A 57,671-nucleotide genomic window follows, 5' to 3' on the forward strand; every position below is an offset into this window, starting at 1 on the left:
TTCCTGTGATCGAAACCAAGCAACCTGATTGAACCTCACTTAGTCCTAAATTGCGTGAAAGAGGACCAATGACCGGGTTAAAGGCGGCTATTGAAATCATGCCAGCTAGCACAATTAAGAACATAACCGCGAATCTCAATTTCATCATACATCCCCTTTTCTATTATTTGTTAGATTATTTTCCCTTTACGCTTCTTATTTTTTCCCCATTGCTTGCATAATTTGTTCCAAACCGTCAATTTTAGCTAACGCCATCGGTCCAGGTAGTGAAGGGTCCTCTAAAAAATACACCTGATTGTTTTTGACTGCCTTCAAACTGTTCCATACCTGATTATCTTTTAACGCTTCCTTGACTCCCCCCGGAATTGGATCTTGCCAATTATTAATCACAAACAGATGATCCGGATTTAGTTGGGCTAAGCTCTCCAATGACAATTGACCACCTTTTTTTGCTCCTGGCACCGGTTTTAGCCCTAATCCCTTATAAAAAGGCTCGAAGCGTTTTTCCTCCCAGGTTACAAATTGATCCTTGCTTCGTGACATGGTAAATAGCACAGACTCTTGGCTTCTAAAAGCCAGCTTCTTTTTGTAGTCTGCTGACTTTTGGTCAAAATCTGCTAATATCTTCGTCGCTACATCCTCTTTCCCAATTACAGCAGCGATCTGCTCCAATGTCTCTCGCCAATCACCTGCTTGAGTAAAAATAACAGTTGGAGCAATCTGACTTAATTGTTCATACTGGCCAATCATGTCATCCGCTGCAATGATCAAATCTGGTTTCGCGCTTAGTAATTTTTCCATATTTGCCTCTAAGCCAAGGTCTATGATCGCTTTCCCTGCTATACGTTTACTAAGATTAGGAAAGTTTTGTTCAATGGTTGAAATCCCTGATGCGGCATAAGGATATTCATCCAGAACAGCTAAATAGTCTACAAAAGCAATGTATGGCGTAGCAATTTTAACTGGCTTATTCTGTATAACGGTTTGTCCCTTCATGTGTTTCATTGTTTTTGGGAAGGAATGGGAGGATGATTTTTCGTTAGCTGTGGTAGCTGTTGTTTGTTCTTCCATTACTCCCGTATTCGGTTTGCCTGCTCCTGTGCATCCTGTAGCTAGCAGTAGCATAGCCACCCCTACGATAATAGTCAGTATCTTTGTTACCTGCATCTTCTTCTGCTTCTCCTTTTTTACCGCTTCCTTGGGCGGTTTTGTTTCATTACCCTAACAACTCGGCAAATGAGATTAATTATCAATACATACATCTTATAATGCAGGTTCGCCTGATATCTACCAGTAGAGGAAATGAGATTGCGGTTAGCGGGATATTTATCAATCTATCATTTCATAACCTATGTGAAGGCTTTCATTCTACATATCTGCACTTGTCCATCGATTCGCCATGCTAAAAGCAATAAAAAAACTGCCCTTATCAGGCAGTTTAGGTGAAAAAATCCTTATGTTTTTTTATCAGCCAATATGACAGTGGATTACTATGTCCTGTAAACCCTTATTTTCACTCGCGGTAAGAGGAAACGGAACGTCGAACCAACTCACTAGGGTTAACACCATACCTTTCCCGAAAAGCTTCTGCAAAATAACTAGGATTAGAGTACCCGACTGCGCACGATACCTCGTTCACATTCATTTTGCCGCCTTGCAGTAATAAAAGCGCCGTTTCCATTCGTTTATTCCGTAAATATCCAAATACTGTAGTCCCGTACATTTCCTTAAAGCCGTTTTTTAACTTATAGTCATTAAGCCCAATCATTCGAGACAATTCGATTAGTGTTGGCGGCTCTGCCATACACTCAAGCATGATCGCACGAGCTTGGCGAATTTTTCCCATATCATCCTTGGTAAGCTGAGTCGATTCTGAATTCCTATCTAGTAAAAAGGTTCGGAAGGCTGTAGACAGAATTTCCATGATCGTGCATTCCATCTCGAATTTTCGTGTTCTTGGTGAATCTACTAGCTTTATCAAGCGTTGCAGGATAATCGAGGAGGGGGGATCGATCGTTTGTTGAAAAGCCCGGAAAGAGCGTTTTCCCAAGATATCCGAAAAATGAACCGATCTAGCACCATCTGCCTCTTCCATAAAATGATGAAAGCTAGAAACTGGAATACCAATACCAAGCATATAAAAGGGCTGCTTTCCCATAAACTCAAAACGAGTTTGCTCCTGTTTCATAAATTGTAATGTACAAGTTCCTGAAACAATTTCCTGACGAACGCCCTGAAGACTAACCTCTCTTGCTCCTTGAAAGCAATAACTCAGCTCAACCATTTCTTCTCTCGGGGCAAAACTCATTGCATGCTTGTCATGGAAGGTGTAATCAGAAATCACAACCTCCATATCCGGACGCGGGACAAAGCGACGGATAGAGCCCTCTCCAATTGAAGAATGCAGCGTCATCCGCTCTGTACGATCTACATTCTGTCGAGCCAACCCAAGCTCGTCAAAGAATAGATTAAAGTTCTGGTGAAAGCCAATGTTGCTCATTTGTCCATCACTCCGGTTGTGTTACTTTTCCTCATTTGCTTCTCCATAGTTGTAAAATCTAATTATGATAATAATTCTCATTTATATTGTAACGAATTTTTATATATTTGACCATCTCTTCGATCATTTTGTTTCTTTACAGGTAGTCATCTATATATTGCTGGAGTTCATCCAAGTAATTATCAATGACAGATTTGCTCAAAGCGCTTGTAAAGCGGCCTACCTCAGAGCCGCCGTAGGATATAATCACGAGTGGCACATACATAATGCCGAGCGCATCTTCCTTTTCAGCACATATCGAACGAATCGCAATCTTCCTTTCCTCAATAATTTGATCTAAGGTCGCTGATAATTTCCTGCATGAACTACAAGACGAGCGATAGTAAAATGTTAATTCCATCGTTCATTCACCATTACCTTGCGTTTTGTTTGGGGTTCAATTGCTGTACACCTCTAACAGAATTAGCCTTCTGCCCGGGCTTTCCAACATTAACCGGCTGATCCTGCCACTTTTTACTTACCTTTTGCCGAATGTAGTATAAAATTCGATTCGAATAAGCAGACCTGTTAAATCCTGATTTCTCTAAGAGCTCTGCTATTTCGCTAACACACATAAGTTTGTTGCGCAATCTACTTTCCTCTTCAATAAGTTTGATTTCCCGATCATATTTAGAGGTGACATGCTGCTGCAGGTCTGTTTTGTTTGATTGAAAATTCAGAACCTTATTCCTAATACGCATGATTGCTCTGTTAATCGTCATAGGATAGACCTGAAGACGTTCGGCTATTTGAGTATTATTTATACCTTCCATGATAAGCTTCATAATTGTTTTCTCAAAATCATTGCAAATTGAGCTTCCCAGTAAATGTTCTACATAAACCTTATCCACTACATGCTCTTCAATATTACTGCAATTATCATCAATCATCTCGAAGTTCTCATACGCGTGATAATGTTCAATTTCATCACTAAATCGGGCTATTTCCTTATACCTTTCTACCGGTATAGCAAGTAGCTTAGCCATTTCCTCTTCGCTAGGTCGATATCCTAGCTTTTCCTCAATAGCGATCATTCGCTTAATCTGTTCTACAGCTCCCCTGCTTAATCTTACAAATCGTGAATCGTTATAAAGCAGTTGATTGATCTCCCAGATTATCGGTCTAACCACAAAGGTTGTAAACTTGAATCCCCGATGAAAATCAAACTCCTGTAGAGCACTAATAACACCAATATAAGCATGCTGAAGCAATTCTTCTTCTGTTACTCGAAACTTAAAGCACAATTCCTCAACGTTACCTTTATAGTGTTTGATAATCGAGAAAAGAAACTCCTTGTTTTCTTCCAAAAACTCTCCTAACAGCTCTTTATCTTCTTTACAGGCATGAATAAGGTCTATATTGTGCATATCTTTTATGCTTTCTTTCCGTAAACGGAGGTATCGTTGACTTAACAAGCTTTCGTTCACTCCTAGTCATCTCTTTCTTTTCCCTTCTCCCTATAATAGTCGGGCTATCCTAACGAAAAGATGCAGATATGACCGGCATTTTTGGCGATAAAAAATACACTCCCTACTAGTCACATGGATATGGCCCTCAAGGATTATTTCAATGTTTGCGGTAAAGAGTGCATGACATTCCTTTCTATCATTACATTTTCAGTCCCCATATTTTTTATAAGATGCGTTATTTTTAATGGCTGACCAGACCTTTTTCACTTTCATGAGGTAGGTTGTTTTAAATGTTCCACGTACGACATTTCCCTCTCCCTGGTTATAAGCAATAATCCCCAGCTCCGGTCCGAATCTGCTTTGCGTATAGGCTAGATACTTGCAGCCAACATGAATATTCACTTCCGGGTCTGTAAGCTCTCCTTTTATACCCATATATTTTTGTGTAGAAGGTAAGATTTGCATAAGGCCCGTATCTTTATGCTTGCCAATCCGATTGGGATGATAATAGCTTTCGACCTCGATTATTGCTACGATTAGAAAAGGATCTACGTTGTACTTTTCCGAAAAAGTAAGAATATAGTTGGATAATTTTGTTGCCTCTGTGATGGAAATATTTTTAGAGATCATATGGTGTATGATCGTCCCCTGCATTTGTTTTTGTTGAGTAACAATGGAAGCTGTTGTAGCAAACGAAACCGTGTTCTTTTGACCTGCTAAGAGATTGTCTAATTGGGAGAACAGATTTATAGATGATAGCTCTGTTATCGTCAGCAGTATTACGATGATGGATTTCATTCCAATAATCATGCAACCATCCTTTACCTGAGAATGTCATACTATAGTTGTCGTGTTACCCTCTTGGATCGTTGCGATTAAAATAACAGCTGTGATTCCTTCTGTTCTTACAAATAGGCATTCTCCCCACCAGTTCTCCTACTACCAAATATCAAAACAAAAAAGACGGGAGTATTCCCGTCTCAAAAGTCTACACACTCTCGCATGCAAGCAGCTATTTGTTTCTGTATATCATCAAGGTCTACTTCCTTCAAAGATACGTCGGCATTATAGAGCTCCATATAACTCTCTTTTATCCTTAGCTGCTCATAAGTAACTAAGCAATTAGCTGTACCACAACCAATGTTTGCGATATCTAAACCCATGTCCATTAGAGACTTATGAGTATGCTGTAAAGCTTCATATAGATCCTTGCATTTTATCTTCATGGCGTATAGTCCCTGCTCCTCTCTGTATAGGGCCTTTTATTGCTATAAGATGATTCCATACATTCTCGCAAGCATTTTTTATGTTTCATCAGCATGCCCTCCAGATCAAGGGAGGATGAAATTTCTTGTTCCATAATATATTCTATGATCTCTTCTAGTTGTTCTTTATGTCGACGAAGCACTTCTACCGAAGCAGATGAAGTATGTCTCATCGCTCTGTTTATTTGCTCCATAACATTTTGAATCTCATCTATCTTTTCGATAAGTTTACCTAACGTGTACACTGCTTCCCTCCCATCTGGCGTCTTCTTTCCTTCGTCATTTATTCTTTACTATCAAAAAAGCCCCAAAAAAACTGATCATGCTTTATCCATAATTCATTTTGATCTTTTTGGCTGCTGTCCTTACCGGTTTGATTTTGATTCGTAGCGATCTGGCTCTGTAACAGTTTTATCTGTTGACATTGATCCTGTAATTGATTACAAAGCTGTTCATTGTTGACCGATAAAGCTTGGTTTTTTTTCAATAATTGCTTGGTTTCTTCTCGCAAAGCTACATACTCACTCAAAATTTTAACAAGTAAGTGAAGGTCAATCGTTGCCTTCGTATCACCAAACTGTTGATCTTGGAAAATGGTATCAAGTTTTATCATATTCTCACTCCAAAATGAATAAGATCAGTGTTTTTAAACTATTATGCATGTTCCATCTGCTGAGCAGGATAAAAACGTGAGATCACTATCATAAACTCGAACTACTCGGCATCATTTTTATATACGTAATCAGTAAAATCTTTCAAATGTATTTCTACTCTATTCAAATAACAAGAGGAATCTTGTGCGATAGTCTCTTCTAGCATTTTCAACTTTTCCAACACTTCTTTTTTGATTGGAGGTGCGATCTTTTCCTCCCCCTGCTGGTGTCTTTCCCACCATCTCCGAAAGGTTTCTAATGTAAAGGTTTGATTGATGTAGTTCCCGCACGAGCGGCACCATGCAACCAGAGACTTATCGCATTCCAATTCCTCCAATACAAAGGATGCCTCTTCCTTGCAATGTGGACATTTATTTAAATAACCTATCATTACAACATTACCTGCTTCCTTTTATCTTGCTTATTTATGTGATAAATCATGGATAAAACCAAGCCAATTAATATATTAATGAAAGTCCAATAAAAAGTGATTGGAAATGAAAACGCAATCATAAGGAATAGGATCTGTAACCATTATCAATCGTTTCAGTCAAAACTGGTTCGACTTCAGGATCGCATAAAAAATGATATAACACCTCAACTTGCTTTCTATCACCAACCTCTGTATAGAATTCTAGTTTACATAGGGTTCCTGCTCTGATTGGATGCGCAACTTGAAAATAGAGCCCCTCCTCAAAATTTTTACAATAAACGTTTTTAATAATTTTCATATTATCAATGAGAAGACTCCAATTATCAGAAGGGGTGATAATATCAGATTTTATGGAAATAGCATAAAACTCAACATCATGTGATAAATAAAAGGCATCTGTAATTATTCTCTTAGTACCTGAACTTCTCGTTCCCTTTACATAGATGTCTCGTCCTATAAAGTAAGATTTTGTTTTTATAGGATAATAAGGAGGATCTAATCTCCCACCCAGTATGTATCTAGCTATCATTCAAACAACTCCCCTTCATAATTACTCCACATACTAGAAGGTCACAAGTATTGTCATCAAAAAAATTGACAAAAAATTTACATGTACTTCTATGAAATTTGATTCTATTTCATAGTAAAAATAGTCGATCTATGTGATATAAAAGGTGCGTTATTACAACAAATAATTTTTTGCTGATAAAAAACAATGTACACATATCGATATACTATATTTATTTTTGTAATATATTGTCGTTTTATGTCTTTAAAAAGTTGTGAAAATTCTCCAAGTAAGATTGCAGATTTAAGAGCATGATGATATATTTAATATGAAATAATTTGCCTCTCTTATTATAATCATACCAAACATACGTGCTTAAGCTTATTCATAGCTCGTGAAGCGTGGGATTTATTTAAACCTAGTTGGTTAGAAATTTGTGTAGGCTTCATATCTATTCCATCTTCTGTAAACAGCATATAACTTATAATTTTCTGTTCTTGATTTGTAAACAGGTCCTTATGGAATAGATAATCATTTCGTAAATCAGCCATTCCATAGCCCAATTCATAATCAACGCCAAAGAAATGATCAGTAGTAGATCCCTTTTCATCATCAGCTCCATCACAGAAATGGACCGTTGTGCTTTTTTGGATAATCATTCTTCTTTTTTTTCGATAATAGTCCATAACAGTTCTTCTAATTACAGTATATGAAAAAGTAAAGATATCCTTTTTGATAGCCCCTTTGTTCATTGCAGTTAGTATTCGGACAATGGAATCATGCTTTACATCCTCTCTATCGGCTATGTTCACCCCGGACAGCACAAAATCAAATATTGGATTTAAAATTCCAATATCTAAAATTTCTGTATTACCTTTTGCTTTTTCCATATAATAAATCCTCCTAACGACCATAAATATTATGAGAGATAATCAAATTTGATATTGCTTACTAGAGAAATTGATTGTATGAAATAGAGAAGTACAAATTATCCAGAGCCTAATTCATTTTAATCGTCACATTTTTAAAATATGTAGTAACTCATTCCTCAATAAACTCTTCATATAAAGCCCATCTTATCTAGCATTCATTTTCATCTTTCCTTTCTGCTATTATGTTTTACGCATATCCTTCGTTCTTTAAATAATCCTAAATACCTAAATAAGTGTTTACCAACCAACCTTTCTAGTAAAAAAAAGAAATATGACCTAAAAATATGCGTTTTTCTTAGTTTTTTGGTCCTCAAGTAATAGTCTTCGAGTAGCAAATACTATAATAGTCGATATATGGATTTGATAAGTTGCATGTGATTTCCACTTATTTCCCTACACAAAAAGAAACGTACATCCTTATTTAGATATAAAAAACTCCCTATCCTTATAAAAAAGGCCACTAACGAATTATTCGCTACTGGCTCCCTAAATGTTTTCTATCAAAATTTTTGTTGAACTTACTTGTTTCCTTTTTGCAATACACTTATACTTTTAACAAAAATATTTACATAATTAGCGCCTCGACTTACGATGAGTCCAGCTGAGACAATAGAGACATGCTGCCAAATATGTTGCATATCGAACAGATTCATCTCAAAAGAATAGCAAAGGACAATCCCCACTAAAATAGATATAAAATAAGTCATTTGGTCTTGAATCCACTTTGAAAACAATCCTTTCACAATTTCTGTAAGTGATTCTGTTAAGAAGGACAATAGGATGAGTAATTGGGCTTTTTCTAATATTAACTCTGTCATTTGTTTTCACCTATTAGTTTTCGTTGTAACACCATGGTCATAATAAAGCTAAGTTCACTTTGTGTTAACTTTTTAGATTTTGCCTTTTCTACCCAAGTGTTATCAGTTAAATAACCTTTCTTTGTAAGATCGTTCAAGGCTTGTGCCAGCATAACAAATTGCCACTCAGCAAGCTTCAAATTCTCTTCATCCTCTCCTATCGGTTTAGCAATTACCTCATCTGCTTTATTAGATTTGGCTGAACATAACTGATATTGTTTGACCACATCCTGAATGAATTGATTCCATGTGATATTTATTTTTTTAAAAGCATTTTTGGTGGGATCTAATTTACGTTTAGGATCAAGATCACAGTGCCCTACGATATGCTTTTGGGGTAGCAAATTATATAGATAACAGAGGTATGCGATGTACCATACATAACGCTTATACGCCTCAGAATCATTTATTTTTTTCTTTATGATCCCATTTTTTCTAAATTCCCCATAACAAAGCTCTACCCCTATGGCTATATCATTGGCATCTCCGCCAAATAATTGGTTATCCAAAGGTATGTCATACAAGACGTGCCATGCTTTTTCCGGTTTGCCTGTTGTAGCAGGGATACATTCCAAAATACTTGTGTCATCAATAAACGTGTGGGCAGAAACACTCATGCTGTTGCAAGTATTTTGGTAATAACTAATATTAGCAAAAGCTGTTGATCCGGGGTTTCCTGTATCATGGGCCACGATAAAACCTACACGGTTCATGGGCATTCCGGATCGTCGCATTGTTCTGGGAGTTAGAAATTTTGTTTGAATTGGATACTTCATGATAAACATAAATAGTGCTCACCTTCTTTTGTAAATAATGTGGTTAATGGCTACTTTCATAATGGGATATCTTAACAAGTCAGCAATTGTTAAAAATTCTTATTGTTTTGCTCTCCACCTAACCGAGACATTAATGATTCAACTTTAGTATTTAGTGATCTGTTTTCAGTTAAAAGTTTGAAGTTTTCTTGCCGTAATACCTCAATCTCTTGTTTTAATGCTTTGATTTCTTCTTTGTAAATTCGTAGTTCCTCCCGTAATTCTGCCCGAAATGCCTGTTCTGCTTGAGACAGTAATTGACGATCTGAAATACTTACCTCTTTTTGATTGTTATTTCGCCCCGATATATAACCTAGAAAACCTGTACTGAGAGAGACTGCCCCTCCAATGATGGCAATCATCACATTAACATCCACAATTGCGTTCACCTTCTTTGCTTTTTGTATCTAATCGAATGTAACAAGGAGATGCTTCCTCTTATGCTTGGGTTTGATCATCTTCATAGGTAATAGTTGTTGAAAACAACAAGTTTTAACTAAGTGTACGTTACATTTCTGTTAAATTATTTTAAATATAAGTACTAAAAGAAAAAAATTAACCCCTGTCGGGAAGGACAACGGGTTCTACTTAAATAAGAAAGATATCTTAGTTATAATTAGCATCAAGGAAAGTAGACAGCCGAATTTTTAATATTTTCTTTCGGTAATCGATTGAGAGTACTTCAAAAAAATATGATATTATTTGGTTCATGTTTGTCCTTTTGAAATCTGATTTTTGGTTTTACGACGTATTGCGTCATCGTTCATCTTTCCTCTGATCATGACAATATTAGATTTTTCAAATGAAAATGGATTAGAAGTAACAACTTTTTCGGGATCATACACCACTCTCCAACACCTACACCGCCCTTACATAATCAAGTTGAAGACTCTTAAACAAACCGTTTTCTCGAATAATGCTGCCACGAATCGCTCTATATGCTTGAATGTCGGTTTCCTCCTCCAGCTCCTCATTTACGATGGAGGATTGTTCTACTTCGACTAAAAACCCCGTAACTATCAAGCTTTCATCACGTTCAAGACTAAGCTTTTCAATTGTCCCATTGTCATATGTATAAATAACGGTAGTAACCAGTGACGGATTTAATGCCATTTCTCGCAATACTTCGACACTCACAACCTCTGGCTCTCTCCGGCTCTTGACAATGGTTAAATCATTCCCCCCTGCATATAGCGCCCCTTTTTTCAGCTCTCTTCTAATCAGGTCTATAATGGGGAAAACTTCATTTGCGTTTGTAAAGTTACGATTGGACATCATCAACACCTCAGCTTCTACTTCAATATAAGAAAAAGCAAGGAACAGTTATCGTTTGATACGTAAACTTTCCTTACTTTTTTTATGAAGATGTAGAAAAATACAAATACGCTAAAGTTCTTGGCTATTTAGGCTGTGGCAAAGAGTGCCAGGTTAGTTCCAAAAAGTTAAGCATGCCGCTTTCATTGCCAACAAGCCTGTTTCCTTTAATCAGATAGTAACCTGCCGTATACGTATTTTCATCATACACGTAACAGCCATCTAGCAATTCAATAAATGGATTGCCCTTCACCACAACATTTTTTGTACGTGCTTGACGTTTCATATCAAAGAAAACCTTATTGGCAATCTCCTCCTTCAGTCCACGCATGGTAGCTCCATCCTTTTCCTCAATCCAAGACATTTTCATACCTGCTGATCGAATATTCCCTTTCGTGGCCACCATTAAACTCTTATCAAAAAAATGTTCAACCAAGCCTTCTGAACCCCAAATCATCAGGTGATTTCGAATTCGCGAATAATCTGTTGAGGAGGTCATTTCTAGCAGGTTGTCACTATCGACAAACTCCCATTTCGCTGAATCTATTATTTGCCAATGGGGGACATCTAGGAAGGAGAGACGTTTTACATGAAAGGTTCCATATCTATCACAGTAGGCTCTGTAGGGCATATCTTGTAGCAATGACTGGATAGCATCTGCCGCTCTGGTTCCTGGCTGGAAGGTGACAGACGCAACAAATGGATTTTGCCAGCCTCCCACTGTTTTTACACTTTCCTGAGTAACTGCCTCTAATTCATTTGTCTTTTTATTAAATTTCATAAAGGTGTTCTTCCCTTTATTTACATCAATATAGACTGTTTCCTCAATTTCATAATCTGGATATTTGGTATCTTCATAATGAACCCGCCAATTGCTTAATCCAGCAGTCACTGCAATATCTTCAACAATACTAGATTTTAGCCAAGCATAGGCCCCACCATCACCTGCATACGCTTCTTCTGGTGGATAGGTCATCGGTTTATAAAAAACAAATTCTTCTAGCATATCGTACCGATCAACACAATGAAAGGTGATCGTTTTAGCCTCGGCGTCCTCTTCAATTTCACCCTTAATCAGTCCTGTAAAAATGCGAACCACATCTTCTCCATAGCCAGCATAGATTCGAATAGGCGTCCCTTCACTAATAACATGGCGCATTTCGCCTTCCTCCCAATAAGAATAGGGAGACGGTAGACTTTTATAGGTATCAGGAAAAATCGTATTTCTCTCAAATGTAGGAGAATATTTCCCCGTTGCGTTATTTAGCGTAATAGCAGCAGTTGTAGAGGAGGTATCTAGATGTGAGTTCACCTCCCACGACATGATGTCATCTTCTAAGACGAACGTGTCCTCGTATTGAAAGCTTCCCACCTCATACCATTTTTCTTTGTACGTATTCCCAATGTGCGTAGCAAACTGTTCGATAGCATAATTACTGAATGCATACCTCACATCAGCAAGGTGTATGGCTCCCTTCGTAACAGCAAACAAAATACGGTTTGTCCCATAAGGAACGGCTGTTCCGCGCACACCTGTATTTTCCCACTTTTCTTTATCATCAGGGAGCTGCTTCTTAATATAGACATCCATATCCGTTTCATTATGACAAACAATAACATACTCCACAAAATCCTTTTTATTGTCGACTTGATAGGCTCCACCATTGGTACTGATCCCCGCATCGGTAATCTCGATTTGATACCCTTTTTTTCCATCAGAGATATATACCTTTCCTTGGGAAGCTTTATCAACCTTCACCTTAAATTGAATGGTAAATGGGAAGCTTTTTACCCTGCCCACTCGTTCTAGACCTGCTTCTTTTCCCTTAGACGTAATGGTTTGATAGGCACCATTATCCTTAATATCTGCTTGCTGATACATAATCCAATTCTTCGCAGAACTCATCGTATCTTCATAATCCCAAACCGTTTTCCTATTAATTGATTCTACATCGAATTCACGTGCTTTTAAGAAAAGAATGCCAAAACGTCCAGTAGAAGCTTTTGAGGGATTGGATAAAGAAAATTCGATTTTGTGTTTTCCTTTTGGGACAGGAATAGATGGTGGATATGCTATCCCATACTTGGCATTTACACCTCTTATCGTAGCTACTGTGACCCCATTAACCTTGACCTGAACCACATCTTCCAATTCCAGATTGGCCATATAAGCCCAACCTAAACTGCCAGCCTTAAACCAGTCATGCTCAAACGTAAACTTTTTCATTTGTCCGGCCGCATTGGTTTTCTTAAATCCAAGAAGATGATAGGATTTATTGTGTGAATCGTAGTCGATGTACTGCTCGGCACCTGCTATCTCTGTATACTTAGCAGGGTCTAATGCCGTCTTTTTTGCAGTAAAATCCTTATGATAGGAAATTATTTCAGTTGTCCGGTTAAATTGATAGGTGGAAACGGCATGATCAATTTGACCATCTGACTTGCGTGCCCTACCATCTCCCCAGCTTTTCACCCGCACAAGAACTTGTTTTCTACCAAATGCCCTGCACTTTTGATCATTTTCCATTAAAATATCAATCTTATTACCCTTGATCGCTCCACCAATGTCATCAGCTAGATATTCTCCCCAGCTAACGCCATCGACAATTACCTCTACTTTACTTTTGAGGGGTATGATAGAGGGATCGACAGCGATGATTTTATCATTTTTCCAGACACTAACATCCGTTCCCCCTTTTGTAATTCCTGTACACCCCGTACATTTTGCATGATAGGCAGTGGCTTCCATCGGATATTCAATAGCGGTACCTGCTGATTGCACGGATTTTTGGGTTGGTGACAGGATACGTGCTGGAGCCTGAATTACCTTCTCACCCCGTAGAAATGGCTCTGGATTAAGGTCCTGACCATTCTGCCGCACCTCAAAATGAAGATGGGAACCGTCACCTCCCCCTCCTTTAATCACGAATCCCGATTTCCAGCCAACCCCAATCGGTTGCCCTGCATGGACCGTTTCCCCTTTCGTAACCAGCAAGTCGTTAGGTTTCATATGAGCGTAACGAGTAGACCAGCCGTTTCCGTGATCAATGTACACAGCAGCGCCGTACCCATTTACCCAACCTGATTGCACGACACGGCCTCCCCATACGGCATGGATATGATCTCCTTTTTCACAGTCCAAATCGATCCCTTTATGTGTTTTTCTAGAACACCTTGGATCAGAGTCATGCCAATCTGTAATTAGCATCCCATTTATATGTGTACTGTCATTCTTCTTACCATTCATCGTTCTACTGGACAAAATCGGCATTGACATCGTTGTATTAATCAACTCGGTCGGGGCGATAATTGGTGTACCATCTATTTCATTCGTTAATGGTGTGATCCCGTCGATGGACATCATATTTCCCACAACTGAGTCATACACGTACTGTACCGTATCATATTTTTGCCGAACTCCCGGCACGTAAGACAGCTTATCTAGCTCAATAATTACACGTGGCTGTGTTCCATACGCATTTATTCGTCTCATAATCGACTCCAGTAATCTGGAGGAAGGATAGTTTACATCACTTACAAAAGCCATTTTGCGTCACCTACCTAAACCTTTCTATTGCCCATTCAATGAATCGATTCAGAAAAACGATTGCTTCGGCACGCGTGATACATTCCTCTGGTTCAAAGCGTTCATCCTCATATAGTGGAAACGCGTAGCATCCATCCAAAAATCTTTCCTCTAAAATATCGATCACATCCGACTCGTACCACTTGCCAGAAAAGGTACCCTGATCAGCAATGTAACGAGTTGGAGATGGATTAGGGTTGTACTCCTTATCTGTAAAACGATTGTAAAAGCTTCTTCTCATACGTTGCAGGAATACCATAAATTCAAATCTTCTTAATTGGACTTTTGGGAAGAATCGATCATTATAACGTACACAGCTTGACTCTACTATGACTGTGTCTGTTGTTGTTTTGAATTTCCCCCCCATCTTGTAGTTATACGTCACTTTTGCCGGATAGCCATTATACATGTATGGTAGATATACTCGCCCTGCGTGCATGACAAATACATCTCGATTAAAGCCAATCACTTCTTTTATTTTCTGTTCTGGATGATCTCCTGGTTGAATATCTACTAGCTTGCGCTTCAGCTTCACCCCTAAAACCGTACAAGTTTCGGGCTTTAAGCGTAGGCTAAACGTATATTGGGATTTTTTCATCACATCCGCAGATGGCATGCGGACAGCATTTTCCCCGCAAATGCTAAAGGGTGTATATACACAGCCTTCCTGCTTATATTTGGGTTTCCCGAAAGTAATACAGACAACTTCAATTCCACCTGACATCGGATTGGACAGCGTAATTTTCCCATTCTCTACCTTCTCGGGTTGAACCTCCACCCCATGTACGATCACAAAAATTGGATTATCATCATGTACCTTATAATCAGGAATGAGAAATTCCTGTTGTCCATCCACGGTAACAAAGCGCTTGACGATACGCTCGTAGCCTTTTTCAAAAGCATCATAATACATCCCATCAATAAAACTCTGTGTGCCTTCACCATCCAAATGAAGACGAGTAGCCTCCAGCAAGTCCCGATAAAACCAATCTAGTGGATCAATGTCAATCCAACGCCTCACCATTAATACCCCCTTAAAATCCGATCAATATGACGGTAGGTCCTCATCAAAAAGGTGATTCCTTCTGCGCGTGTACATACTTTGTCAGGTTTGAAGTAAGAAATTGCCCCACCATCATCTTCATAGTTGGCAATTAAGCCTCTCTGTTGCATTTCATCAACATATGTTTTTGCCCAATGCTTCTCCATATCAATGAATTGATTTTTATATCGGTATTCATGCTCTTGTTTCCGAATAAGAGAAAGTCCAATCGTCACAATATATTTCGTTTCCATCTCTGCTGTTCTAATGTCTGGTTCCCCGGTTAGAATCCCGACATAAATCGTTCCTTTTTCATCATAGTAACGATGCTTGGCTCCACTAAACTGTAGCCAGTCTGCAAATTCCTTTTTACTGTAAAACAATAAGGTAAGCGTCGTTGTATAATGAGAGGTTCCATGACTGATTAAACCAGCGGAAGACGACAGCGTTTGGTTTACATGTGTCTTTAGATTAGGCGAAGGCGGTTTGTAATCATTAATAAGCTTTGCTTTTACCTCGGTAAAACGAATACCATTATCATAAAAGAGACGCTTTTTATATATGTAATCTTCTGAATGAAAGCTGTTTTGCTGAGTCATATTACTACCTCCTTGTTAGAGCTTAGACTTTTTGGGAGAAATATTCAGGAAAAGACACGCTCGTTACTTAGTAAAAGAAATACCCTACCTCAATATAAGGTAGGGCTTCATTTTCATAACGAAATATTACGGATAACTTGAACGATAAGCTGCCGTCCCCATTAGCATTTGGTCGCGCATGCTACCTACTCGACCTGTGAATAAGCCACGGCCGATCCCATTCCCAATCGCAGTTAATTGTGCTGATGTAGTATTGTTGGTTACATTAGGCAATGCGATATTTACTACTACATCACCTGAACCAACTGTAAAGGACTGATGGGTGTTTCCTTGCGTCAAATAATCATAACGGCTCATGGCTGTTATACCATCTGGCAAATTAAAGGTTCCTACAGGCGATTTCACTTCCTCAAGAATCCCTAGCTGAGCCTGTAGAGATTGTTTGGTTAAATCCCGAATTTCTTGCATATATTTCTTCCGTTCTTCCGGACTCTTTCCATCTATATCCATATCCTTCTTGTATTGCCCGATTAGCTTATTGATGTCCTGAACCTCTTGTTTAGCAGAAGCAATGCGTAGTGCCCTCAATCCAGGGGAATCATCTGATGCGCCTCCTCGTCTTAGCTTTTCTGCCAGGTACGCATTTTCTCGATCTCCCGCTTTCTCTTCTAAATCAATCCGCTCAATGCCAATTTTTGATAGCGATAGATCCTTATAGCGAAGCTGTTCATTCGAAATGCTGTTTTGCAAATCTCGTTTGGCAGACTCTATCTCTTTTATTTGATCACCTTTTGCTTCAATGGCATTCATTTCTGCTAGTCTCATTCGTAAATCGCTGATTTTTGAATTTGTAATTTTTTGTAATGCATTGATATAAGCTTTTGATTGTCTGTCCATGTTGATACCGACCATCAATTCTTTTGCTTGTGCGGCTTGCTCTGCCTGTTGTAAGCCTTTTTGTACAGAGGAAAACTTACTTTGAAATTGTCTTTGTTTCTCGGCAAGCTTGGCCTGATTTAGTTGCTGTTGTCCATCTTCTTGTACAATGTTACGATTTTCTATTTTTTCTTTGTACAGTTTTTCTTCATTCTTGTATTGTTCAGAGTTTTTATCCTGGATGCTTTGCAAGCTTTTTTTGGATTCATCAATGATTTTATCCCAAATTTCCAGTTCCCGATTTAAAACCTCTTCTAATCTCTTGACCTGTTTATCTTTCATAGCAATGAAAGCTTGACTATCAGTAGCAAGTCCGTCTAACTCCGCTTGTAAGTTTTCTTTTTCATTCTTCTTCTGAACCTCCGCGAAGCCATCTTTTACCCTTTCCTTTGATTCATCTGCGGAATAGTCAGATAAAAGACCCTTTTCATACTTCTCATCGTAGCTTTTCTTTGCCTCTTGTTCGAGCTTAGCTTTCTCCTTATTTTCAAGCTTAGACCGGTCAAACTCTTTCAAAAAGTGCTGTTTTTTTATTTCCTGAATTTCCTTTTTTCTGCCACTCTCTTCCGCCCAGGCGTTAACAGCTTCCTCTTCAGATATATTATTCTTGCTTAGATACTCGGCAAGTTCTTTATTATTTGTAAGGTTCGCTCCTTTCTTATTGTACATTTCACGAACCCCATTCATTATTTCTACGGCATTTCCTACTCCTAGGTGTGTATCCTCTCCTCCTAAAATGCGACTTACACCGTTCATAAAGGTTCCATACATCAGATATAGGGTATTTCCTAAGCTAGGTAAACTGAAAACACCATGATCTCCTGCCAATCTTAACGAATTCGCCGCCCCTACCAAGTCATCCTCTTGTTTTTCAGCACTCATCATCTTACGCTGATCTTCTGTAGTCGTAGCATTTATGGCAATTGTCTGAGCAGCTTGAGCTAACGCCAGCACAGCTATTAGCTGCCCACCCATCTTGAAAATATTACTTGCTAAACCACCAATAGCCCCACCTGCTCCTCTGGCTAAGTCCGATGTTTCACTTAGGAAACTTTTAAACTTGTCACCGAGTTTAATATTACCAGCCTGCTCATTCATCCCACGCATCGCATGGGATAATTCCAAATAGATAGCAGAAGAGTTGCGTGTTACTGTAGCACTTTGCCTTAATGAATTTTGATAACTGTCCAAAGCTTTATTCAAACTCGTGATGCTACTAATCGCCGGGGAACCATTTCTGCGTAATTCCTGAAGGTGATTTTCAAAACCGTTGAATTCGGTTTGACTCATTGCACCCAAGCGTGTTACAGCTTTCTTATATCCTGAGTTCGAACCCATTTTTTGGACAAAAGTAGTGCGATCCGTAGCATTTGATACCAAGCTATTTAAAAACGGAGTATGGATAAGCTTATTAGAATCAGGATTCGTTCGTAAGCGATTGGCATAAATCTGATTTCGATTAAATCTCTCCTGATAGGAGACCTGCCCTTTATCTTTCCAGCTTTTTGATTCCTCCATCATCGTAAAGAAAGTAGGAAAATCATCTATTTTCTGCCCCGAGTGGGCAATATACTTTTTAAAATGCTCATGCTGAGCTTTACTCATAGAGTTAAATTCTTGTAGCTGTTTTACAAAGGTTTCATTTCCTTGTAGGTCAGTTGCTTGCTGTCGGAAATTCCTATTATTTCCCTTAAGGCCTTTTCCAAGCAGATTGGTTACTGTAGGATCTGACTCCATTCCTTTAAAACGATTCACGTATGCAGTACGCTCTTTTTGCTTTTTGAAATTCTCGGGAATTCCTGATTTTTGCCATCCCCACTTGATGCCCTTCATGAGCGTGAGACCCAATAACGCGTTTGAAAGTACATCTGCCAAGCTTGCGAAGAGATGGATATTTTTTGTTATCCCATCCGCCATATTCATCAGCATATAGGATACTTTATTGATGGAAGGGGTTAGCTCATTGACTAGCGCATCCAAGGCTACTTCCAGACTTGAATTAACTCGATTCATATTGACGGAAGGATTTTGTAAGGACTGTTGAAGCATTTCCTTAAATTTGGCTTCATCAAAGCCTTGCATCTTACTAATAAATTCAGCATGTGTCTTAGTTAAAAGGGCTTCCTGACTTCCGGCACCTTTCCCGCCTTCTTTTGTACCAAAAAATTCATCAATCAGCTTGTCTCGCTCTAAATCATTACCCAGGGAGGAGAGCTTTGTTGCAAAATCTTTATACAGCGACTCTGCACTTCGATTTTTGGTTCCACCAGTCGCTGGATCAATCTCTTCTGTTTTAATACCTAACTCTTTCGCTTTTGCTCTTCCATTTTCGCTCTCAAAACGTTTCAGAATTTTGTCATAGGTTCCTAGACTTGTATTGTTTTTGATAGCTGCAGCAGATAGCCCTACAAGCATGTCTGCATCTGTTTTAGACCGAAACGTATTTCCTGATTTATTAATCATCTGTAAGATTTGTTCACTATTTGCCGAACCGATTTGGGTTACGGCAGCAATGGAAAGACGTATTTTTTCATCCATCTCTTCCATAGAAAGACCTAGCCCGTTTTTGGTTTCAAGCAAACCGTTGGCGAGTCCCTTCATATCAGCAGAAGGATCTATTGTCTTGATTTGTGCTACCAGTTGAACCAGCTTTTTGATTTCAGCTGGAGATTCAAGTGTTTTACCGCCAATGGAAGCTACTTCAAAAAGCTGTTTAAATGGAAGTCCATAAAAAGAGCTTTGCTCCCGAACAAACTCCTTGATATCATCAACAGCTTTCGATAGCTTGCCCTGATCCACCTGACTCTGTCCGTTACTGGTGTTAATACGATATTCTTTATTTAATGCTAGACTTCGAAGTAGCTTGATTTGTTCTTGTTGAATATTGATAAAAATATCAATCGCCTGGTATAGGAGCGAGGAAGGGTCTTTTGCTCCACTTACCGCTAGATTGTTACGAATTGAAGCGATAGCAGCATTTTGAGCATTGATAGCCGTCACCACACTAGTAGCCGGGGGCACCTCATTTGAAGCAGAAGAATCACCTGCTTTATTCGAAGCTTGCGAACTGGTACCTGCTATACTACTATCTGATGAACGTAACGTACCTAATGAAGACAGGAATGGTGGAACAGCACGATTAAGCTTGTGAAAACGACCAGAGCTCTGTCCAAACTCCTGCAGTAATTGCTCCACTTGTAAATCAAATTGTTCGCGAATTTTTTGGATCAACCTTTTGTTAAGTAGGTTCATTTGGCTGATCAGATGCTTTTTAAGCTTAGGACTTGATTTAATATCTAAAGCATCAATGCTTTCAATTAACTCTTGCAATTCAAGCTGAATACCTCGTTTTACTTTTCCTTGCACCTCATCAGAGACTCTTTGCATCTGGGATTGTAATTCTGGCATTCGCTGAGTGAGTGTGCCAGCCCTCTGCACCATATTCTTGCTTGCAGGCATGGAGCTACTATCCTGATTCATTTGTTGGTATAGCTTTCTTCCCATGTCTCTATTTACTTCTCTGTGAAAGGAGCGTAGGGAATTGTGTGCCGTATTGATCCGAGCAGCCAAATTTCCAAATCGGGAGTCAAGTCGCTCCAGCTCTTTGCTGTATTGAATGGAGCTTTGAATGGAAGCGCGTAGCTCAGTGGCAAAAGTTGCCCTCATTTCATTATTCATCGTCTCACCTGCCTTATAAAATAAAACTCCTGCCCCTCCATTCAGGAGCAGAGCAGGAGTATGTATTAACCCAAAACGTTGGCAAGCCATTCCATATCTGATTCATCTGCTACTTTATAGCCTTCCAGGTAAGTTCCATCTGATCTAGTCTCGGTCTGTCCATGTGATTGATCTTTGGAGGATAGTCCTCCGCCAAACAGGCTTCCAAAGGACATGGTTGAAACCTTCACAGTGAATTCGATATGTTCATTGCATTGCTCTAAATAATAACCCAACTGAGGTAATGTCAGTTGCCAAACCTGATGTTTATCCAGATGACAATAATGAGCTAGTTTAAAGAAAATATCAGCCCAATTGATAGGAGCTCGTGCCTTATACTCCTCATCTTCCTCCTCAGTGGTTACATTGACTTTTTTAATCCATTTAATCCAATCATCGCATCAATAATCTTTTTAGCAGTTTCTAAGTCTACAAAATCAGCTAAGTAATCTGTATCCACATGCTTATAGTAGGGTTTAAACGCCATTAGAAGTACATGTAATAATTCCTCATAACGATCATCGTCTAGCTCTGACTCTGGAATTAAGTTGGCAATAATAATTCCTGAATCAATCGTATTTAACAATTTCATCAATTTTCGGGCATCCCTGATACCGAGAGGAGGAATTGAGTATGTTTTGCCATCACGCAGCCGCACCTTTTCATCCTCTTCAAAAAATACCTTTTCGCGAATGGACGCCTCTTCTTGGCTCAATACTTTAGCTGGTGTTTCCTCCGTTGTTGAAACAGCTTGTTGCTTTTCAACCTGACCGGCTACCTCTTGTAAAATAGCCTCCTCTTTCTCAGAAATCATTTCATTATTTTTTGGAATTGCAAAATTACGATCATCCAAAATAGTGACACCCCCACTTGTGATTTCCCCCATTGGATGTAAAACATAGGTAGGCTAAATGGCGGGGGTAACCAGATAGCTACCTATGCTGTCATTCTAAGTATCTGTGAGTAAATCCGAACACCATTATGGAAAGAACCCCTCCTAGAGGGGTCCCTTTCTAGCAAAGATTTTTGGAATCAGCACTCTGCGCTTCATATCGCTTGATGGTTCCAATTTTTCCGTCTGCACGATCTGGATCGATTACAGTTAGCGTCACACTATGGGTAGATGCTTGCTGACGCTGCGCATCCAATGTAAAGTTCGATTTCACACGGCACAGATACAATTCAGTTTGATAACCCTGAATAGAACCATCTTTTTGTTCAAATTGACCGTCATGAATGACATGTACAGTAAGAGGCATATCCTTTGTTGTAATATCCAATACATCTACTACTTCGTTACGTTTGTAGTTAACATAAATATCTACATCTTTTAAAGATGAATGGAAAGATAACGTGCTTCCATTTACAGTGTACTGATCTTCTTTTGGTGAGGAATTTGCCGTTTTCTTTAACAGCTTGTTACCTTTCAAAGTACGAACAGAAATTTGTGGATCTTTATGAAGGGCAGATCCAAATACGAGATCAACTTCAAATTTACCTGAAGTCTCTTTTACAGTATGCTTCTCTTCTAATACCCACACAAAGCCATCCTCATCGTAGGTTACACCACTCAACGCAACCGGATATACGATAACAACCGTTTTACCTGCAAGAGAATCATCAAAGGTGATTGTTTTTCCTGTAAGTTTAACACTGGATGTTACATCTGTTCCGTTAATTGTGCTCTCATACGCTTTATGGCCTGGACTCGCTACAGACGTTTCAGTAAGGGTTGCTTGATAAGGTGAGGAAGACGGTACCTGTACGTTATCCGTCTGCATTTTATATGTGGCGCCACTTACACCTTCACGTAATTTTGAACCGAGAGCTAATCGTACAAGATTCAAATCAAATTTTGCATCCTCGGCAGTAATGTCAATGGTCTTTTTCCGCAACAGCGTATCCAAAGGAACGCTGGAATCTCCACCTTCAATATCCTGCATATCCAATTGAACGTCTAAGCGCATGTTGTTCAAAGTACCAATTGTGATTAATTCATCACAATTCGGAATTTTCGCCATAAACTTCCCTGCACCTTTAATAAGCATTTTTTTGTTCTTTGTTGTACTCATGTATAAAATCCTCCTCTACTCTTCTCGATCAATGGAAAAAGTAATCTTGTAGTTTACACTTTCGTGCAGATACTATTGAATTGATATTACTTTTTCCATCATCATGTTTCATGGTTCGTATCACAATATAAGTAAAAATGATCCAGCCTTTAACTAACGTGTGTATTGAAACATAGTTTTTTTGTTCATCTTTCATTCCAAGTTTCCTAAGAGAAAACTAGAAGGCTCGAAAGATTTGGTCAGAAATAAAACCATTTTCTAGTAATCTTCTAAAGAAGTCCCCTGTTCTTCATGCAAGGTCGACATCCCTCAATCACCGTTTTAGGAATGAACGACTGTTTACTCCTAGCTTCATGTGGAAATACTAGATACCCTTGCGCGTTCATTACTTTTCCTGTTTTCTCGCCTAAACAGTGTAAACAGGTTTGGGGATTGCCAGATAACCCTTCCGCTATGTAGTTTTGTCTCGCTTTTTCGGTGACATAACGAAAGCCACATTGCACACATTTCTCCCATTGTTGCATTTATTATCCACCTTTTCCTACTTCATCTTTACATTCATTTGATTTGTTTATTTCGAGGTATTGTTAAGAATCTGTTCTCTCGTCTTCTCTTAGGCTATCTATTCTTTTTTGCTAATCAAAGAAAATGAAAAAGATCGCAACCTTTTGCAATGATAGAACCACTATTATAAAAAGGAGAAGCACGAAAATTTCGATGATACATGCTATAGGGCAAGCTCCAAAATTAGGGTATGAAGTTCATCTTTGTTTTCTACAACTTTAGATATAGGAGGCTCGTGTTCTATAAAGCTAACAAATTCTACGATATATTTAGCTACATTTCCATCATTATGAAAATCTATGATTGCAATACCTTTTTTGAATCGGAAAGCCAATCCCATGAATTCGGTATCTCGCCCGTAGGTGGAATTCATCTGTTCAAACAGGCTGTCTAGCATCACGTTCATCTCCCTACTTTAAAGGATGGTTTCTATCTCAATATAAGCGAGTTGCAGTCCTAGTTAACAAATGCTGTCGGTAATCCAAAATATAAAATATTTACACAAATAATCACAACAAATTGTATCCAACATAAATCCCCTCTTCTTTTAAGCAAAGAAGAGGGGTACTCATTAGCCTATTATTTCTTTTCTTAGAGGGGACTCATTTCCATGAAAAAAAAGAAGCAACTAGATCTGAAGCAAATGACATATTATCGTATCGAAAAGACGGGAATGAAAAAACCTGTATCGAGGATTAGAATGGTTAAAGGAAAACCTGTGGAGCAAACATATGATCAAGAGATTTTGCAACGGATTTATTATACCTATGAGGATTTTCAGACTCTTCGTCTTGAAAAGCTAGGTGTAAATCTCCCAATCGATAACAAAGGCTTTACTACGATTAGCAATTATTTTTTAGATTTCTGGGGGGCTGTTATGGGGTCAACAGCTACATCCCTCTATATTCATTTAACAAGGTATTGTTACGGCGATAAGGATTACTGCTTTCCCGATCTACCTACCATCGCTTTAAAAATGCAAATCACAACCACGACGCTCAATAAATATATGGACATTCTTGAACAAAACGGCTTTATTTATCGGTTTTGGCTACAAAATCCTAAGGAGAATAATAATGACTGTGGTATTATCTATAAGGTAAGACGCACAATTCCCATTTTAAGTAAAGAGCTGGTAGAAAAGTTACCAAAGCCTTTTCAGTTGATGCACGATCAATATATTGAACAAGTAATGGAGGTTGCTCACATTGACCTTGCTTCCAGCTATGATTATACGAATGATTTTATGAAGCTACGTGAAAAAGGCAAGCTTGGCAAACTTCCAATCGATCTCTCACCTGCTGAGCGTGCCATATACGCCAAAAAGAGGATTACAACGATTATGGACCAAAGAAGTATAGCAGATGAAAAACTCTGGATCAACGTTCTGGCTTACATCCAACAACGGATCAGTATGAATTCTTTTAAAACCTGGTATGCAGATACATTCTGTGTAGTAAGAGGACAGGAGCTAATCATCTACGCCAAAAATACATTTCATCGCGATTGGTTATCTAGTCGATATAGAGAGCTAATTATGGAAGCATTAATTAATCAATCTAATTTATTTGAAAACATAACATTTATGGCATGCCTAGACGAGAACGAGTAATTTCTCTTAACTGAGTATTGGTATCCTTGTACAAACCTAGGAAGCATAAAAATTTTATAGATCACCCATAAAATTCTTATGAGTCAGGTCTACGTCATCAAAACGTTACAGATAAATTTTTAATGGGCAGGTTATCCACAGAATTTTAACCCATAAAATTACGATCCGGTATGGGCTGATAAAAAAGCTATCGGCACCTGCCCATAAAAAAGCTATGGACATTAATAATACGAAAATCTTTTTCTTTTCCTTACTTATTAATATATAGAGAAATTCATCATTTTACTTATTAAGTGGAATTCTAACCGAAATAGAATTTACACTACGATTTGGAGAATCTTCATCTACACTTATGAATATTTGATATTTTCCGACATCATAATGCATATCGTAGCCGCCATAGGCTTCGTTAACATAAGCCTCAGTAGGTTTACCTAAGCCCTGTCTAATATCATTTTCTGTAAGCGTTATGTTGTAATACGCTGGATCGACAGTTATTTGATTTAATTTAGTTGTTGGTTTCACTTGATTTAATTCCTCTCCACAAGAATCATGGTCATAAAAGAAACTAGCTGTGGTCTCAGGATGATCATAACTAAAAGTCCAGCACTCAGTATTAGAAATACTCTTAGGCTTTCCATAGGTCTTCTCTATCTCTTTGTATGCGGTGCCTAATGGAGTCTTGATATCTTTCAGCTTACCTTTCTCAGCCTGGTCTTTTATAGCGAGAAGTAGCTTGCTTTTGTTCGGATCAAGAGGTTGTGTGAGCTTATCTGTGGATTTATCCGAGGTTTTTACTGTAGTATTTTCTGTGGATTCGTTTGTGGTTGAATCACTTGTTGTCTCCGAAGCAATCGTGTTCTCATCTTTTGTTTTGCTGTTGCTTTCCTTTTCTGACTTCATCCCTTCCGCTGTGTCTTTTCCTTTTTCAGCTTCTGTAACTGCGATGGTACCTTCCTTGTCTGCCTGTTTGGGTGTACCACAGCCTATTACTATTAGTGAGACGGCCATGAATACTGTCAATACATTTATTGCTTTCATAATGTGCCCCCTTCTTACAAGAGAAATCCCTATTTTGGATGATGTAAAATTACGTACATCGTCCACTCAATTGTAAGATATTGGTCATTTTCTTTCAATGAGAGATGGAGGATAACTTGATGGAGACCATCATTTAAACAAAAGAGACCCAGCGCGAGGCTAGGTCTCTTTTGTCTGTATAGACGATCAATTAACGAAGTAATTGAAGTACGCCTTGTGGTTGTTGGTTAGCTTGTGCAAGCATTGCTTGAGCTGCTTGAGTCAAGATGTTGTTTTTCGTGAAGTCCATCATTTCTTTCGCCATATCAACGTCACGGATACGAGATTCTGCAGCTGTCAAGTTCTCAGCAGTTGCTCCCAAGTTGTTGATTGTGTGCTCTAGACGATTTTGGTTTGCACCTAGTTTAGAACGCTCTTCGGATACTTTGTTTAGTGCGTTATTGATCGTTGTGATTGCTTTGTCTGCTGCTTTTTGAGTGGAGATATCAACACCAATTGTGTCATCAGCAGTAGCTGTTTTCAAAGCATTAGCAGCTGGAGCTGTTGGCAGAGCAGCAAGCTTTCCGGAAAGATCTAAATCTTTACCAGTTGCATCCTTTTTAGCGGATGCAAATGCTGCTCCAGATTCCCTCAATGCGTTCAACACATCTTGCTTAGTAGCAGTGATTGCCCCTGGATTTACTTTATCACCACCAGCTTGTGCTAATGTAATAACAATTTTCTTGTTGGCTTCGTCGTATTTAGCCGTTGTTTTTTCAACAGCTTTTGCATCTTTGTCACCCAACGCTGTATATTCAATAGAAAGATCATTAGCAGTAACTTTGCTGTTTACAATAATGTCCGTACCAGCCAATTCTAAATCTGCACCTTTGTTACCATTTACACCAAGATCTTTATTGCTCATGTTGTTGATGCTCAATTTGATGCTTTGTCCTTGATTAGCACCGATATGGAATGTTTTGTCTTCAAAAGATCCATCTAGTACTTTTTGGTTATTGAATTCTGTGTCTGTAGAAATACGTTTGATTTCTTTAGACAATTCGTCAACCTCTGCTTGAAGCTTTTGACGGTCTACGCCTTCGTTTGTGTCAGAAGATGCTTGAACTGCTAGTTCGCGCATACGTTGTAGGATGCTGTGTGTTTCAGTTAATGCACCCTCTGCAGTTTGGATCAAAGAGATACCGTCTTGCGCATTTTTAGAAGCCATTTCTAGACCGCGGATTTGACCACGCATTTTTTCAGAGATTGCTAGACCTGCTGCGTCATCACCTGCACGGTTGATGCGAAGACCAGAAGACAATTTCTCCAGGTTTTTACCTGATGCGCCAGTGTTTACACCTAGTTGACGGTGTGTGTTTAGTGCTGATACGTTGTGATTGATTCTCATGATAATACCTCCGTGTTTTAGTTGTGTAGTCTTGAGCCATCCTATGCCCAAGCTGATATATAATAATCACTCTTCTTGGGGTAGCACATTGTTCAGAGGATCGATGCATATTCACGTGCTTCCACCTTCTTATGCACTTCTGCCCCCTACGTACTACTTCACAATAGAATGTTATTACCGGTGAAAGGGTTCGTTCCTTTTACCTTTTCCTAGCCAGTTAAGCTACTCTTTCCCTAGATTAGTTTAAAATAAGCTTGACTATTATTACTATCGGCATTAGTAGTAGCATCCTTAACAGTTTCTAAAAAAATTTTCTTACAAAACTGCACTCTTATGAAAACGTAAAGATTTACCCCTAAAAAATGTTATTTATTTGTTACTTCATACCTTTATTTGCAACATTTTTAACAACCATTCCCACCTGTTTCATATCTACATTTGTATTGCAATACACTCCCCATCCTTAGGAATCATGAGCTGAATAGAGCTTCTCTTAAATAAAAAGGGTAATAAAGTAATTCATATAATCGTAAAGTATTGATTTGGTGGACCAATCTTTTTAACTGATTTTGGTCAGTTTGATTGCACAAGATTACCTTATAAACAACTGGATAAAGTCTAAAATTGTCTTCATCAATTTCGCATGATTCTATACCAGATTTGAAAGAAATTGCATTCTATCATTAAATTCAGCAACCATGCAGATAGGATTTTATAGAAATATCAGCAAGATTAACTCAAGAAGATATAGAGTTCAATTTGATAGTGCTGATAAAGTTGAGTAGCTACTATAATTGTGGTACATATGGATACGATTAATCACTGCCTAGTAACACGAGTAGATTTACAGAATCGCTTATAAAGTTAATTGTTAACAATCTTATAATATAACGAAACTATTATATTGGAGGGATTTGGAAAGTGAATTTTAGATTAGTTACATTTGTACTTTTACTCAGCTTAGTTAGTCAAACCATTTTAACACCGTTTCAAGCATTTGCTGCTTCAGATGAACTCTCAACCATCAGCAAATCTGAAGCACAAAAAAAGAGTCTACGGACTTACATCAGGGTTCTGAAGAAGATAATTCCCCTGATGACACAACTACTATTCTCCCCACTGAATCCTCTGAAAACAGCGAGGATATAGAATCAGATGAGCAAGTATCCAGAGATACAACTGATTCTATTGAAAAGGAACCCGAAAACAATACAAGTGATACAAATAAAGATAGTACTGTTTTAGAAGAAGTAGAAAAAATAGAAGAATCAGAAGAAACAGAAGCTAATGTTGATGATTTCAAGCAGCGTAACAAACGTGCAATCGTAGCAGTAAAAGAGGAAGTAACTGTACATAAAGGAGAAACAATTGTATTTGAAAGTGATACAGCTATATCAATATCAAGTAATGCAACAAGCTCTAAAAATAACCTGTACCAATATATAAAGTATGACACTAAGGGTGCACCTGTTGAGTTTTTTGAAAATGCTCAAGGTGGAAAATCTATAAAAGGTAAAATGATCGCTACAGTTATTACTGATGAACCTGTAACCTTTACATACCCTACAGAGGTAAAAGTCTCATTTCCTAACACCCCTGCATTGAGGACTGTTGAATTAGAAGGAAACGAAAGCTATACATTTACAAATACTTCAGATTTCAAATTTTATGTGAAAGCTAGAGGAGAAACGAAAAGTCCCTCTCCTAAATATGATTATTCTCTTTATGACTCTGATGATAATTTAATCAAAGCTTTAGTAGCTCAAGGGTCTGGATCTCAAGCAGGTGGGGTTCTTTTAAAACCGGGTGAAAAGGCTGTTGTAACCACAATTTCGGGAGATTCTATTAGATTTGTAGCCCCCTTTGATGCAACAACAGGAGAACATAGTGATACCCCGGCTTTGATCAGAACAGAGTTATCTTTGGATGAATCGTTGACTCTTACCAATATTAGTAATAAGTTAATTCATTTGCAAACGAATGCTTCATCTAAAAATCCTTTTAAGTATGTAAAATACAAAAGTAATGGAGAACCCGGTCTTATTAATTTGAAACATACAACGAACATTTCAATAAGTCCTGAGGAAACGATTGTGGTATCACCTTCGACAAGTGAGCCTGTAACATTCATTTATCATCCCCTTCAGTTCCGCAATGAGGAAGAATCTGATCCTCCTTTTTATGAACAAGTACTGCAAAAGGGTGACAGTTATTATTTTGATAATTTGAGTGACTTTCCATTAAGTCTGAAAGAAATCCGAGTTTCTTCCTCTGATAAATTTGATTATAAAATTTATGATGACGAAGGTAATTTTGTCAGAGAGTTTGTGAATACATCAACACCTCCAAAATTATCACCTAATGGTAGAGCTTTAATTAGTAATGTATCAGATAACCCAATTACCATTTATAGCTATTATAGATATTTATCTTCTACAGACAGCTCTGAACCAGCTCTTGAACGTGTTGTGTTACAGGAAGGAGAAACAATTGAATTTGTTAATATCTCTGATAAAGCACAAAAAATCCGGACGGATACTTCTAAAAAGGATGACAACCTAGTTCATATGGCTAAGTACAAGTCTGATGGTTCGATTAGAAGTGATGCATTTTCATATCTTTGGGGTTCGGTTGTTGGAACAAATTCAAAAGAAAAAACGGTTTTACGAAACGAAAAAATCGTATTTACTAGTATTTCTAAAAACCCAGCTACATTCATTTACAATAAAGATAACTTTTCCATGCGTTATTCTAAGAAGGAAGCTCTCACCTATAAACTTTTACATCAAGGTGAAAGCATCACTCTTTATAATAACACTGATCATGATACGTTACTTAAACCATTTGGGAAACGCGAAAAATCTAAATACAACTACATACGTTATTTAGAGGATGGCAGAACTCAAGAATATGAAGGTTATATTAACAATACAGCGTTACCAGCCCATAGTCGTGTAACGATCACCCTTTTAAGTGAAGAACCAATTACATTCTATGGACCGGCTGAACTTATTACTGAAGCAGCCAGTATGCTCCCAACATACAATACGCTTGAGCTTCATTCATCTCAAACATTAGACCAAGAAAATACCGATACTCTTTATTACAAATTTACAACAAACAAATCAGGATTACATCGCCTGTTTACTGACTCTATAGACGTTAATAGTACTGATATCAAAATATACGAAGATCCTCAGCTAACTACATTAATTACGGAGAGTGCCGAAAACATTACGCTTGGATCCTCTCATTATAAAAAAGCGGAAGCTCTTTTGAGAGGAAACCAAACCTATTATGTTCTGTTGCTAGAGATGTTTATCTCTATGATATGGGATACCTATCAGAAGCTGGTGAAGTAAACGACCGATTATTGGGGTACGCATATACAGATGCTTCTTTAGGCCATAGTAAATATAGTGAATTTACGCAACTGATGCTCGAAGGTGATTCTGTTATTCTATCTTTCGCAGAGCCATCTTTACCCCTAGGGTATTTTGGAACCTTGATAGGAAAAAATGGTAGCAAGATTATTAAGAATACTGGGGAATTAATAAGCAAAACCGGTAAATTAAGCAATAAACTTCTTAAACATATAACTACACGCCATAACTTTAATAAAGTGAAAGATGAAATCCCTTTTCAACTAAAGAAATTGCCTCGTGAGAAAGTTGAAATAGCTATTTCCGGCACAAGTAAAAAACCAAGAAGTTATTTCAACAAAGAATGGTCAAACAAACAGATCGAAGATGCAGTACAGTTTGCTTTTGAAGATGTTGTTAAAAAAGGAAAAGGTGATGGTCTACATCATGTTGAATATTTAGGTGAAAAAATCACTATTTATATCAGTGAAGGATTACCTGGTACTGCTTTTGGTTCACATAGATACACATTAAAAGATTTTGGTTATTAGGAAGGAGTTAATATGTTTAGTATTAATTGTCAATTTGCTTTGTCTGAATCAGAAATTTCCTCCCTTACGTATGAAGAGTTTTTAGAAGATTACGGTGATGATTTCTTAGGGTTGATACTCTTTTCTTTTAATGAGCAGGAATATGGATATTATTGTGAAGATGCTACGGTCCATGAATTCAACTTATTCCGAGAATGGATTATACTTTGGTTTCGACTGTTAAATGATGCTGTTTTATTATTAAAAAAGGAGGGTTATGCTGCTATTAAAACCATAGAGGAACCTGATAACTGGATCGTGTTCAAAAATAGTAATGAAAATGTATTGATTGATTTCGTACTGGCAACAGATAGGATTCCCAATGTAGTCGTGTCTGCTGTTCCTCTTTGTGGCATCTATGATGCTGGATGGGAAAATGAGATTATAAATAAAGCACAATTTCTTTCTGAAGTTAAAACGAAAACAGGCGATATAATTCAAAAGATAGAAAGATTGAATAACAATCTTGCAAAATCAAGTGTAAACTTTCAAAAACTGAAAGAAACATACTTCTTGGCACACTTTTAAGTTTAGAAAACGAGCTTTACTTTATAGTCGCTTCTGATTGGTAGTCCATGATTAGTCTTTTTGTACAAGTCTATTAAAAAAGATCGTTCTCTACCTTAACTAACTACTCTTAGTAAGGAGAAGAGCGATCTTTTTTTGTCGTTATGGACTCGTCAAGAAGCTGTATAGTATATACATAAGGTACAGGTGCTAGACAAATAAATAATAGGTTCCTCTATTATGCAGGAATAAAAGCCGATTAATATCCGGATAAATACGGTATTATTTAATACATATTTATCGGTAATCGCCTTCATATAACCAGAATTAACCTCTGGAGTTGGTGAAGATAGAATATTTGAAAAAACTATTTCCAAAAAAGACGATCCAATAAACTTCTTTAATTCAAATAAGGTTATAAAAACTAGGAAAAATCAAGGAGTTGATTAAATAATGAAACAATTAGAGCAATATATTGAAACCTATCTAGATACAGTTACTGATAGCATTTTAATAAGCCCCTTCGAGTTTCTCCACGGGTTTCATGTAAGAAGCAGCCTTCATCAAAAAAAAGACTTATTATCAGCAGAACAAAAAAGAATTTTATTGAAGTATGATAAGTTATTATTTTACCGCTCATCCGAGATTTATAATCATATGAAAGTCATTTATCATTTCGAAAACTCCTCTATGTCAATTGAGGAATGGTGGTGGCATCTGGATAAAGTAGTGAATAAAACAGTAACGATTGATTTTGAATCACAGATCATTGTCTATAATAGACAGACATATGAATTGTAGAAAGTAACTAAAAAGGACAAAAAGAATTAACTATCTTTTTGTCCTTTTTTATATTATTACGTATAATGCCACTAGAATGTAATTCTCAGATCGGATGGTTATATGTAAATTTATAGAGGTACCTAAACTATATGTCAGATTCAAGTATGTTATTTTTAGATTTAGAAGTCATTCAGTGGTGATTGATAAACGATTAACTCTCAAAAGATGCTATTTACCTGGCATTTACAGATGTAGCTGCTACCACTGATAAAGCATGCCATATAGATAAAAGAGGGATATACATGTTACGAAAAATAGGAATCCAAGAAATAGTACATGAGACACTAGAACTAGATGATTATATTCCGTTCAATGTTTACTGGAAAACTCCATTTGTATTTCCTACTCAATACTGGAGAACTGGAGATTTAAAAGAATCCTTTATAGAGATTGGGATTAATTCAGACTCAGGTGAATTACTCTCCATTACATCACTATTACTACCTTCTATATCTTATGAGTCGCCCACTTTCTTAAATAGTCAAAAAGCTATTGATCAATCTGGCATCCCAGTCTTTGATATGTCTGCTTGGGAAAATATCAAATATATTGATGATCCTATTGATTTCCAATCATTCTTTTTTAATGGAAAGGTAACCATAGTTTTTGATGATACAAATGCAGTAGCTTCTACGTTATCCTCGGAACATTTTACGTTTTATTTTGATTCCAATCATTTTTTGATAGCCTTTGACCTTGGAAATCTTTCTGAAGAGGAAATCCTTCAATTGAGTTCTTCAATTAAATTGAATACACATTGTACCATGTAACGTTATACCGGATTTAATTGCCCTCATTTGTTTAAAGGTTTCTTGTTAACTCATGGAGGCTAGGATGCGGAAAGGATTGACTTAGGTGTTTCGACATTACGCGGCTGGACTCGACTTGCTACAGAGATAGCTCTCGTTGTTGTCTTCGTTTCGCTGTTATCTTCGCTTCTTTATTACTACCACTGATAATTCAAAGTAACTCGCCCGTCGGAATAGCTGTTCTAGTAGTCGCAGCTATTTTGTTGGACATAGAAGTATCCCCAAACCTTGTGCTCAGTCAACGTTCGATTTTTCGTTGGGGTCAGAAATTTGTAGTCGATTAAACAGGCTATTCATGGCTATTTTCTTTTTGGGTGGTGCTATTGGCTCCTCCTCTATCGGAGTATGTGCATACGCCTTATGTGGATGGAGTGCAGCATTATGAATTGGAATAGCTTTTCCGGTCATAGCATTGCTTTATTTTGCAACAGAGAAATCGTTCTTTGATCAAACTTTAGCCGTCAGGATTCGCCTGACTGCATTGAATATGGTTTCTATTTCCATCCGCTGTGGGGAAGAAGGTAAAAAATCCACGTTTAAAACACGATAGCCATAACAAGCAGCATAGCTGGATTACCAGTAAGATAAATGTGATAAGTCACACAATTTCGGAATATTGTCCCTATGTCTTTAACCTTTCTTCTACAAAAAAATCCCGTTTCACTGTTAAAAAGCGAACCGGGATCTCATCCTTAGCAATCAAAATATATACAAAAACACAGTTGCCTACACAAGTCAAAATTCCGGCATTCTGTTACATGCCCTTCTCATTCATGATTGACACGACTCTTTTATCCATCAGCCCAGTTTAATCACACAACTACCTAACACCTTATCTCCAAAAACTAGCTCCAGATGGTCGCCATCTGCAATCGCACCCACGCCTGACGGTGTGCCTGTAAACAGGACATCTCCTTTTCCTAGCCCAAAATGCTCACCTGTAAAATCAAGCAAGGACTGAATGTCAAAAATCATGTCTGTGATATTGCCCCGTTGTACTTCCTGACCATTTTTCAACAGGCTAAAATCTACCTTTTCTAGCTCAGCAATACTGCTAATTGGTGTGCTTGCAGTCAGAATTGCGGAGTTACGGAAGCCTTTCGCCAATAGCCAAGGAAGCTTCTTCTCTTTTAATTGGTCCTGTAAATCTCGCATGGTAAAATCAATGCCTAGTGAAACACGATCGATTAACTCGTCAGCTTTCATTCCTTTTTGATAAGCTTGATTTATATGTACGACCAGCTCCACTTCGTAGTGAATGGCCCCTTGATCATTTGGCAACCGGATATCCTGTCCATCCGCAATCACCTGAGCATGGGTTGGCTTCATAAAAAGAAATGGAGATGTCGGCACCTGATTGCCTAGTTCTGCTGCGTGTAAACGATAGTTACGACCTACACAAAAGATGTTTTGCACTTGTTCCATGTCTTCTACCTCTTTTCTGCTAGCTAAGGAATGAGTCTAGTAACAACGAATCATTGATCAACTTCCTTGCGTTATAGATGTCATTGCTCTCTTATTTTAACACTGAACACAGGGATTTGGTGCATACTTATGAAAATTCTCGGAGCTACTAACTGCAAATGATGTCGAAATCGGAAAGGATAACTCACATTCGTCCTACTCCACTTTTGCCCTATCATGATCGAGCAAATGCTACGTCCTGCCCAAAATGTAGTCGAACCCCTTGCACATGAAATGATTTTTCCATCAATTATTTCCAGTTTATCCTCGATAGCCAGCTTCCCTTCTTCCATTTCCATAGATCATAACAGTTCAAGTACGAGGCATGAAAAAATCCAAGACCCCTTCCTAATAGGATGTCTTGGATCTCACAAGCTTTACACCTGACGTTCTGCTACAATATATTGCACATACTCTTCTGCACTCTTTTGAACCGTATGCTCATCTGCTTGAAATACCCCATGGAAAATATACGCAGGCAAAAATGTCGTACCGATAAAATTACTTGTTGCTTGGAAAGGCTTCAATAATTCGCTCATGGAATACTGATTAAGGCCACCAGCACGATATTTGTCCTCCGAGCTACCAGTGGATATCGCAAGGATTAAATCTTTGTTGTGTAAGTTGTTACCATTCGTCCCGTACGCCCAGCCATGTGTGAGAACTGTATCCTGCCACTTTTTCAGTAACGACGGCGAGCTATACCAATAGAGAGGGAACTGTAAAACAATTCGGTCATGCTGCTCACATAGCTTTTGTTCTGCTTCTACATTTATTTGTTCATCAGGATATTCCTTATACAGCTCATGCACGGTAATCGCTGCATGCTTCTTTGCTTCCTCTATCCAAGCGCGATTAACAACCGATTCCTCCATATTTGGATGAGCAACAATCACTAACACCTTCATGAGATTACCTCCGAATTAACTGAGATTACGCTTCCTGAATAAGTGCTGTCCTATTATCCTACTTTTTGTTCAATCCTTGCTTCTCAACAAATTCCTTCATATACATACGAGCAGGTTTGGACAGCATATTGGCCATCTGTCCTGTCCATGTATCTGAGCGTTCGCCTTGTGTACGTTCCTGATAGTAGCTAGAAATCGTGGCGTTATACTCCTGTAATTGCTGTTGATAGCTCTGTTTATCTTGATTATATTTCTCCTGATGGTACACATGCCCAATTGGAAGACGCGGCTTCTGACTCGACTCCTGTAATGGATAGCCTACTGTCATCGCAAAGAGTGGCATAACGTGAGTAGGGATGTCTAAAAGCTCTGTGACAGCCTGCAATTGATTGCGCAAACCACCAATATAGCAAATGCCAAGCCCCATAGATTCTGCTGCAAGAGCCGCATTCTGTGCTGCAAGGGTCGCATCAATCACCGCTACCATGAATTTTTCTGTGCTTTCAATGGCTGGAGACAGGTCTTCCCCTTCCATCTCGGCAATCACTTGATGACGGTGTAAATCGGCGCAAAACACGAATAGATGCCCATTGGTTTCCACATACGGTTGATTACCGCATAGCTCAGCCAACTTGCGTTTTGTCTCTTTATCTGTAATTCCGATGATGGAATAAGCTTGTATGTAACTGGAGGTAGAGGCCGCTTGGGCACATCTGACAATGGTCATAATTTGTTCTTCTGATAACGGACGATCCTCATACTGTCGAATAGAACGGTGGTTCAACATGGTTTCAATGATGTTATTCATAGATATCTCCTCCCATTTCCTGCTCTTGCCTAACAAGGAACGAAAAAATCTGTCCCTTCCTCTATTAAATATCCAAATGAAAGGATAAGCAAACGCTGAAGGAAAAGAAAGTGTAACAAGAAAAGTCAGTCTTTTCTTTTCCTTGTGTTAATCCTTATACGGATCAAACTCATCCGCCCCTGCCATGCATACTCCTACAGGCTTTAACACATGTAAAACGTCCAGAGTTTCGGCGTGAGCTTGTAGGACGTCCTGAAGCTTTTTATAAACGAAGGGACTTTCATCGGGGCCTGCACCTCGAAGCTCTACCCCAAAATCCTGCACCGCTTTTTTCATCTGCTCCTCGGTAATCTTTCCTCCGCTACGCTTGCGAGTTTTCCAATTAAGGCGACCGGCGGCCTCTGTTCGGCTCATCATTCTACCCGCACCATGCACCGTGCTGTAAAAAGCTTCTTTATTTTCCTTCGAATCCTTTCCTTGAACAATGACAGAAATATCTCCCATACTACCGCCAATAAATCCAAGCTGACCCGGTGCGGAAGGAGTTGCCCCTTTACGTACAACAACATACTCCTTCTGATCATGTATTTCCTTCCATGCAAAATTATGATGATTATGCACCTCAAACGTACTGGAGGCTCCTAAAATTTTTAATACCTGATCAATCACATAATCCCGTCCTGCATAAGCATACTTACCGGCTAAGCTCATTGCTCGCAGATACATATCACCAATTTCCGTATCTAAATCTAGCAGAGTCGGTGCTTGATCCATGCTTTCTCCTGGTGCCTTGTCGGAAAAACTACGACCGTGAGCCAAATTAAGAAACCCACTTGCAGTCTTATGACCAAAGCCACGGCTGCCAAAATGATTCGCAATCCATACAGCGTCCGTAGCTTCTTCCACAAAAATATCGACAAAATGATTACCGCTACCTACCGTCCCTAATTGGTTGTGCGCCAATGAATAAAGGGATTGGTATTCTTTTTTGCCAATTTGCTTATACACGTTCCAGTTATCATCATCAAACAGCTCGTGATCCACTTTTTCTTTATTAACGCGGCCCATTCCAAAAGAGATTCGCTTGGCAATTTTGTTCATGATAGCAGGCATTTTTTGCTGAATATCCCGATACAGTAAATTAGTACGAACGGCCTTGTTTCCGCATGCTATATCATAACCTACCCCTGATGGGGAGATTTGTCCTTCGTAGACAACAACTCCCCCAACCGGTTGGGAGTACCCTTTATGATGATCTGCCATCAATAACACCTGCACAACATTTCCATGCTGAGCGCAAGTTACAGCTTGCGAGACAGCATTATCTAGCGGTGTTCCCCAGACACGCACATTTTGAATCGTTTGGTACATGTTTCACTCTCCTAGTTGCTTATTCTTTTCAAAATACTCCGATTTTACCCTTTGCCAGTGGTCTTATAACATGATTGTAGCAAACTTGCCTCAATCTTTGCATCTTTTATCCAATTCGATTGTATATTTTTCTCCTTATGCTAAAATAATTCCAACTATCTGACAATTTCACAATAAACCAATAACCGAAGATCAAGAGAGGAACAGGTAAAATGAATCCAGAACAAATCTTTCCAAAGCTTGAAACAGAGAGACTCATTCTTCGCCAGTTGCAGCCCTCTGATGCACCTGCCCTATTTCATTATTTCTCCAAGGATGAAGTAATGAAATATTATGACTTAGAAACGTTCTCAGAACTAGAACAAGCAGAAAACCTCATTTCTTTATTTAACGAACGTTATATGGCAAAGCAAGGGATTCGCTGGGGCATTACACAAAAAGCGGACGATGTAGTGATTGGAACCTGCGGATATCATAATGTTCATACGGAGCATTCCAAAGCAGAGATTGGTTACGAGCTATCTCCTGCGTTTTGGCAGCAGGGGATCATGACTGAAGCGGTTCAAGCCATTATTGAATTTGGATTTTCTCAATGGAATTTGAATCGGATTGAGGCCTTTATTAATCCGGAGAATGAGGGGTCCAGAAAACTTTTAACCAAAATAGGGCTTCGAGAGGAAGGCTTCCTGAAGGAATATTTTTTCGAAAAGGGCTGTTTTGTTGACGCTGTTATTTTTGCCATTTTGCGAAAGGAGTTTACTCATAAAAGGTAAAAATAAGAGACCTTTATCCAAAAAGATAGAAGGTCTCCCTTTCTTTTCTGATGCGGCTGTAGGTGGCTTTAATCCTTCCTGAGAATTTCCCTGACCCAGCACCTCGGTAATGGTACCATTTCGGCTTTTTTTGCACCTTGGAGCGATATGCGCTTTGTGTTGGCTACAATATATCTGAGCATTCTGTCTTCTGTAGGCACTGCCTTTTTATCCAATTATGTTCTATCTAAAATAGAGGCTACTAAGATGAGCGTATTTAACAACCTTTCAACACTTATCTCAATGCGAGCTGGAGTCATTTTTCTACAAGAGGAATTAGGGTACTACCATTACGTAGGAGCAGCCATGATTATAGTCGGAGTGATAGGTACTTCCTTTTTAGGCCAAAAAAGACACCAAACACAAAGCAACGCAAAAACCTAAACATGAGATATGTTATAGCGTGATCGAAACTGTACTAGCCTTGAGTCTTTCTAAGACCTCAAGGCTTATTTAAGTAAGAAAGCATTTCGTTTATTGTTCATTTCGAAGAGGATGTACGGAAGGCTGTCTAACACTTTTTTCTCTGAAGTTGCAAAAGTATACGATTCAAATATTGTTTTTTTTGTTAAAATGAGAGCTGGGAGTGCCAATCTGCAAACTTCCTCTATTCCATCATCTAAGGAGTGTCAAAATGGGAGCCTATCTCGTACCAATTCAAACTGCATTATTCATCTTTCTCCTTGTAGCCTTCGTCTTGACTGTTCCTTATATGATCTTTAGCTATAGACGCTATGGCTACATCAATAGGTATCGTGTCCTTTTCCTGTCTTCCTTTTTGTTTTACGCACTATGTGCCTATTTTCTAGTGATTCTACCTTTGCCGGACATCATTGATACTTGTTCCATCCAATCACCGGGAACCGTTTATTACAATTTACAGCCATTTTCCTTTGTACAAGACTTTCTCAAGGAGACAAATCTTGTCTGGTCCAAACCAGCTACCTATCTGTCGGCCTTACGAGAACGTGCCTTTTTGCAAGCAGCCTTTAACTTCCTATTATTGTTGCCATTAGGTGTCTATGTACGGTATTTCTTTAAGAAAGGTTGGAAATTTGCATTAGGTGTAGGCTTTGCAACGTCACTCTTTTTTGAAATAACACAGCTAACTGCCCTCTATGGCTTTTATACTTGTCCATATCGTCTATTTGATATTGATGATTTGATGCTAAATACGTCCGGTGCAGTAGCTGGATTTTTCATAGCCCCATTTCTACTGATCATGTTCCCTCCTAAGGATCAATTAGATCAAGGGATTAACTTAGACGAAAAGCCTGTTGGCTACATACATCGTTTGTTGGCCTTCATGATTGATTCTCTAATCGTAGAAAAGCTAACATCTGTGTTTACGGATTTGTTTGTTAAAAATACGCCTTCTACGAACTGGGGGGTTACGACATTTCAGTATCCGATCATTACCATTGCCTGCTTCATTCTTTACTTTATAGGAATGACCTATTTATGCAAAGGGCAAACCGTTGGACTATGGCTATTGCGTCTTAGGGTTGTATCCACCGCACATCAGGAGCTAACAATAAAAGAGATCGCCAAGCGGAACATCTCCTTCTATATCGGGAATATCGGAATTACCTCCATAGGTTATTTTATCCTGAATGGATTGCCAACCACCCTATCATACTATCCGCTGCTCTATATTATGATTTTTGGAGTAGTTTTCTTATATCAGTCCGTGTTAGTACTTCATTTCGTACTGATCATCCTACGAAGAAAACGACAATTTTACTATGAAACCATTAGCCAAACAAGAATTGCACGTAAAATAAAAGAACCTAAAACAACAGATTAAAGACGAGCTAATCTCAGCGAAAAAGCTTGGAGTTTCATTCTCCAAGCTTTTTTATATGCATCGCAAATGACTAGAGTACCCCCTGCAAAAAAGAATATAGCTATCCTGAAAAGAAAATATCGGCAACAACTATCGGTAAATTTTATTGAATTTTTCTGAATTTTAAAATAATATATAAGAAATTTGTTTTATATCACAATTTTTAGGAGGATTGTTATTCTATGAAAAAAATGTCACTTGCAGCTATCGGTCTTGTTAGCTTATTAAGTACGTCTAGCGTTTTTGCATGGGATGGTACCGCTACATCAACAGCATCTAAGGACAAGCTTACAGTAGAGGCTTTGCCCGAAAAGATGCCTGGTAAAACCGTTCTTGCATTCTCAAATGGAACATTTATGGTGAAGGAAGAAGCTAAACCATCACAGGTAAAAGCCCTTTCTGTCAGTGAAGAATATTCAGCTGAAATACTAGAAAAAATGCAGCACTCAGAAATTGTAACTGATGAGGAGCTAGCCCAATTGCCTGTACACCCAGAAATCGTATATAACGAGATTGAACCTCAAGAGGGAATGCTTGCCTACTACAATGCGGAGGGAGATCTGTATAAGGTAACCCTAGACGGAGTAAATGTGTTAGCAGCTTGGGCAAAGGGACCAGCAACCCCAGGTACATATGGCCCGTGGGGTGCGCACAAAAACAAGATTATTGCGACTGCTACCGATGTTGAAGGTACAGGACGTGTCACCAACTTCACTGATGCAATCGGGGATCATGATAATCGACTAAAAAAATATGACGCCGCTACCAAAGGCGTATACGATAATCCAAAAAGCAATACCTCGATTCGTGTTCGCAATTTTAATAATGATCGCATTGTCTATGTATATAAAAATGATATAGGTGCCTTACCAGATGCAGTCCTCGATGTTTGGCAGCCTACTCTTGCGGATTTTGGTGAAAAAGTCTCAGACTATACTAGTTTCCCTGGTCGCTATTATTATGTAAAATAAGTAATATCGCAATTCACCACATTATTCAGGAGATTCTAATCAATGAAAAAACAACTCCTCTTTTTCTTTTTGATTCTTTCTACCTTACTTGTTTCTTGTAGCCCTACCAAATCACCTTATCTCTCCATTACTGTAACAGCAGGCGAAGGTGACCAGCTTTTGTCCACTACCTATGAATATGACCTATCTACAAAAAAACTATTGATGCGAGGACAAGTACCGTATACATCTCAGTACCCTTTAACTGCTGTGGATGTCAAACGACAGGTGATTTACTATACCGGACGCGATCAATCTGGATTAGCCGATCAGTTACAGGTGTATGATTTGACATCAAAGCAATCTCAGACGCTTACAACTGATTTATTCGCTATCAATGAATTGTTTGTTATTGATAAACAAGTAGTTTTGGCTGCTTCCTCCAAAAAGGCAACAGACAATCATATCATGCCACTCGCTTCCTATGATTTGGATCATAAGCAATTCCGATTCTGGTGGGACCCCAATAAGGAGGATACCACCGTTAAGTTTGCAAAACCCATTCCTGGAACCAATCGGTTATATGCTGGGCTATACTCATTTGGGGAAAGTTTCACCAATCTTGAAAAAGCAAATCAGCTACAGCTACAGGACGGAGCAGAGCCCCCTCTCTACACAGTATTCGAGTTTGATGATAGGGGAAATAAAATCAAGAAATGGTTTGAGACAAAAGAGGAGTTACCTTTCTTTGCACTATCTTCTGATCAAAAACAAGCCTTTTATAGCAGTGCTACTACCACCTTTACGCCTAGAAGCTATCAGTTCCTTGAGCTTGCCACTTCTTCCAAAACTCCTTTTACACCATTTGAACAGATTTCTGATGCGTTTTTTGAACCCGGGGATCAGGGCTTGCTGCTGCTTGGTACCTATCAAAAAAAACGTGGCGTTTATCGATACGATCTCCAAAGCAAGGAGGTTACTTTACTTATGGAAGAGCCTTCTAAAGCATTTATAAACAATTTCACTCTAATGGAAAAATAACACAAAGGGACACGCAACAGGAACCATATTGCCGACTGCCTTTCTTTTGCAGTATAGTCGAGAGAATTGGACCAAACGACTTATAACTGGCAAAAGCTAGTACCTTTTCAATATAAATGCCCGCAGCTCCTCTTGGGCCACGGGCATTTTAGAGACTTTCCTTACATCTGTGCATCCATCATTCTTCGCAGATGTAAAATTATGTTTTCCTCCATAAACTCTACGTCGTCATACGTAATATAGTCACCTTGTTTTACGATTCTTTTCAGACGGATGTGCGGACCAATTAAACCAATCGGCAATGCATTCATCCGCTGTTTATCCGTAGCTGTCACGATCCTGCCAAATGCCGTGAATCCACCGATACAATCTAATGCGTCACCGGGCAGCAAATCTTTTTTAGCTACCGCCACGGTTTCAGCTACAGAGCCATAATACGGTATAATGGTTGGCTCTTGATCTAAATAAGCTTTGGCTACCGAAAGCGGTGTTTCTAAACTACACAGGTGATACGGGCGATACAATACATAATGTGGGCCATTCCCCATTTTGAGATATCGCATTTCATGGTGTACTTCTTCTTTATCAGAAGTAATGATTGCAAACACACCTGGAGCAATTCCATCCACATACTCTACGATCTTATGCTGATGTAAAATACCGCCATGCTCTTGTAATCGGAAAATGTCCGGCAATTCTCTCACTCCTGATTTTACTCCATGCATACCTGGTATATCAGGAATAAAACCAGTAGCATTGGCTACACATGTCATCTCGACCATCGTCTTGGTTCCATCCTGGAAAGAAGCAATCATCTTCGGACTAGCACCTTTTTGGAGCGCTTCCTCACGCGCCGTGTCCGGATTTGCAAAGTAATTTACTTGATTGTTTTTTCCCTTTCCAAGCGCCACAATCTCAAATCCTAATGCATCTGCAAAATCATGCAATTCCATAATACATCCAGGCTCGTCCCCTGCTGTCCCTGTATAGACCAGCCCTGCGGCTCTAGCCATTTTTGAAAGGAGCGGGCCAACAGTCACATCTGCTTCCGCATTTAACATCACTACATGTTTTTGATTCATAATACCATCCCATGCCATTTTAGCGCCGATAGTAGGAACCCCTGTCGCATCAACGATCACGTCTACTTCCTTGAGACTAGCTATCAGAGAGGCATCCTTCGTGACAACTACGCTTCCTCGGTTGATGGCTTGATCTGCTTTATCATTATCTTGCGTTTCATAAATGTCGGTATCTCCCACCCCAGCCTTTTTGTACGCATTCACTGCATTTTCTGGCGCAATATCGGCTGTAGCAACCACTCGCATGCCTTTCATCGACTCAATTTGAGAAATCAGCCCGCGCCCCATTTGCCCTGCCCCGACCAAACCTACCTTGATAGAGCCTCCGTCTTTTGCCAATTCAGCTAGTTTCCGATTGATGTTTAGCATCTTACTTCTCCCCTTTAATTTTGTAGGAACGGATTTTTAGTAACGTACAAAAGCAATGACCGTATCAATAGCAGGAATCGGCAACTCATTCTCTTCCACATGGATGGTACCCGGTAACTCTGGGGTAGGCTCTCCATCAAACCTAAGTGTACAGTGACCCATGCTTTGAAGTGTTTCATTAGCTGTTGCTCCGACTGCTGCAATCCTATACTTTCTATCTCCAACAACCAGAAAATCGCCTGCTTGTACAGGTGCAAACAAATCCGCTTTGGTGTGTAGAACAGCGATATCGTGCAATTCGTCTGGAACATTATCATCAAAAATAATCAGCGTACGCTCTGTTAGAAAGCTTTCGACTAATTCGCCAATTTTGGTGGCTTTTACTTCTAGCAATGTTGTCATTGGTTTCTCTCCTTCACGAATACTCCCTGCGTATTTTTTATCCCACACACAAATGGATTACTTATTCTGAATAAAGTCCAAAGCTGAATAAATAAGCAATCACAACAGCAAGAGGACCTGTAAATAAGCGGGAAATTAAAACCGCTGGCACGCCAACCTCGATTGTTTCCGTCTCGGCTTCTCCCAAAGTAAGTCCTACTGGGACGAAATCACATCCTACCTGTGGATTGATAGCAAATAGCGCTGGTAAAGCAAGCTGTGGTGGAATATTTCCTCGACCGATTTCTACCCCAATGAGAACACCAACCACTTGAGCAATCACCGCACCTGGCCCTAAAACTGGGGATAAAAACGGCAGAGCCGCAATGATTGACAATAACAATAGCCCTACTAGATTACCAGCAAGAGGAGAAACAAATCGTGCAATCATATCTCCAATACCGGAATAGGTGATAATGCCGATCAGTGTACTTACAAATGCCATAAACGGTAATATATTTTTAATAACCTGTTCAATTGTTTCACGGCCAGCCTGATAAAAAACATTGACGATGCCTCCCATCACACGCCCAATTTTTTCGATGATAGTAGGTTGTTTGGTGGCTTTCATCTCAGCTACTCTGGTTTTGGCTTCCTCCTTTAATTCCTTCGCGCTTTTACCTGTTAGAGACAATGAAGCCTGAGCTGTATCCGTTTCTGTGATTCCTTTCTCTGCTACCAAGGCTCCTTTTGTTTCTTGCTCTGCTGTTTCGGCTTCCATGATATCCTGTTCACGTACACCAGATACAAAAATCTCTTCTTTAATAAATTGAATGAGCGGTCCAGATGGTGAGGTGGCCGTGATGTCGACAGTCATGACGTTTAAGCGGGGATATACACCGCAACGAGCCGTTCCACCACAATCAATGACCACGCAAGCCATTTCATCTGGTTCCACCTTATTGTTAAACGCATCAACAGCAATACCACCAGTCAACTGAGCAATTTTGTTCGCTACAGGATGGATACCCCCTCCGGTTACGCAAGCGATATATTTCTTTTCATGGGTTGGTAAAATGGTCAGTGGACCACCCCAGCCGCCAGAGCCTTTGACAATATGAACAGCACGGTAGTTTTGCATTTCCGCTCCCTCCTTTTCAGCTTCTATACACTTGCTTGTTGAGCTTTGCGTTTTAGCATCATCTTAGTGATATACTCCGTCAATACGCCTCGAATTAAGATCACGATTGCACCAACGATGAAAAAGCGAATGGCGATTGGTCCCAGTGTGTAGCCTAATTGCTGAATGCCTGTGGCAATTCCCATATAAACAAATAACTCAGCAGGGTTCGCATGCGGAAACATACCCGTAATCGGATGACACATCGAGACGGCGGAATCATAAAAAGCTGGTTTCTGTTCTTCCTTCAAGAAGCGTCCAAAGGTATATGCCATTGGATTCGTTAAGAAAAACATCGCCATAATGGGAAACACCGTGTAGCGTAACACAATATTTCCTGTACACTTTTGTGCAAAGCGTGCAATTCGCTCCTCACCGCAAAATTTAAGTAATGCGTTTACTGCTGTAATCAGACAAACTAGCGTAGGAATGATCCCTGTTACAAAACCAATAAATGTTTTCCCCCCTTCATTAAACATTCCAATAAACCCTTCAGCCAGATGGATAAGGAAATCCATAGCCATACCCCCTCACAGTTAAATGAGTTACTCGGAGTAACCGAGCTTTTTACCCTTGAAGATGAAAAAACAGGCCGAGTCATGCATCCTTTTTGCATGTACTCGGCCCACGACCCAAGTATGAATCACTATTGTATTTGTAAAGTTGAAGCTGGGTAAAAATCTATCTAGGTGTTATAGGTGTAATCAATGTAGGTATTGACTTAGTGTCGCCTTCCATAGCTGTTGCGGAAGGGAATGCGGTTTTTGCTCTCTGTAGTTGTTTTCGTTGTAGGTCAATCTGTTGAATCGCTATTTGTAGCGCTTTTTCTTCTGGTGTAACTGGAGTAGCAGGGTAACAATCTTCTAGCGTCTTCCCGATTAGCTCAGGTACTTCCTTGAAGGTAGCAAAAACAGTAACCCCCGTCATTCTCTTGCATCTAGTAATAGATCCATCTGGATGCGTAGTAAGTATGACGACAGAGCCGATCGACAATCTGTTTTTCTGCACTCCAACTCCTAGAAAACCAGCACGTTGTTGTTTCATTTCATCTATGCTTTGACGATAATGTTTCACCTGACGAAGCGTAAAGTAAATTTGGCAAAGCCACATCCCAATGAAAAAGAATAGAAGTGCTCCCCACAAGCCCATCATCGCTCACCTCATTACATTTGTTCTAGTTGATTACAATTGTAATTTGAAAGCGTTTACTTGTCAAAGGATTTTTAATAAAGAAAAAACGAACCCACTTTTTCCTTGGGTTCGCTTTCATTCAGGCATTACTTATTTTGGCTGTTTTAAACCGAATTGATTGCCATCCTCGTCTCTGAAAAAGCAAAAGATGCCAAATTCCATTTCATTCGGTTTATCAACGTCTACTCCCTTTGCTTGCAGGTCTTCATACAATTTATAAATATCGTCACATTCAAATACGATGGATGGCTTTAACTCTGCCCAGTTTTTCATCATTGCTTTTGGATAAAGAACGAGGCGTGTCTGGGCATTTTCGGGACCTACTTCCAACCATGTTGCTTTAGGCCCCATAGGAAAGTTAGCATATACAGTAAATCCTACTTTCTCTGTCCAGAAAGCTAGTGCTTTTTGTTGGTCTTCTACGTATACCCCTACCGTTGAAATGTGCTTCATCATAATTATTCACCTAATTTCTATTTGTTAAAAAATATAATGCCCTTGTATCATATGAGAAATTCGATTCCCTTTGCAAGTCCGGCTACTAATAAAAGACTTCCCAAACTTGCTGGGAAGTCTTACAAATTCCTCTATTTGAAATAACTTTCGTCAGCTAGTCATTCACATTTTGATCGTGAATTTCTTTCTTTAGATTTCCAGAGCGGATAAGCTGGACAACTTTCTCAATGTCTCCATCCAATGCCCTATCACGTTCTACAAAGGGTACTTGCTTGCGGATCATATTGTAAATCTTTGTTGTTTGGGGAGACATTTTTTTACTATCACGCAAATCTAATGCCTGACAAAGGGCGATGAGATGAATTGCCGCTACATGTTGGGTCAATTCAACAATGGTACGTGCATCTCGTGAAGAAATTGTGCCCATACTCACCTTATCCTGATTATGGGCTTCTGTAGAACGTGAAAATACACTTACTGGACCACTCATCTTTAAAGCCTCCGCCGTTAGGGCTGAGCTTGCAATTTGCATACCCTTAAATCCATGATGCAAGCCGATCTCGTAATTGTCACTGTTAAAACGCGGAATTAAATTGGGGGTCAAATCCTTATTGAATTTTTCGTCGACCACCAGTTGCAATTGTCGATCTAGTAAATCTGCAATATTTGCAACTGCTACTTTAAGTGAATCCATAGCTTGTACAACATGACCGCCATAAAAATTTCCCCCATTGTAAACGTCACGTGTTTCCACATCAAAGATAGGATTATCGTTCGTTGAATTAATTTCCACCTCTAGCCATTTTTTCACCCAATCTAATGTGTCATACAGCACGCCAGTAACATGGGGAGCGCAACGGATCGAATAGCGATCCTGGATGCTTTGTGTTAATTCTAAATAGGCCTTTGAATCCAATTTTTCATTATTCCCTACAATTTGTGAATATTCTTTAGATAATTGAGAGCCTTCTAGCAGGGTATAAATATTTTTCGCACTTACCATTTGTCCAAGGTGTGGTTTTTGTTCATGAATGAATGAATAAAAGTGTCCTCGGTTTCCAAGCAATGCTTCTGAAGCCATCGCCGTACAAATATCGGCTATAAATGCGATTTCTTCTGCATCCGCGTAAGCCAGACAAGCAAAGGCAGACATAAAAGAGGTCCCATTTACTAAAGCAAGTCCTTCCTTGGCTTCCAAAGTCAAAGGATCGAGTCCCTCGGCTCCAAGTGCTTCTGCTACCTCACGCTCCTCCCCTTTATACAGAACTTTTCCTTCCCCAACTAATATAGAGGCAAGATAGCTTAACGGAACTAAATCACCACTCGCTCCAACCGATCCGCGTTCAGGAATAATTGGTGTAATTCCCCGTTCCATATACGCTATGAGTTGATGAATGACCTCCAATCGTACTGCTGAATTGCCCTTCACCAAACAATTCGTGCGTATGAGCATAGTTGCCCTTGCCACAGCCTCATCTGCTACTGGACCAACCCCACACGATAGAAATCTAATTAAATTTCGTTGCAAATCCCATGCTTTCTCACCAGAAATTTGTCTGTGTACACTGTCCCCGAAGCCAGTCGTAACCCCATAAATGGGATACTGCTGATTCATAATTTCATGTTTTAGCTCGTTGCACTCTTCGATTCTTTTGTTCGCTTCTTCTGAAATGTGAAAAGTAAATGCTTCAGAGGTACCTTTCGCCATCTGGGCTACATCTGTTATGGTCAGATCATTTCCATTTAATAGAAGTGTATGCTTTCCATGTAGCATCAGCTTTTGTTCGAAAAGGGCTACTTGACTCATTTTCAACCTATCCTCTCTATGTGTATCTGGTTTCTTCTCTATTTCTCAACCGCTTGAAGGTATGAGCACAAGGTGGAAATTTTCACCTGATCATCTTCCATAACCGAAGTGATGAATGTTATGAAAATACGACTTAGCTTCTCTATCGTTTTTTTATCAAAAATATCAGCATTATATTCAAAGATAGGTAAAATGCCTTTCTTACGATCTTCTTCCACATACAGCGCAAGATCAAACTTTGAGATTTTCTTTTCTGTATAGTAGTGGCTCATTTGTAATCCATGTAAATTGATCTCGTGTGTGGAATCCCCAAAATGAAACGTTGTGTTTTGTCTAGGCCATTTTTGAATGGAGAAGCAGGTTTGAAACAAGGGAGTTAAACCTGTTTTGATATCCTGCTCTTCCATCATAAGCGTCATAGGAAAATCTTGATAATCCAGACATTGTTTAATTTGTTCATCAACAAAATGCACCAGCTCAGCATACGTGGCATTTTTCGGCATTTTCAATCGCAATGGAATTAGATTGACAAAAACACCACACGTATTATAATAGCTTGTCGATGCACGTCCATACCTAGGTGTTCCAATTACGATTTCTTCTTGCTGTGAATAACCATGTAAAAACGCGAAATATAAGGAGAGCAGAACTCGATCAAGGGTCGTCTCATTCTGTTGACAATAAGCAAAAACTTGATCGCTTACTGTTTTCTCAAGACGAAACGATACCGTCCCTCCTTTATACGTACGAACCTGTGGAAAATCTCGATCTGCTGGAAGCTTCAGGACAGGAAGCTCCCCTGACAGCTTTTCTTTCCAAAATAAACGCTGTCTTTCACCTGCTGGACTTTCCAACATTTCGTTTTGGGCTGCAACAAAGTCTGAAAACTGTTTTCTGATCGGAGTAAGCTCACATTCCTTTCCTTCCAATAAACTCTTGTATAATAATCCAAAATCATCGATTGTAAGAGAAGCAGACCAGCCGTCTACAGCAACATGATGCCACACTAAAAGCAAGATAAAATCATCCTCTGAAAAGCGGAACAATCTAATTCGAAAGGGAGGATTTTCTTCCAATTGAAAGGGGCGGTAGGTTTCCTCACTTAAAAATTGTGTTACAAGCTCTTGTGACCAACCGCTAGCATCCACCACTTCAAAATCCAGAATCGCTTCCTCATATACTTTATGCACCGGCTCCTCCTCCATGAGAAAATTGGTACGGTACATTTCATGTCGCTTGATCACCTGTAAGAAGGCTTCCTTCATGACATCTATATTGATCTTGGAATGTATCCGGTAAAGGATTTTTTCATTGTTTCCATAGGAATCAGGAAGCAGGGCATAATGTTGATAAAATACACTCTGCACTTTTGATAACGGATACGTTTTAATCACCGTTTTTTTCACCAATGTAACCATCCCCTATTCATGTTCTTGTAAATACTGAAGTAGAATGCGATTAAACTCCTCGTAATGAGTGATATTACATCCATGACCACCGTTGATCTCGACTAACGTAGCTTGCGGAATTTTTGTTACTAATTGATTTGTTTGAGAATAAAAGCCCATGATGTCGCGTTTCGCTGATACGATCAATGTTGGCACAGTAATATCTCCCAGGATTTTGTAGGTATTTAATTTACCTTGTCTTTCGATCTCGTTATATTGGAAGGCAACTGGATTTACAAATTTGCTGTCTTGAATCAGTTCATACGCACCTTGTCGATAATTCACATAGAAATCAAGTGCAAAGGCATCCTTTAAGGATTGTTCATCCCATAATTGATTCATGTCGCAGAAACTTGTTACCAATGCTAAGGAAACAACCTTTTCAGGGAATTTCGCTGCAAAGGTCTGGGCAAGCATTCCTCCCCAGGAAGTTCCCACCACATAAAGAGGAGAAGGTATTTGTAAGATATCTAATACCTCACAAACCGTATTTGAAATACCCTGAAACGTAAGATCGCCGTTATCTTCACTTAAACCGACCCCTGGTGGGTGGATAATAATGAATTGACAGTCCTCTCGCAGTTCCTTTATTTGGTAGTACCATTGAGAAGCAGTTAAACCGAAACCGCAGAATAACAGAACCGTTTTTTTCCCTTTTCCACAGATAACCACTTCAATCTGTCGGGAGGTTTGCGTGCGAATTAGTACATGCAGGATATCATTTTCTTGTTCTCTCAATGACTGAACCTCTGTGATAGTTGATGGATGTCTACTGATCGGCTGTCCAGCTTTCATGTTTTTCCAGTAGGTTTTCAAATCTTCTGGAAAAGTAACATGATCACAGCATATTCTCGTTATGACACTAGCTGTTTCTTCCTCTTGTTCTGCACGCAATGCGTTTAGCTTTTGAATTTGGCTCCTAATAGCACGCTCCTCACCATATAACACGATCGTTTGCGTGCTGTGTTGTGATAAGATATGGTCCAGTGCTACTAATCCTTCGGTACTTGGCAATACAGATAACCCTGTTGAAGCACTCATCATTTGTAACAGGTCTTCCTGAAGCTGCATTCCACCGTCTGCCCATAGTGGCCAGTTAATCGTAAAGGTTTGGCCGCATCTCTTGCCGCTATTGACCAGTTCCTGTCGCTGTAGGGCAAACAAATCCATAGATGCGTTGGCACAAGCATAATCAGCTTGGCCTACATTTCCCATAATGGCTGAAACTGATGAAAAGAGAACGAAATATTCCAATTCATCATCCTCGGTGGCCCGATCTACATTCCACGTTCCGTTCCATTTTGGTGAGAGCACAGCTTGCAAATCATTGGAATCCTTATGAAGCAGTAATCGGTCTTGAATCACGCCAGCACAATGAAAAATACCTGTGATCGGTCCAAGCTCTTCTCTAATAGACTGAAAAGCTTGAGCCGTGTCTGCCTGTATGCATAAGTCTACTTCTATATAACGTACTTCCGCTCCCATTTCCATTAAGCGATAGATCTGTTGCTGTTTCTTTTGATCCAACCGGGAACGTCCCAATAAAGCAAGCTTGATACCCCCCTGCTGTGCCAGATGACTGGCGATTAAATACCCTAAGCCACCTAAGCCGCCTGTAATAACATATACACCATGCTCCATGACATAATGAGATCGGTGGGTAGATCTAGGAGTCATTTCTCTTAGCTGATAAACATACCGGCTTAAGTCCCTACCACGATACTGAATGCTAGCTACCCCTTCATCGTGGCAACGTGCCTCTTTTTCCAGCAAGACTGCGATTTCATGTGCAGGCGTCTTATTCAAATTCTCAAAATGAATGATTTGACTGTGTATTTTTGGTTGTTCTAGGTAGGCTGTCCTGAGCATTCCTTCTAAAGCTTCAGCGTATTGATCTACTTCACCTGAACCAGCGACAATCTGAATGAGAATGTCCGTTACCGGTTTTTGCTGTAACAGTTCCTGAATGTGCAGAAGACATTCCTTGCACTTAGCTTGAAATTGATCAATCAGGTCCACCCCATCGGATTTCAAGGCAAACACATTCTCACGCTGCATATGTCGCTTCAATTCAGCTTGTAGGTCCCTATCATCATGAAATAAAAGAACAACTTGCTTGCGACTGATAGCGGAAGAACGAGCTTCCTTGAGCCCTAGCTTTTTCCAGTGTCGATTAAAATAAAGCACGGTAGCTTGCTCAGCTTGTAATTTGCTCGACAGAGGCGACACAGCTATTTCTTTTGTATCCACTTTAGCTTCCGCTATAAAAGCTTCTCCCCAATTTTCCCGCAAATATTCAGACAGCTTGGCGACTGTTGAATATTCAAATAATAGAGTTGGATAGAGGGGTGCATCTACCTTTTTCTCCAAGACTTTGACAAGACTTAGTAAATGTGTTGAGTCTAATCCTAATTCATAAAAGCCTGTATGCAACGGGATGTCTTTAGGATTTGTTTGTAGTACGGAGGCGATTTCTTGTTGTAGGTATGAGTGGATCAAATCCGCACGTGATTCTGACGGTTTAGCGGTACCATGTTTTGTCACAAAAACTGGTTCAAAATGATCTAGCAAATATTGCGATAGACGTTCTACTGTCGAATATTCGAATAGCAGCGTCGGGTACAGAGCTGTCTTTACTTTGTTCTCCAGGACCTTTACAAGCCCTAGTAATTGCGTAGAATCTAGTCCCAGCTCATAAAAGCCTGTGTTCGTTTGCACGCTCTCTGCATGTATTTTCAGCACGTCTGCTATTTCCTGCTGTAAATATCTTTGAATAGAGGCTAGTTGAGGACTCTCTCTTCCTTGGTGGATGGTCTTTGTTGGCTGTATCATCTCACTCTGTTCAACTGCATGCGCAATGGAATGAGTCTTTGCGATGTCACTAATATGCAGGGAGCGTGTTTCTGTTAATTTTTTTATAAGCTGTGGCTCCCTAACTCGTTTTACAGTGAATGTATTATATTCGGCTAATATATCACCTCCTTCATTAAAAATAGTAATATCACGAGATACAATATCTGGGGCAGATGATATCTTTTCTTGCGTTTTTGTCTGCTCGGTGTACGTATAAACCTTATTTGGCAAAGGCTTATAGATACAAAACCGTTCAAGCATAAATGGTATATAAGGCGTATTCTCTTGAAAAATATTGTATTGCATCCCCGTCACCATAAAAGACGCTCCAGCTAAACATGATCCATCTAAAAAAGCGGCATGGGCATAAAATTGATCGAGGTAGGATTCTGCTAGGCTACTAAGTCTAAGCTCCATTAATTCCTGATTCTTCCATTGATACACCGTGCCTTCCGTTTTCATGAAAGTATCATGGAAGATTTTCGTCTTTCGCACTAAATCGTACATTTGATCCATATCCCACTGCTTGGTGGATTGCTTCATGAAGGCTTGCACATCGAATGCTTGGGAGTTATTCCTATTATTCATGACATACATAAAGCATTCCATGTTTACTTCCATTTGCTGATCAATAATCACGTCATCTTTTATTTTTTGGCTGGTGATCGTCACTTTCCAGTAAGAATCAATAGGTGTAAACGTAACATAAATATTCTTGTCAAAATCCTCTGATGTCACGATAGGCTGCTTGAACAAAACCTGTCTTAACTCTATAGGCTGTTTATCGACATACAGAACCGCTACACGATAAACCATATCCATGAGAGCTAAGCCTGGAACGGCACAAATGCCATGAACACGGTGATCTTGTACTAAATAGTGACTATGATACAATCGCTGTAAAAAAGTCTCTTGTACTTGTGTTTGCTTCATCTCATTTATTCTCCCCTACGCTCCACTCGGATCGGCTTATAATAGGCAAGGTTTTCCTCGGTTCGTTTGTTATTTTGTTCATGTTCTCCTATATTAACTGCCTCTAGCCTTCCTTCTGGCCAGTATCTTCTTCTTTGGAATAATAGGTTTGGATTGATACTTTCCAGAGGTACTCGATGTGTTCGGGGAATACCTTCATTACTCACAATGATATGAGCATTGTTTCCGCCCAATCCAAACGCACTAATTCCTGCTCGCAAAACAGCATATTTACTTGTCCATTTCATTGGCTCCTGCACGATAAAAAATGGTGATTCCTCAAAATGAAAACGTGGATTCGGGTGTTCACAATGCAAGGTGGCAGGAAGCTCCTCATGAACAAGCGATAGCAATACCTTAATAAAACTGGCTACCCCTGCAGCACTCATCAAATGCCCGATGTTACTTTTCACACTGCCCACACCACAAAATTGCTTTTGCATCGTGTGCTGCTTAAATACTTGGGTCAAAGCTTTTAATTCAATCGGGTCTCCAATTAAAGTGCCAGTACCATGTGTTTCCACATAGCTTATGGTCTCAGGGTTTATTTTTGCATCTACAATCGCTTTTTCAATCAATTCTCTCTGCGCCTCTGGATTTGGAGTTGTAATGCCCATTGTGTTGCCATCATTATTAATCGCTGAGCCCTCAATCACGCCATAAATTTTATTGTTATCTCGGATGGCTTGCTGTAGAGGCTTTAAAATGAGGACTCCGCAGCCTTCTCCTAGACCTATTCCATCGGCTTCGGCGCTAAAGGTTTTGCAACGCCCATCCGGGGATAATACATTAGCTGCACTCATAGCAAGATAAGGTGATTCATCTAATAGAATGTCTACTCCCCCTGCTAAAGCAAGCTCACTCTCTTTATTTTGAATGCTTCTTACAGCAAGATGAATAGCTGTTAATGAACTTGAGCAAGCCGTGTCAATCACCATGTTAGGTCCTTTAAAGTTATATACATGGGCTAAATGCGCTGCAATGAAGTTTTGCCCGGTCCCCACAATGGTATCCTTCGTGCTTTGATCCAGCTTTTGAGAAAAATTGCTAGCTCTCGAACCTACAAAAACTCCTACTTGCTTATTCCACAGTTCCTTTTCCTTGTAACCAGCATCAAGAAGCGCTTCTGCACTCACCTCTAACAATTGTCGTTGCAATGGATCAATTTGGGTGGCTAAGGATTTTGAGATATGGAAATAATCAGGATCAAAATCCTCAATTGAATCTAAGAAGCCTCCCCAATTCCTTTTCGTTTTTCCTTCGGTGTAATCGTGTAAGGTGTGTAGCTTTTTACTATCCCAACGAGATTTTGGTATTTCACGAATACTGTCCTTTCCCGCCATTATATTTGCCCAATATTCTCTTGCATTCTTCGCATCTGGAAAATGACAAGCTATGCCGATGACAGCAATTTTATCCGTATGATTCAGCTTATTTTCATGTTCATCGATTACATCGGATCGTTCTGATTCTGCGACGCGCTTATGTTCAATCATAGGTGTTACATGAGTCTTTTTTCTTTTGATTGAGAATAATGTCGCTACTACATCTGGGTAGGTTTCGATCAAATAGGCAGCCAGACGTCCTATTGTTGGATATTCCAGCAGGATAGAAGGATCTAAGGCCACAACCTTTAATTCACGATCCATTTTCGTAATAATTTGTGCTAATAAGATAGAATCCATGCCATATTCTTGAAATAGGCTATCAGCATCCAACTGGGAAGCATCTAGCATGAATTCCTTTGAAAATAAGGCGAGTAGCCACGCTTGAGTTTTCTGCATTAGCTCGTCGTGAGCAAATTCCTCGTTAGTCAGGATTTCTTGCTTTCCCTGAGCATGCTGTTCACCAGTAGCTTTTTTCTGTGTTTGCATAAGCGTTTCTGGCTTCCAAATTGCCTCTTGAATCATAGCGGGAAGAATAACCGGTCCCAGCTTATTAGCTAAAATCTGATCTAGGAGGGAAAGCCCTTCTTGATTTGTCATACTGAGCATTCCAGATTGTTCATAAGCGCTACTTTTCACTTCTCCCATACCGGTCTCTTTCCAGCTTGGCCATTGAATGCTCACAATTGGGCAGGAATGAGCATGAGCTTCACTAAAATAGTCCATATAGGCATTCGCCATCGCATAATCGCTTTGACCCGCTCCTAAGCTAGGAACAATGGCAGAAACGGATGAAAACAATACAAAGAATTGTAATGGCTCTTCTTTGAGACTGTTGTAGAGTATGTTTAATCCTTGAATCTTAGGTTCTAGCACTTGATTGATTGTTTCTAAGGATTTTCGAATAAATGCCGGGTTTTCTAGATCTACAGAGCCCGCACAATGAATAACCCCGCCTATTGGCCCCATCGTGCGTTTCACTTTCTCTACACTACTGCGTACCTCATCCTTGTCTGATAAAGCTATGGACAATACTTGGATTTGGGCTCCTAACTGTTCCAATTGTTCAATGGTTCTAATTTTATGAGCTGTAGATGATTGTTGTTCCTTATATAAATCCCATGCTTCCCGCGGCGGCAGCGATTCCCGCCCAGTTAGCACAATTTGCTTCACACCATAGTTTTCCACAAAATGCCTTGCACATAATAATCCGAGTCCTCTTGTTCCTCCTGTAATCCATAACACATGGGTAGACGGGAAATTCTGCTTTTGACTATTTTCCATTTGGCTGTGTTCTACATCCAGATAAGCACGGTATCGCTGTCCATCCCGGTAACAAACCTCCACATCCTGACTTTCTGCAAATAGCTCCTCGACGATTTGATCTGCTAGCACATGATCCTCAAGATGTCGTTCTACATCCATGTGTCTTGAACAAACATAGCTGTATTCACTTTGTAACGTACGATACAATCCAACGCGTGAAGCTCCTGCTACATTTATTGAGCCATTTTTAAAGGATTCCAGTCCTTTTGTGACACATAAAAGCACGATAGCTTCTTTTTTTCCTAGCCCGATTATATGTTGAAGTGTAAATAACCAACTCATATCGGTCTGATTTGCAGCGCCACATCCAGCTAGATCAATAATACCCGCATATTTTTTCCACTCTTCTTGTGATTGGTCTAGCTTTCGTGGCATTTCATGCATATTTATGATTCGTGTATTTGTAATACGTTCGGAGATTCGCTTCGCTAGCGCCTCTGTTTCATTCGTTGTTAAAATGGCAATGGTTCCATGTAATTCCTTCGTTTTATTTACGCTAGCTAGCTTCCAATGCTTTGTGACAAAGCAAGCCGCATGTGATGTTATTTTGCTGTGATGACTTGATTCCGTTAAGGCCTTTACAAAGGTAGATGCTGAACCCTTGCGAGATGGAGAAATCCAATATGGTT

General features: G+C 39.3%; 53 protein-coding genes and 1 pseudogene (2 of these 54 only partly in view). 12 read left to right on the forward strand and 42 right to left on the reverse strand.

From position 1 onward, the window contains the following. The 25 genes from O0550_RS10660 to O0550_RS10780 all read right to left on the reverse strand — a co-directional run. A protein-coding gene (locus O0550_RS10660) for an MFS transporter (RefSeq protein WP_258426280.1) crosses the window boundary here: on the reverse strand, positions 1–145 show its 5' end (the start). It extends 1,037 nt beyond the left edge of the window; 145 of the gene's 1,182 nt are visible here — the first part of the coding sequence; the start codon lies at positions 143–145; its stop codon lies beyond the left edge, outside the window. A 50-nt stretch (positions 146–195) separates the two neighbouring features. After that, the gene (locus O0550_RS10665; protein WP_258426281.1) at positions 196–1,167 is read right to left on the reverse strand and encodes an ABC transporter substrate-binding protein; all 972 of its coding nucleotides are present in this window, start codon (positions 1,165–1,167) and stop codon (positions 196–198) included. Between the two features lie 346 nt (positions 1,168–1,513). Continuing rightward, positions 1,514–2,500, reverse strand: a complete 987-nt coding sequence (locus O0550_RS10670) for a helix-turn-helix transcriptional regulator (RefSeq protein ID WP_258426282.1) — start codon at positions 2,498–2,500, stop codon at positions 1,514–1,516. A gap of 136 nt (positions 2,501–2,636) precedes the next feature. After that, positions 2,637–2,900, reverse strand: coding sequence for a thioredoxin family protein (locus tag O0550_RS10675; protein WP_258426283.1), 264 nt, complete (start codon positions 2,898–2,900; stop codon positions 2,637–2,639). 13 nt (positions 2,901–2,913) lie between these two features. Then, a complete protein-coding gene (locus O0550_RS10680; protein ID WP_035319166.1) occupies positions 2,914–3,954 on the reverse strand; it encodes a sigma-70 family RNA polymerase sigma factor in 1,041 nt (346 codons plus the stop codon). A gap of 201 nt (positions 3,955–4,155) precedes the next feature. Then, complete coding sequence (locus O0550_RS10685) at positions 4,156–4,758, reverse strand: transglycosylase SLT domain-containing protein (protein WP_258426284.1); 603 nt, start codon at positions 4,756–4,758, stop codon at positions 4,156–4,158. 170 nt (positions 4,759–4,928) lie between these two features. Beyond that, positions 4,929–5,174: a hypothetical protein gene (locus tag O0550_RS10690; RefSeq protein WP_003345423.1), complete on the reverse strand. Its 246-nt coding sequence runs from the start codon at positions 5,172–5,174 to the stop codon at positions 4,929–4,931. Next, the gene (locus O0550_RS10695) at positions 5,171–5,458 is read right to left on the reverse strand and encodes a hypothetical protein (RefSeq protein ID WP_003337284.1); all 288 of its coding nucleotides are present in this window, start codon (positions 5,456–5,458) and stop codon (positions 5,171–5,173) included. Before O0550_RS10695 ends, O0550_RS10690 begins: the two co-directional genes overlap by 4 nt. Positions 5,459–5,496: 38 nt before the next feature. After that, entirely contained in the window at positions 5,497–5,826 is a 330-nt protein-coding gene (locus O0550_RS10700) for a hypothetical protein (protein ID WP_003345421.1), read from the reverse strand. A gap of 101 nt (positions 5,827–5,927) precedes the next feature. Next, a complete protein-coding gene (locus tag O0550_RS10705) occupies positions 5,928–6,257 on the reverse strand; it encodes a hypothetical protein (protein WP_022584821.1) in 330 nt (109 codons plus the stop codon). Positions 6,258–6,375: 118 nt separating this feature from the next. Beyond that, positions 6,376–6,828: a hypothetical protein gene (locus O0550_RS10710; RefSeq protein WP_258426285.1), complete on the reverse strand. Its 453-nt coding sequence runs from the start codon at positions 6,826–6,828 to the stop codon at positions 6,376–6,378. Positions 6,829–7,163: 335 nt separating this feature from the next. Beyond that, positions 7,164–7,697 (reverse strand): sigma-70 family RNA polymerase sigma factor, encoded by a 534-nt coding sequence (locus tag O0550_RS10715; protein ID WP_003345416.1) that lies wholly within the window; start codon positions 7,695–7,697, stop codon positions 7,164–7,166. Positions 7,698–8,257: 560 nt separating this feature from the next. After that, the gene (locus O0550_RS10720) at positions 8,258–8,557 is read right to left on the reverse strand and encodes a hypothetical protein (protein WP_003345415.1); all 300 of its coding nucleotides are present in this window, start codon (positions 8,555–8,557) and stop codon (positions 8,258–8,260) included. Beyond that, positions 8,554–9,381: a peptidoglycan recognition protein family protein gene (locus tag O0550_RS10725; protein WP_258426286.1), complete on the reverse strand. Its 828-nt coding sequence runs from the start codon at positions 9,379–9,381 to the stop codon at positions 8,554–8,556. The genes O0550_RS10720 and O0550_RS10725 overlap by 4 nt, the downstream gene beginning before the upstream one ends. A gap of 80 nt (positions 9,382–9,461) precedes the next feature. After that, a complete protein-coding gene (locus O0550_RS10730) occupies positions 9,462–9,788 on the reverse strand; it encodes a short coiled-coil protein (RefSeq protein WP_003345411.1) in 327 nt (108 codons plus the stop codon). Positions 9,789–10,269: 481 nt separating this feature from the next. Continuing rightward, a complete protein-coding gene (locus tag O0550_RS10735) occupies positions 10,270–10,686 on the reverse strand; it encodes a hypothetical protein (protein ID WP_003345410.1) in 417 nt (138 codons plus the stop codon). A gap of 124 nt (positions 10,687–10,810) precedes the next feature. Beyond that, complete coding sequence (locus O0550_RS10740; RefSeq protein WP_258426287.1) at positions 10,811–14,272, reverse strand: peptidoglycan DD-metalloendopeptidase family protein; 3,462 nt, start codon at positions 14,270–14,272, stop codon at positions 10,811–10,813. A 10-nt stretch (positions 14,273–14,282) separates the two neighbouring features. Next, a complete protein-coding gene (locus tag O0550_RS10745) occupies positions 14,283–15,335 on the reverse strand; it encodes a hypothetical protein (protein WP_003345408.1) in 1,053 nt (350 codons plus the stop codon). Further along, positions 15,335–15,952 carry an S-layer homology domain-containing protein gene (locus O0550_RS10750; protein WP_003345407.1) on the reverse strand — a complete coding sequence of 206 codons (618 nt, stop codon included), beginning with the start codon at positions 15,950–15,952 and terminating at the stop codon, positions 15,335–15,337. Before O0550_RS10750 ends, O0550_RS10745 begins: the two co-directional genes overlap by 1 nt. Before the next feature lie 126 nt (positions 15,953–16,078). Continuing rightward, complete coding sequence (locus O0550_RS10755; RefSeq protein WP_258426288.1) at positions 16,079–20,566, reverse strand: hypothetical protein; 4,488 nt, start codon at positions 20,564–20,566, stop codon at positions 16,079–16,081. A gap of 65 nt (positions 20,567–20,631) precedes the next feature. Further along, entirely contained in the window at positions 20,632–20,781 is a 150-nt protein-coding gene (locus O0550_RS10760) for a hypothetical protein (RefSeq protein ID WP_258426289.1), read from the reverse strand. A gap of 185 nt (positions 20,782–20,966) precedes the next feature. Continuing rightward, positions 20,967–21,458 carry a hypothetical protein gene (locus O0550_RS10765; protein ID WP_050816547.1) on the reverse strand — a complete coding sequence of 164 codons (492 nt, stop codon included), beginning with the start codon at positions 21,456–21,458 and terminating at the stop codon, positions 20,967–20,969. A 160-nt stretch (positions 21,459–21,618) separates the two neighbouring features. Then, the gene (locus O0550_RS10770; protein WP_003345403.1) at positions 21,619–22,677 is read right to left on the reverse strand and encodes a hypothetical protein; all 1,059 of its coding nucleotides are present in this window, start codon (positions 22,675–22,677) and stop codon (positions 21,619–21,621) included. Between the two features lie 269 nt (positions 22,678–22,946). Then, the gene (locus O0550_RS10775; protein ID WP_003345402.1) at positions 22,947–23,201 is read right to left on the reverse strand and encodes a hypothetical protein; all 255 of its coding nucleotides are present in this window, start codon (positions 23,199–23,201) and stop codon (positions 22,947–22,949) included. A gap of 203 nt (positions 23,202–23,404) precedes the next feature. After that, the gene (locus O0550_RS10780; protein WP_003345401.1) at positions 23,405–23,638 is read right to left on the reverse strand and encodes a hypothetical protein; all 234 of its coding nucleotides are present in this window, start codon (positions 23,636–23,638) and stop codon (positions 23,405–23,407) included. Positions 23,639–23,851: 213 nt separating this feature from the next. Between O0550_RS10780 and O0550_RS10785 the strand changes: the two genes are divergently transcribed. Then, on the forward strand, positions 23,852–24,853 hold the full coding sequence (locus O0550_RS10785) for a DnaA N-terminal domain-containing protein (RefSeq protein ID WP_003345399.1): 1,002 nt from the start codon (positions 23,852–23,854) through the stop codon (positions 24,851–24,853). A 282-nt stretch (positions 24,854–25,135) separates the two neighbouring features. Here O0550_RS10785 and O0550_RS10790 read toward each other — a convergent pair whose 3' ends face one another. The 3 genes from O0550_RS10790 to O0550_RS10800 form a co-directional block, all read right to left on the reverse strand. Next, complete coding sequence (locus tag O0550_RS10790; RefSeq protein WP_003345397.1) at positions 25,136–25,894, reverse strand: DUF4309 domain-containing protein; 759 nt, start codon at positions 25,892–25,894, stop codon at positions 25,136–25,138. A 190-nt stretch (positions 25,895–26,084) separates the two neighbouring features. Continuing rightward, on the reverse strand, positions 26,085–27,281 hold the full coding sequence (locus tag O0550_RS10795; RefSeq protein ID WP_003345395.1) for a flagellin N-terminal helical domain-containing protein: 1,197 nt from the start codon (positions 27,279–27,281) through the stop codon (positions 26,085–26,087). 1,066 nt (positions 27,282–28,347) lie between these two features. Further along, positions 28,348–28,737 carry a hypothetical protein gene (locus O0550_RS10800; protein WP_258426290.1) on the reverse strand — a complete coding sequence of 130 codons (390 nt, stop codon included), beginning with the start codon at positions 28,735–28,737 and terminating at the stop codon, positions 28,348–28,350. Positions 28,738–28,798: 61 nt separating this feature from the next. Here O0550_RS10800 and O0550_RS10805 point away from each other — a divergent pair, with 61 nt between their 5' ends. The 6 genes and pseudogenes from O0550_RS10805 to O0550_RS10830 all read left to right on the forward strand — a co-directional run. Beyond that, a complete protein-coding gene (locus tag O0550_RS10805) occupies positions 28,799–30,643 on the forward strand; it encodes a hypothetical protein (protein ID WP_258426291.1) in 1,845 nt (614 codons plus the stop codon). Continuing rightward, positions 30,613–31,194 carry a hypothetical protein gene (locus O0550_RS10810; RefSeq protein WP_003344961.1) on the forward strand — a complete coding sequence of 194 codons (582 nt, stop codon included), beginning with the start codon at positions 30,613–30,615 and terminating at the stop codon, positions 31,192–31,194. The genes O0550_RS10805 and O0550_RS10810 overlap by 31 nt, the downstream gene beginning before the upstream one ends. 12 nt (positions 31,195–31,206) lie before the next feature. Continuing rightward, positions 31,207–31,761 carry a hypothetical protein gene (locus tag O0550_RS10815; RefSeq protein ID WP_003344959.1) on the forward strand — a complete coding sequence of 185 codons (555 nt, stop codon included), beginning with the start codon at positions 31,207–31,209 and terminating at the stop codon, positions 31,759–31,761. 432 nt (positions 31,762–32,193) lie between these two features. Continuing rightward, positions 32,194–32,541 (forward strand): hypothetical protein, encoded by a 348-nt coding sequence (locus O0550_RS10820; RefSeq protein ID WP_003344957.1) that lies wholly within the window; start codon positions 32,194–32,196, stop codon positions 32,539–32,541. Between the two features lie 284 nt (positions 32,542–32,825). Further along, complete coding sequence (locus tag O0550_RS10825; protein WP_003344955.1) at positions 32,826–33,353, forward strand: hypothetical protein; 528 nt, start codon at positions 32,826–32,828, stop codon at positions 33,351–33,353. Positions 33,354–33,452: 99 nt separating this feature from the next. Then, positions 33,453–33,777, forward strand: a pseudogene (locus O0550_RS10830) (MFS transporter); the annotation flags it as partial. Between the two features lie 413 nt (positions 33,778–34,190). On the opposite strand, the gene O0550_RS10835 reads toward O0550_RS10830, so the two are convergent. The 4 genes from O0550_RS10835 to O0550_RS10850 form a co-directional block, all read right to left on the reverse strand. Beyond that, positions 34,191–34,817, reverse strand: a complete 627-nt coding sequence (locus tag O0550_RS10835; protein WP_003344950.1) for a fumarylacetoacetate hydrolase family protein — start codon at positions 34,815–34,817, stop codon at positions 34,191–34,193. Between the two features lie 416 nt (positions 34,818–35,233). Beyond that, positions 35,234–35,764: an NAD(P)H-dependent oxidoreductase gene (locus tag O0550_RS10840; protein WP_068794056.1), complete on the reverse strand. Its 531-nt coding sequence runs from the start codon at positions 35,762–35,764 to the stop codon at positions 35,234–35,236. A gap of 58 nt (positions 35,765–35,822) precedes the next feature. Then, complete coding sequence (gene nfsA / locus O0550_RS10845; RefSeq protein WP_096887517.1) at positions 35,823–36,572, reverse strand: oxygen-insensitive NADPH nitroreductase; 750 nt, start codon at positions 36,570–36,572, stop codon at positions 35,823–35,825. A gap of 147 nt (positions 36,573–36,719) precedes the next feature. Next, positions 36,720–37,943, reverse strand: coding sequence for an RtcB family protein (locus tag O0550_RS10850; RefSeq protein ID WP_003344942.1), 1,224 nt, complete (start codon positions 37,941–37,943; stop codon positions 36,720–36,722). A 212-nt stretch (positions 37,944–38,155) separates the two neighbouring features. Between O0550_RS10850 and O0550_RS10855 the strand changes: the two genes are divergently transcribed. From O0550_RS10855 to O0550_RS10875, 5 genes are all read left to right on the forward strand, one after another. Further along, positions 38,156–38,716 (forward strand): GNAT family N-acetyltransferase, encoded by a 561-nt coding sequence (locus O0550_RS10855; protein ID WP_258426292.1) that lies wholly within the window; start codon positions 38,156–38,158, stop codon positions 38,714–38,716. A 147-nt stretch (positions 38,717–38,863) separates the two neighbouring features. Next, the gene (locus tag O0550_RS10860; RefSeq protein WP_258426293.1) at positions 38,864–39,139 is read left to right on the forward strand and encodes a DMT family transporter; all 276 of its coding nucleotides are present in this window, start codon (positions 38,864–38,866) and stop codon (positions 39,137–39,139) included. Between the two features lie 250 nt (positions 39,140–39,389). After that, positions 39,390–40,562 carry a VanZ family protein gene (locus tag O0550_RS10865; RefSeq protein ID WP_258426294.1) on the forward strand — a complete coding sequence of 391 codons (1,173 nt, stop codon included), beginning with the start codon at positions 39,390–39,392 and terminating at the stop codon, positions 40,560–40,562. 221 nt (positions 40,563–40,783) lie between these two features. Next, entirely contained in the window at positions 40,784–41,572 is a 789-nt protein-coding gene (locus tag O0550_RS10870) for a hypothetical protein (RefSeq protein WP_258426295.1), read from the forward strand. A 42-nt stretch (positions 41,573–41,614) separates the two neighbouring features. Continuing rightward, entirely contained in the window at positions 41,615–42,592 is a 978-nt protein-coding gene (locus tag O0550_RS10875; protein ID WP_003344930.1) for a hypothetical protein, read from the forward strand. Between the two features lie 161 nt (positions 42,593–42,753). Here the strand turns inward: O0550_RS10875 and O0550_RS10880 are convergent, their stop codons facing one another. The 10 genes from O0550_RS10880 to O0550_RS10925 form a co-directional block, all read right to left on the reverse strand. Beyond that, positions 42,754–44,043: an NAD(P)H-dependent oxidoreductase gene (locus O0550_RS10880; RefSeq protein WP_003344928.1), complete on the reverse strand. Its 1,290-nt coding sequence runs from the start codon at positions 44,041–44,043 to the stop codon at positions 42,754–42,756. A 36-nt stretch (positions 44,044–44,079) separates the two neighbouring features. Next, complete coding sequence (locus O0550_RS10885) at positions 44,080–44,445, reverse strand: PTS glucitol/sorbitol transporter subunit IIA (RefSeq protein WP_121474069.1); 366 nt, start codon at positions 44,443–44,445, stop codon at positions 44,080–44,082. Between the two features lie 61 nt (positions 44,446–44,506). Then, the gene (gene srlE / locus O0550_RS10890) at positions 44,507–45,565 is read right to left on the reverse strand and encodes a PTS glucitol/sorbitol transporter subunit IIB (RefSeq protein WP_258426296.1); all 1,059 of its coding nucleotides are present in this window, start codon (positions 45,563–45,565) and stop codon (positions 44,507–44,509) included. A 23-nt stretch (positions 45,566–45,588) separates the two neighbouring features. Further along, positions 45,589–46,122, reverse strand: coding sequence for a PTS glucitol/sorbitol transporter subunit IIC (gene srlA / locus O0550_RS10895; RefSeq protein WP_003337222.1), 534 nt, complete (start codon positions 46,120–46,122; stop codon positions 45,589–45,591). 163 nt (positions 46,123–46,285) lie between these two features. After that, positions 46,286–46,756, reverse strand: coding sequence for a transcriptional regulator GutM (locus tag O0550_RS10900; RefSeq protein WP_258426297.1), 471 nt, complete (start codon positions 46,754–46,756; stop codon positions 46,286–46,288). A gap of 129 nt (positions 46,757–46,885) precedes the next feature. Then, positions 46,886–47,251 carry a VOC family protein gene (locus O0550_RS10905; protein ID WP_003337220.1) on the reverse strand — a complete coding sequence of 122 codons (366 nt, stop codon included), beginning with the start codon at positions 47,249–47,251 and terminating at the stop codon, positions 46,886–46,888. A 154-nt stretch (positions 47,252–47,405) separates the two neighbouring features. Further along, on the reverse strand, positions 47,406–49,058 hold the full coding sequence (locus O0550_RS10910; protein ID WP_258426298.1) for an aromatic amino acid ammonia-lyase: 1,653 nt from the start codon (positions 49,056–49,058) through the stop codon (positions 47,406–47,408). 38 nt (positions 49,059–49,096) lie between these two features. Then, positions 49,097–50,476 carry a condensation domain-containing protein gene (locus O0550_RS10915; RefSeq protein ID WP_258426299.1) on the reverse strand — a complete coding sequence of 460 codons (1,380 nt, stop codon included), beginning with the start codon at positions 50,474–50,476 and terminating at the stop codon, positions 49,097–49,099. A 3-nt stretch (positions 50,477–50,479) separates the two neighbouring features. Further along, positions 50,480–54,292 carry an alpha/beta fold hydrolase gene (locus O0550_RS10920; protein ID WP_258426300.1) on the reverse strand — a complete coding sequence of 1,271 codons (3,813 nt, stop codon included), beginning with the start codon at positions 54,290–54,292 and terminating at the stop codon, positions 50,480–50,482. A 5-nt stretch (positions 54,293–54,297) separates the two neighbouring features. After that, on the reverse strand, positions 54,298–57,671 hold the final stretch of the coding sequence (locus tag O0550_RS10925; RefSeq protein WP_258426301.1) for an SDR family NAD(P)-dependent oxidoreductase. Its footprint extends 6,964 nt past the window's final position; the window shows 3,374 of its 10,338 coding nt (coding positions 6,965–10,338); its start codon lies off the right edge, out of view; it ends in the stop codon at positions 54,298–54,300.

This window comes from Brevibacillus halotolerans, assembly GCF_026891775.1.
Taxonomy (GTDB): domain Bacteria; phylum Bacillota; class Bacilli; order Brevibacillales; family Brevibacillaceae; genus Brevibacillus_B; species Brevibacillus_B halotolerans.

Coding starts and splice junctions, on each gene's coding strand:
- O0550_RS10685 (WP_258426284.1), bottom strand. CDS start 4,758: ATGATTATTGGAATGAAATCCATCATCGTAATACTGCTGACGATAACA.
- O0550_RS10785 (WP_003345399.1), top strand. CDS start 23,852: ATGAAAAAAAAGAAGCAACTAGATCTGAAGCAAATGACATATTATCGT.
- O0550_RS10915 (WP_258426299.1), bottom strand. CDS start 50,476: ATGGTTACATTGGTGAAAAAAACGGTGATTAAAACGTATCCGTTATCA.
- O0550_RS10850 (WP_003344942.1), bottom strand. CDS start 37,943: ATGTACCAAACGATTCAAAATGTGCGTGTCTGGGGAACACCGCTAGAT.
- O0550_RS10820 (WP_003344957.1), top strand. CDS start 32,194: ATGAAACAATTAGAGCAATATATTGAAACCTATCTAGATACAGTTACT.
- O0550_RS10735 (WP_003345410.1), bottom strand. CDS start 10,686: ATGTCCAATCGTAACTTTACAAACGCAAATGAAGTTTTCCCCATTATA.
- O0550_RS10760 (WP_258426289.1), bottom strand. CDS start 20,781: ATGTCCTTTGGAAGCCTGTTTGGCGGAGGACTATCCTCCAAAGATCAA.
- O0550_RS10875 (WP_003344930.1), top strand. CDS start 41,615: ATGAAAAAACAACTCCTCTTTTTCTTTTTGATTCTTTCTACCTTACTT.
- srlA (WP_003337222.1), bottom strand. CDS start 46,122: ATGGATTTCCTTATCCATCTGGCTGAAGGGTTTATTGGAATGTTTAAT.
- O0550_RS10745 (WP_003345408.1), bottom strand. CDS start 15,335: ATGGTGAGGCGTTGGATTGACATTGATCCACTAGATTGGTTTTATCGG.
- O0550_RS10815 (WP_003344959.1), top strand. CDS start 31,207: ATGTTTAGTATTAATTGTCAATTTGCTTTGTCTGAATCAGAAATTTCC.
- O0550_RS10825 (WP_003344955.1), top strand. CDS start 32,826: ATGTTACGAAAAATAGGAATCCAAGAAATAGTACATGAGACACTAGAA.
- O0550_RS10840 (WP_068794056.1), bottom strand. CDS start 35,764: ATGAAGGTGTTAGTGATTGTTGCTCATCCAAATATGGAGGAATCGGTT.
- O0550_RS10805 (WP_258426291.1), top strand. CDS start 28,799: ATGATCGCTACAGTTATTACTGATGAACCTGTAACCTTTACATACCCT.
- O0550_RS10860 (WP_258426293.1), top strand. CDS start 38,864: ATGCGCTTTGTGTTGGCTACAATATATCTGAGCATTCTGTCTTCTGTA.
- srlE (WP_258426296.1), bottom strand. CDS start 45,565: ATGCAAAACTACCGTGCTGTTCATATTGTCAAAGGCTCTGGCGGCTGG.
- O0550_RS10885 (WP_121474069.1), bottom strand. CDS start 44,445: ATGACAACATTGCTAGAAGTAAAAGCCACCAAAATTGGCGAATTAGTC.
- nfsA (WP_096887517.1), bottom strand. CDS start 36,572: ATGAATAACATCATTGAAACCATGTTGAACCACCGTTCTATTCGACAG.
- O0550_RS10810 (WP_003344961.1), top strand. CDS start 30,613: ATGGGATACCTATCAGAAGCTGGTGAAGTAAACGACCGATTATTGGGG.
- O0550_RS10880 (WP_003344928.1), bottom strand. CDS start 44,043: ATGCTAAACATCAATCGGAAACTAGCTGAATTGGCAAAAGACGGAGGC.
- O0550_RS10835 (WP_003344950.1), bottom strand. CDS start 34,817: ATGGAACAAGTGCAAAACATCTTTTGTGTAGGTCGTAACTATCGTTTA.
- O0550_RS10690 (WP_003345423.1), bottom strand. CDS start 5,174: ATGAAGATAAAATGCAAGGATCTATATGAAGCTTTACAGCATACTCAT.
- O0550_RS10905 (WP_003337220.1), bottom strand. CDS start 47,251: ATGATGAAGCACATTTCAACGGTAGGGGTATACGTAGAAGACCAACAA.
- O0550_RS10910 (WP_258426298.1), bottom strand. CDS start 49,058: ATGAGTCAAGTAGCCCTTTTCGAACAAAAGCTGATGCTACATGGAAAG.
- O0550_RS10855 (WP_258426292.1), top strand. CDS start 38,156: ATGAATCCAGAACAAATCTTTCCAAAGCTTGAAACAGAGAGACTCATT.
- O0550_RS10720 (WP_003345415.1), bottom strand. CDS start 8,557: ATGACAGAGTTAATATTAGAAAAAGCCCAATTACTCATCCTATTGTCC.
- O0550_RS10870 (WP_258426295.1), top strand. CDS start 40,784: ATGAAAAAAATGTCACTTGCAGCTATCGGTCTTGTTAGCTTATTAAGT.
- O0550_RS10665 (WP_258426281.1), bottom strand. CDS start 1,167: ATGCAGGTAACAAAGATACTGACTATTATCGTAGGGGTGGCTATGCTA.
- O0550_RS10865 (WP_258426294.1), top strand. CDS start 39,390: ATGGGAGCCTATCTCGTACCAATTCAAACTGCATTATTCATCTTTCTC.
- O0550_RS10670 (WP_258426282.1), bottom strand. CDS start 2,500: ATGAGCAACATTGGCTTTCACCAGAACTTTAATCTATTCTTTGACGAG.
- O0550_RS10725 (WP_258426286.1), bottom strand. CDS start 9,381: ATGTTTATCATGAAGTATCCAATTCAAACAAAATTTCTAACTCCCAGA.
- O0550_RS10675 (WP_258426283.1), bottom strand. CDS start 2,900: ATGGAATTAACATTTTACTATCGCTCGTCTTGTAGTTCATGCAGGAAA.
- O0550_RS10775 (WP_003345402.1), bottom strand. CDS start 23,201: ATGCAACAATGGGAGAAATGTGTGCAATGTGGCTTTCGTTATGTCACC.
- O0550_RS10705 (WP_022584821.1), bottom strand. CDS start 6,257: ATGATAGGTTATTTAAATAAATGTCCACATTGCAAGGAAGAGGCATCC.
- O0550_RS10715 (WP_003345416.1), bottom strand. CDS start 7,697: ATGGAAAAAGCAAAAGGTAATACAGAAATTTTAGATATTGGAATTTTA.
- O0550_RS10700 (WP_003345421.1), bottom strand. CDS start 5,826: ATGATAAAACTTGATACCATTTTCCAAGATCAACAGTTTGGTGATACG.
- O0550_RS10710 (WP_258426285.1), bottom strand. CDS start 6,828: ATGATAGCTAGATACATACTGGGTGGGAGATTAGATCCTCCTTATTAT.
- O0550_RS10790 (WP_003345397.1), bottom strand. CDS start 25,894: ATGAAAGCAATAAATGTATTGACAGTATTCATGGCCGTCTCACTAATA.
- O0550_RS10920 (WP_258426300.1), bottom strand. CDS start 54,292: ATGAAGCAAACACAAGTACAAGAGACTTTTTTACAGCGATTGTATCAT.
- O0550_RS10750 (WP_003345407.1), bottom strand. CDS start 15,952: ATGACTCAGCAAAACAGCTTTCATTCAGAAGATTACATATATAAAAAG.
- O0550_RS10900 (WP_258426297.1), bottom strand. CDS start 46,756: ATGATGGGCTTGTGGGGAGCACTTCTATTCTTTTTCATTGGGATGTGG.
- O0550_RS10780 (WP_003345401.1), bottom strand. CDS start 23,638: ATGCTAGACAGCCTGTTTGAACAGATGAATTCCACCTACGGGCGAGAT.
- O0550_RS10795 (WP_003345395.1), bottom strand. CDS start 27,281: ATGAGAATCAATCACAACGTATCAGCACTAAACACACACCGTCAACTA.
- O0550_RS10740 (WP_258426287.1), bottom strand. CDS start 14,272: ATGGCTTTTGTAAGTGATGTAAACTATCCTTCCTCCAGATTACTGGAG.
- O0550_RS10770 (WP_003345403.1), bottom strand. CDS start 22,677: ATGAGTACAACAAAGAACAAAAAAATGCTTATTAAAGGTGCAGGGAAG.
- O0550_RS10755 (WP_258426288.1), bottom strand. CDS start 20,566: ATGAATAATGAAATGAGGGCAACTTTTGCCACTGAGCTACGCGCTTCC.